The sequence below is a fragment of the Hymenobacter rubripertinctus genome (assembly GCF_003583925.1).
GTDB lineage: Bacteria > Bacteroidota > Bacteroidia > Cytophagales > Hymenobacteraceae > Hymenobacter > Hymenobacter rubripertinctus.
In genome coordinates this window covers 1-57,203 of sequence record NZ_QYCN01000023.1, presented here as the reverse complement: position 1 = coordinate 57,203, position 57,203 = coordinate 1, and the positions used below count along the sequence as shown (strand labels likewise).

General features: G+C 61.8%; 51 protein-coding genes (1 of these 51 running past the window's edge). 35 read left to right on the top strand and 16 right to left on the bottom strand.

The window, feature by feature from the left end; translation table 11 throughout:
• Positions 1-499, top strand: the final stretch of a protein-coding gene (locus D0T11_RS14795; protein ID WP_119656574.1) for a porin. The gene continues 617 nt to the left of window position 1, outside the view; 499 of the gene's 1,116 nt are visible here — the last part of the coding sequence; its start codon lies beyond the left edge, outside the window; it ends in the stop codon at positions 497-499.
• A 71-nt stretch (positions 500-570) separates the two neighbouring features.
• Here the strand turns inward: D0T11_RS14795 and D0T11_RS14790 are convergent, their stop codons facing one another.
• Entirely contained in the window at positions 571-1,602 is a 1,032-nt protein-coding gene (locus tag D0T11_RS14790) for a Gfo/Idh/MocA family oxidoreductase (protein ID WP_119656573.1), read from the bottom strand.
• A 92-nt stretch (positions 1,603-1,694) separates the two neighbouring features.
• Here D0T11_RS14790 and D0T11_RS14785 point away from each other — a divergent pair, with 92 nt between their 5' ends.
• The 10 genes from D0T11_RS14785 (at position 1,695) to D0T11_RS14740 (ending at position 11,154) form a co-directional block, all read left to right on the top strand.
• The gene (locus D0T11_RS14785) at positions 1,695-2,435 is read left to right on the top strand and encodes a class I SAM-dependent methyltransferase (RefSeq protein ID WP_119656572.1); all 741 of its coding nucleotides are present in this window, start codon (positions 1,695-1,697) and stop codon (positions 2,433-2,435) included.
• An 80-nt stretch (positions 2,436-2,515) separates the two neighbouring features.
• The gene (locus tag D0T11_RS14780) at positions 2,516-3,016 is read left to right on the top strand and encodes a sterol desaturase family protein (protein WP_119656571.1); all 501 of its coding nucleotides are present in this window, start codon (positions 2,516-2,518) and stop codon (positions 3,014-3,016) included.
• Positions 3,017-3,046: 30 nt separating this feature from the next.
• Entirely contained in the window at positions 3,047-3,967 is a 921-nt protein-coding gene (locus D0T11_RS14775) for a MerR family transcriptional regulator (protein WP_119656570.1), read from the top strand.
• 256 nt (positions 3,968-4,223) lie between these two features.
• Positions 4,224-4,739, top strand: coding sequence for a sigma-70 family RNA polymerase sigma factor (locus D0T11_RS14770; RefSeq protein ID WP_119656569.1), 516 nt, complete (start codon positions 4,224-4,226; stop codon positions 4,737-4,739).
• Between the two features lie 255 nt (positions 4,740-4,994).
• The gene (locus D0T11_RS14765) at positions 4,995-6,464 is read left to right on the top strand and encodes a phytoene desaturase family protein (protein ID WP_119656568.1); all 1,470 of its coding nucleotides are present in this window, start codon (positions 4,995-4,997) and stop codon (positions 6,462-6,464) included.
• 151 nt (positions 6,465-6,615) lie between these two features.
• Positions 6,616-7,458: a phytoene/squalene synthase family protein gene (locus D0T11_RS14760; RefSeq protein WP_119656567.1), complete on the top strand. Its 843-nt coding sequence runs from the start codon at positions 6,616-6,618 to the stop codon at positions 7,456-7,458.
• 171 nt (positions 7,459-7,629) lie between these two features.
• Positions 7,630-8,103, top strand: coding sequence for a hypothetical protein (locus D0T11_RS14755; RefSeq protein WP_119656566.1), 474 nt, complete (start codon positions 7,630-7,632; stop codon positions 8,101-8,103).
• 112 nt (positions 8,104-8,215) lie between these two features.
• The gene (locus tag D0T11_RS14750; RefSeq protein WP_119656565.1) at positions 8,216-9,418 is read left to right on the top strand and encodes a carboxypeptidase-like regulatory domain-containing protein; all 1,203 of its coding nucleotides are present in this window, start codon (positions 8,216-8,218) and stop codon (positions 9,416-9,418) included.
• A 98-nt stretch (positions 9,419-9,516) separates the two neighbouring features.
• Positions 9,517-10,365: a 4-hydroxy-3-methylbut-2-enyl diphosphate reductase gene (locus D0T11_RS14745; protein ID WP_119656564.1), complete on the top strand. Its 849-nt coding sequence runs from the start codon at positions 9,517-9,519 to the stop codon at positions 10,363-10,365.
• Positions 10,366-10,389: 24 nt separating this feature from the next.
• Entirely contained in the window at positions 10,390-11,154 is a 765-nt protein-coding gene (locus D0T11_RS14740; RefSeq protein ID WP_119656563.1) for a fatty acid desaturase, read from the top strand.
• 31 nt (positions 11,155-11,185) lie between these two features.
• On the opposite strand, the gene D0T11_RS14735 is transcribed toward D0T11_RS14740, so the two are convergent.
• Positions 11,186-11,923 (bottom strand): LytR/AlgR family response regulator transcription factor, encoded by a 738-nt coding sequence (locus tag D0T11_RS14735; protein WP_119656562.1) that lies wholly within the window; start codon positions 11,921-11,923, stop codon positions 11,186-11,188.
• Positions 11,924-12,201: 278 nt separating this feature from the next.
• Here D0T11_RS14735 and D0T11_RS14730 point away from each other — a divergent pair, with 278 nt between their 5' ends.
• On the top strand, positions 12,202-12,774 hold the full coding sequence (locus D0T11_RS14730; RefSeq protein ID WP_119656561.1) for a hypothetical protein: 573 nt from the start codon (positions 12,202-12,204) through the stop codon (positions 12,772-12,774).
• Positions 12,775-12,888: 114 nt separating this feature from the next.
• Here D0T11_RS14730 and D0T11_RS14725 read toward each other — a convergent pair whose 3' ends face one another.
• The 3 genes from D0T11_RS14725 to D0T11_RS14715 form a co-directional block, all read right to left on the bottom strand.
• A complete protein-coding gene (locus tag D0T11_RS14725; protein ID WP_119656560.1) occupies positions 12,889-13,257 on the bottom strand; it encodes a heavy-metal-associated domain-containing protein in 369 nt (122 codons plus the stop codon).
• Between the two features lie 63 nt (positions 13,258-13,320).
• Complete coding sequence (locus D0T11_RS14720; protein ID WP_119656559.1) at positions 13,321-15,609, bottom strand: TonB-dependent receptor; 2,289 nt, start codon at positions 15,607-15,609, stop codon at positions 13,321-13,323.
• A 99-nt stretch (positions 15,610-15,708) separates the two neighbouring features.
• Complete coding sequence (locus D0T11_RS14715) at positions 15,709-16,143, bottom strand: hypothetical protein (protein ID WP_119656558.1); 435 nt, start codon at positions 16,141-16,143, stop codon at positions 15,709-15,711.
• 305 nt (positions 16,144-16,448) lie between these two features.
• Here D0T11_RS14715 and mraZ point away from each other — a divergent pair, with 305 nt between their 5' ends.
• From mraZ to ftsZ, 13 genes are all read left to right on the top strand, one after another.
• Positions 16,449-16,925 (top strand): division/cell wall cluster transcriptional repressor MraZ, encoded by a 477-nt coding sequence (gene mraZ, locus D0T11_RS14710; protein WP_119656557.1) that lies wholly within the window; start codon positions 16,449-16,451, stop codon positions 16,923-16,925.
• Positions 16,922-17,875, top strand: a complete 954-nt coding sequence (gene rsmH / locus D0T11_RS14705) for a 16S rRNA (cytosine(1402)-N(4))-methyltransferase RsmH (protein WP_119656556.1) — start codon at positions 16,922-16,924, stop codon at positions 17,873-17,875. Before mraZ ends, rsmH begins: the two co-directional genes overlap by 4 nt.
• A 152-nt stretch (positions 17,876-18,027) precedes the next feature.
• Positions 18,028-18,750 (top strand): FtsL-like putative cell division protein, encoded by a 723-nt coding sequence (locus tag D0T11_RS22600; RefSeq protein WP_182888425.1) that lies wholly within the window; start codon positions 18,028-18,030, stop codon positions 18,748-18,750.
• Positions 18,734-20,902 carry a penicillin-binding protein gene (locus D0T11_RS14695; protein ID WP_119656555.1) on the top strand — a complete coding sequence of 723 codons (2,169 nt, stop codon included), beginning with the start codon at positions 18,734-18,736 and terminating at the stop codon, positions 20,900-20,902. The genes D0T11_RS22600 and D0T11_RS14695 overlap by 17 nt, the downstream gene beginning before the upstream one ends.
• Before the next feature lie 130 nt (positions 20,903-21,032).
• Positions 21,033-22,508: a UDP-N-acetylmuramoyl-L-alanyl-D-glutamate--2,6-diaminopimelate ligase gene (locus tag D0T11_RS14690; protein ID WP_380284010.1), complete on the top strand. Its 1,476-nt coding sequence runs from the start codon at positions 21,033-21,035 to the stop codon at positions 22,506-22,508.
• A 321-nt stretch (positions 22,509-22,829) separates the two neighbouring features.
• Positions 22,830-24,050, top strand: coding sequence for a phospho-N-acetylmuramoyl-pentapeptide-transferase (mraY, locus tag D0T11_RS14685; protein WP_119656554.1), 1,221 nt, complete (start codon positions 22,830-22,832; stop codon positions 24,048-24,050).
• 101 nt (positions 24,051-24,151) lie between these two features.
• Entirely contained in the window at positions 24,152-25,534 is a 1,383-nt protein-coding gene (gene murD / locus D0T11_RS14680) for a UDP-N-acetylmuramoyl-L-alanine--D-glutamate ligase (RefSeq protein WP_119656553.1), read from the top strand.
• Positions 25,535-25,587: 53 nt separating this feature from the next.
• Positions 25,588-26,763: an FtsW/RodA/SpoVE family cell cycle protein gene (locus D0T11_RS14675; protein ID WP_119656579.1), complete on the top strand. Its 1,176-nt coding sequence runs from the start codon at positions 25,588-25,590 to the stop codon at positions 26,761-26,763.
• Between the two features lie 103 nt (positions 26,764-26,866).
• On the top strand, positions 26,867-27,958 hold the full coding sequence (gene murG, locus D0T11_RS14670) for an undecaprenyldiphospho-muramoylpentapeptide beta-N-acetylglucosaminyltransferase (protein ID WP_119656552.1): 1,092 nt from the start codon (positions 26,867-26,869) through the stop codon (positions 27,956-27,958).
• A gap of 52 nt (positions 27,959-28,010) precedes the next feature.
• On the top strand, positions 28,011-29,612 hold the full coding sequence (locus D0T11_RS14665) for a UDP-N-acetylmuramate--L-alanine ligase (protein ID WP_119656551.1): 1,602 nt from the start codon (positions 28,011-28,013) through the stop codon (positions 29,610-29,612).
• A gap of 134 nt (positions 29,613-29,746) precedes the next feature.
• Positions 29,747-30,505 (top strand): cell division protein FtsQ/DivIB, encoded by a 759-nt coding sequence (locus D0T11_RS14660; protein WP_119656550.1) that lies wholly within the window; start codon positions 29,747-29,749, stop codon positions 30,503-30,505.
• 84 nt (positions 30,506-30,589) lie between these two features.
• A complete protein-coding gene (ftsA, locus tag D0T11_RS14655) occupies positions 30,590-31,984 on the top strand; it encodes a cell division protein FtsA (protein WP_119656549.1) in 1,395 nt (464 codons plus the stop codon).
• Between the two features lie 136 nt (positions 31,985-32,120).
• Entirely contained in the window at positions 32,121-33,605 is a 1,485-nt protein-coding gene (gene ftsZ, locus D0T11_RS14650; RefSeq protein WP_119656548.1) for a cell division protein FtsZ, read from the top strand.
• 78 nt (positions 33,606-33,683) lie between these two features.
• Here the strand turns inward: ftsZ and D0T11_RS22595 are convergent, their stop codons facing one another.
• Complete coding sequence (locus D0T11_RS22595; RefSeq protein ID WP_182888424.1) at positions 33,684-33,848, bottom strand: hypothetical protein; 165 nt, start codon at positions 33,846-33,848, stop codon at positions 33,684-33,686.
• Between the two features lie 108 nt (positions 33,849-33,956).
• A complete protein-coding gene (locus tag D0T11_RS14645; protein WP_182888423.1) occupies positions 33,957-35,102 on the bottom strand; it encodes a cytochrome-c peroxidase in 1,146 nt (381 codons plus the stop codon).
• A 137-nt stretch (positions 35,103-35,239) separates the two neighbouring features.
• Between D0T11_RS14645 and D0T11_RS14640 the strand changes: the two genes are divergently transcribed.
• Positions 35,240-36,523, top strand: a complete 1,284-nt coding sequence (locus tag D0T11_RS14640) for a chloride channel protein (RefSeq protein ID WP_119656546.1) — start codon at positions 35,240-35,242, stop codon at positions 36,521-36,523.
• Between the two features lie 17 nt (positions 36,524-36,540).
• Here the strand turns inward: D0T11_RS14640 and D0T11_RS14635 are convergent, their stop codons facing one another.
• The gene (locus tag D0T11_RS14635; protein ID WP_147374672.1) at positions 36,541-37,122 is read right to left on the bottom strand and encodes a helix-turn-helix domain-containing protein; all 582 of its coding nucleotides are present in this window, start codon (positions 37,120-37,122) and stop codon (positions 36,541-36,543) included.
• Positions 37,123-37,522: 400 nt separating this feature from the next.
• On the opposite strand from D0T11_RS14635, the gene D0T11_RS14630 reads away from it, so the two are divergent.
• Positions 37,523-37,885, top strand: a complete 363-nt coding sequence (locus tag D0T11_RS14630) for a hypothetical protein (protein WP_147374671.1) — start codon at positions 37,523-37,525, stop codon at positions 37,883-37,885.
• A 182-nt stretch (positions 37,886-38,067) separates the two neighbouring features.
• Here the strand turns inward: D0T11_RS14630 and D0T11_RS14625 are convergent, their stop codons facing one another.
• The 4 genes from D0T11_RS14625 to D0T11_RS14610 all read right to left on the bottom strand — a co-directional run bounded on the left by D0T11_RS14625 (position 38,068) and on the right by D0T11_RS14610 (position 42,245).
• Positions 38,068-38,595 carry an NADPH-dependent FMN reductase gene (locus D0T11_RS14625; RefSeq protein ID WP_119656543.1) on the bottom strand — a complete coding sequence of 176 codons (528 nt, stop codon included), beginning with the start codon at positions 38,593-38,595 and terminating at the stop codon, positions 38,068-38,070.
• A 128-nt stretch (positions 38,596-38,723) separates the two neighbouring features.
• Complete coding sequence (locus D0T11_RS14620) at positions 38,724-39,479, bottom strand: succinate dehydrogenase/fumarate reductase iron-sulfur subunit (protein WP_119656542.1); 756 nt, start codon at positions 39,477-39,479, stop codon at positions 38,724-38,726.
• A 138-nt stretch (positions 39,480-39,617) separates the two neighbouring features.
• Positions 39,618-41,552, bottom strand: a complete 1,935-nt coding sequence (locus tag D0T11_RS14615) for a fumarate reductase/succinate dehydrogenase flavoprotein subunit (RefSeq protein ID WP_119656541.1) — start codon at positions 41,550-41,552, stop codon at positions 39,618-39,620.
• Positions 41,553-41,570: 18 nt separating this feature from the next.
• Positions 41,571-42,245: a succinate dehydrogenase cytochrome b subunit gene (locus tag D0T11_RS14610; protein ID WP_119656540.1), complete on the bottom strand. Its 675-nt coding sequence runs from the start codon at positions 42,243-42,245 to the stop codon at positions 41,571-41,573.
• A 236-nt stretch (positions 42,246-42,481) separates the two neighbouring features.
• On the opposite strand from D0T11_RS14610, the gene D0T11_RS14605 reads away from it, so the two are divergent.
• From D0T11_RS14605 to fabD, 3 genes are all read left to right on the top strand, one after another.
• Positions 42,482-45,328 (top strand): T9SS type B sorting domain-containing protein, encoded by a 2,847-nt coding sequence (locus tag D0T11_RS14605; protein ID WP_119656539.1) that lies wholly within the window; start codon positions 42,482-42,484, stop codon positions 45,326-45,328.
• 82 nt (positions 45,329-45,410) lie between these two features.
• Positions 45,411-45,746, top strand: coding sequence for a hypothetical protein (locus tag D0T11_RS14600; protein WP_119656538.1), 336 nt, complete (start codon positions 45,411-45,413; stop codon positions 45,744-45,746).
• 116 nt (positions 45,747-45,862) lie between these two features.
• Entirely contained in the window at positions 45,863-46,753 is an 891-nt protein-coding gene (fabD, locus tag D0T11_RS14595; RefSeq protein ID WP_119656537.1) for an ACP S-malonyltransferase, read from the top strand.
• Between the two features lie 30 nt (positions 46,754-46,783).
• Here fabD and folK read toward each other — a convergent pair whose 3' ends face one another.
• Together folK and D0T11_RS14585 are read right to left on the bottom strand one after the other, a co-directional pair.
• Positions 46,784-47,263 (bottom strand): 2-amino-4-hydroxy-6-hydroxymethyldihydropteridine diphosphokinase, encoded by a 480-nt coding sequence (gene folK, locus D0T11_RS14590; protein ID WP_182888422.1) that lies wholly within the window; start codon positions 47,261-47,263, stop codon positions 46,784-46,786.
• Positions 47,264-47,365: 102 nt separating this feature from the next.
• Positions 47,366-48,244 carry an alpha/beta hydrolase family protein gene (locus D0T11_RS14585; protein ID WP_119656535.1) on the bottom strand — a complete coding sequence of 293 codons (879 nt, stop codon included), beginning with the start codon at positions 48,242-48,244 and terminating at the stop codon, positions 47,366-47,368.
• A gap of 227 nt (positions 48,245-48,471) precedes the next feature.
• Here D0T11_RS14585 and D0T11_RS14580 point away from each other — a divergent pair, with 227 nt between their 5' ends.
• Positions 48,472-49,461, top strand: coding sequence for a polyprenyl synthetase family protein (locus tag D0T11_RS14580; protein WP_119656534.1), 990 nt, complete (start codon positions 48,472-48,474; stop codon positions 49,459-49,461).
• 131 nt (positions 49,462-49,592) lie between these two features.
• Positions 49,593-51,035: a hypothetical protein gene (locus D0T11_RS14575; RefSeq protein ID WP_147374670.1), complete on the top strand. Its 1,443-nt coding sequence runs from the start codon at positions 49,593-49,595 to the stop codon at positions 51,033-51,035.
• A gap of 170 nt (positions 51,036-51,205) precedes the next feature.
• On the opposite strand, the gene D0T11_RS14570 is transcribed toward D0T11_RS14575, so the two are convergent.
• Positions 51,206-51,502, bottom strand: a complete 297-nt coding sequence (locus tag D0T11_RS14570) for a hypothetical protein (RefSeq protein ID WP_119656532.1) — start codon at positions 51,500-51,502, stop codon at positions 51,206-51,208.
• Positions 51,503-51,694: 192 nt separating this feature from the next.
• Between D0T11_RS14570 and D0T11_RS14565 the strand changes: the two genes are divergently transcribed.
• A complete protein-coding gene (locus D0T11_RS14565) occupies positions 51,695-52,252 on the top strand; it encodes a GNAT family N-acetyltransferase (protein WP_119656531.1) in 558 nt (185 codons plus the stop codon).
• Positions 52,253-52,371: 119 nt separating this feature from the next.
• Here the strand turns inward: D0T11_RS14565 and D0T11_RS14560 are convergent, their stop codons facing one another.
• Complete coding sequence (locus D0T11_RS14560; RefSeq protein WP_119656530.1) at positions 52,372-53,673, bottom strand: TlpA family protein disulfide reductase; 1,302 nt, start codon at positions 53,671-53,673, stop codon at positions 52,372-52,374.
• A gap of 358 nt (positions 53,674-54,031) precedes the next feature.
• On the opposite strand from D0T11_RS14560, the gene D0T11_RS14555 reads away from it, so the two are divergent.
• Positions 54,032-56,326 carry an aconitate hydratase gene (locus D0T11_RS14555; protein WP_119656529.1) on the top strand — a complete coding sequence of 765 codons (2,295 nt, stop codon included), beginning with the start codon at positions 54,032-54,034 and terminating at the stop codon, positions 56,324-56,326.
• A gap of 128 nt (positions 56,327-56,454) precedes the next feature.
• Positions 56,455-56,931 carry a hypothetical protein gene (locus D0T11_RS14550; protein WP_119656528.1) on the top strand — a complete coding sequence of 159 codons (477 nt, stop codon included), beginning with the start codon at positions 56,455-56,457 and terminating at the stop codon, positions 56,929-56,931.
• The last annotated feature ends 272 nt before the right edge of the window (positions 56,932-57,203 follow it).

Genomic DNA, 57,203 nt, shown 5'->3' with positions numbered 1-57,203 from the left:
GTGGCAGGCCACCCCCCAGCTGCTGATAAATTCCAGCACGTTTTACGGCAACGAGCAGCCCACGGGCCTGGTGCGCCGCCGCCGCTACTTCCACGATTTTTATGCCCGCTACGCCGCCACCAGCCGCCTGAGCCTGGCGCTGGTGTTCGATGTGGGCAAGCAGGACCGGCCCGAGCCGGGGGCCAGGGCCGATACCTGGTATACCGGCACGGCCCTGGCCCGTTACCAGTTGGCCGAAAAGTGGCGCATCGGGGGGCGGCTCGAATACTTCAGCGCCGACCACGGCGTGGCCATCCTCAACGCCACGCCCACCCTCACCGACCCCGATTTCAAGGTCCGGGCCGGCTCGCTCACCCTCGACTACCTGCCCACTACCAACGTGGCCGTGCGCCTGGAAGGCCGCCTGTTCAACTCCGGCCGCGACTTTCTCACCGACCGCAACGGCCGGCCCACCAAGTCCTATGGCAACCTGACCAGCAGCATCGCCCTCTCGTTCTGAGCACCAGCCCAAACACCAGTTCACCAGTCTGAGCAGCTGCCAGCGTTTCCGTGGCCTGCCTGCACCGCGCTTTAAAACTGCTTGGGGGCAGCCCGTTGCAGAATTTCGAGCTGCCAGCGCAGTTGCTCGGGCTGCACCGGGAAAGGCTGGCCGAGACGAATGGTCTGGTACACGGCCTCGAACAGGGCGGTATAGTTGCCCGGGGGGGCTGGCCGCGACGTGGTAGTGAACCGGCCCGGCTCCCTGGCCAGCGTGAGCGTGCCGGCTGCGTTGGCGGGCTCCCGGCCATAATCGGCCGCGGTGGGCAGCCGGCCCTGGCCAAGTTGGGTTTCCTGCACGTCGGCGCGGCTTTTCTGGAACGAGCCGTGCGTGCCGTGCAGCACGTAGGCCGGCACCGGCGCGGCCGTGAGCAGGCTGCCGGTCACAAACACGTTCAGCCCCTGGGGATACTGCAAATGGACGTGGAAGTAGTCGTCGACCCGTGAAGTGGGGCGGTGGCTGGCCCGGGTGAGCCGGCTAAGCGCGGGCCGGCCGAACAGGCTCAGGGCCTGATCGAGCACGTGCGAACCCAGGTCGAAGCTCAGGCCGTTGCCCGGCGTAGCGGGGTCTTCCTTGAACGTTTTGGGGTTGAGCGCGACCTTGTACCGGTCGAAGCGGAAATGCACTTCCGTCAGCCGGCCCAGCTGCCCGCTTTCCACTACCTGGCGCACCAGCTGAAAATCGGAATCCCAGCGCCGGTTCTGGTAGCCCAGCACGTGCCGCTGCTGCTGCCGGGCCAGCGCCAGCAGTTCGTCCAGCTCGGCCACGGTAGCGGCTACCGGCTTCTCAAGCAGCACATGCTTGCCGGCCTGTAGTGCCTGCCGGGCTAACTCAAAATGCGTGTCGTTGGGCGTGTTGATGACGACCAGCTCCAGGGTTTCATCGGCCAGCAGCTCGCTCACGGCCCCGTAGCTGATGATTTCAGGATAAGAAGCGGCGGCCGTTTTGCGGCTGCGCTCCACTACGGCCCGTAGGGCAAAGCCCGGGTGGGTGGTCAGAAAAGGCGCGTGAAACACGCGGCCCGACATGCCATAGGCCAATACGCCGGTTTGAATGGGAGGCATAGGTTCGTTCTTCGTTACTTGTTGCTCGTCGCTCGGGAAGTAATGGGAGGTTCTGTTACGAACAACGAGTAACAAGTAACGAAAAACAACCTATGCTTGACCGATTCTCCGCCCAGGCCCGTCTGTACGCCCGTTACCGCATCAACTACCCACCTGCGCTCTATAGCTGGCTGCTGGCGCGGGTAGCGGGCCGCACGCGGGCCTGGGACTGCGCCACCGGCAACGGCCAGGTGGCAGCGGTGCTGGCCGGGCACTTCGGGCAGGTCGACGCCACCGACATCAGCGCTGCTCAGTTGGCCCAGGCCCCTGTTTTGGCCAACGTCCACTACCAAGTCAGCCGGGCCGAAACCACACCTTTCCCGGCGGCCGGCTTCGACCTGATAACCGTGGCCCAGGCCGTGCACTGGTTCGAGGCCGATGCGTTCCACCAGGAAGCCCACCGCGTGCTGCGCCCCGGCGGCGCGCTGGCCGAATGGGGCTACTCGTTCTGCCACACGGAGGGCGCGGCCGTCAACCGGGTTCTCCACCAGTTTCACGATCAGACTTCGGCCCCGTACTGGGATGCGAACCGGCAGCATATAAACGAGGAGTACGCCCGCCTTTCCTTCCCCTTCGCCAACGTGCAGTTGTTCCGATTCGAGGTCAGCCGCCAGTGGCGGGCAACCGATATGCTGGGGTATCTGCGCTCCTGGTCGGCTACGGCCAACTACGCCCGCCAGCACCACGGTGCCGACCTGGTGGCGCTGGTAGAAGAGGAGCTGCGGGCGTTGTGGGGGCCGGGCAAGCGGATGGTGCGGTTTCCGGTTTTCGGCCGCTTTGGCGTAGCGGCTTAGCGCCGCCCGCCGGATTTTTTCTACCTTTCTCCCGCACGCCCTTTTTTAAACTTCTCACTTTTCCGCTGGTTAGCTTACCTATGACGACGCTGGCAGCCGTAGCCGTAGCCGCGGCTACTTTCTTCGGGATGGAATTCGTAGCCTGGTTCATGCACCGCTTCGTGCTGCACGGACCACTCTGGTTTCTGCACCGCTCCCACCACGTGCGCCACCCGCACCGCTTCGAGCGCAACGACTTCTTTTTCCTGTTCTACGGAGCTTTGTCGATGCTGCTGATTGTGTACGGCTCTGCTACGCACGATTTCCGGTTCTGGATGGGCGTGGGCATTGCTACCTACGGTACGCTATACTTTTTTGTGCACGATGTGCTCATTCATGGCCGCCTGCGCTTCTGGCGCAAATCCCGCAACACCTACCTGCGGGCCCTGAACATGGCCCATAAAATGCACCATAAAACCACCGGCCGCGACGGCAGCGAAGAATTTGGCCTGCTGTGGGTATCTCCGCGCTACTTCCTGCTGGCTCTGCGCCGACCCGCGCCCACGCGCACGCTCCGACCCGGCCCGAAAGCGGCTTCCTGAATCTACACCAGCGCATTAAGTACAACTATTGTGGGACATTTTTCTATCAGCGACCTGGAGCAGCTTTCCGGTATCAAAGCGCATACTATCCGCATCTGGGAGCAGCGCTACGGTATTCTGCAACCGGTGCGCACGGCTACCAACATCCGCACCTACTGCGAGGATGACCTGCGTCGCCTGCTCAACGTGGCCACGCTCTGTGGTCAGGGCTACCGGATTTCCCAGATTGCCAAGCTCAGCGAACAGGAGCTTGCCAGCACCGTTATTTCCTGCAACGAGAGCAACCACAACTACTGCCAGCATGTGAACGGGCTGCTGGCTGCTATGCTCGAAATGAATGAGTGCCAACTGGTGCACCTGCTCAATCAGGCCATCGCCCGCAATGGTTTCGAAGAAGCCATTCTGCGCGTGGCTTACCCGTTTCTGCAACGCATCGGCGTGATGTGGCAGGCCGGTACCGTAAACCCAGCTCAGGAACATCTGGTAACTAACCTGCTCCGGCAAAAACTGATGGCGGCCACCGATTCGCTGCCACCCGTGACGCCGGCCACGGCCCGGCGCTGGGTGCTGTTTCTGCCCGAGCGGGAAATGCACGAGCTGGCTCTGCTGTTCATGAACTACGTGCTGCGTGCCCGAGGGCAGCACGTTTTGTATCTGGGGCAGAACCTGCCGGTCATGGAACTGGCAGCCGTATGCGCCACCTACCGGCCCCATGCCGCCCTCACCGTTATGACCGCCGTGCCGGAGCGCGACGAGGTACAGGGCTTCGTGAATCAGCTCAGCGAGCTATGCCCCGATATTGCCCTGTATTTATATGGCCCGCTGGCCCAACTGGCATTCGATCTGCCTCCCAATGCCACTCGCCTGGCCTTGATTACTGACTTTATAGCCCTGGCAGATGCCACGGCCACGCCTTGCTCGCTACGGAAGACCAACGTAAAACAAGCATAAGCTGTTCATCATAAGGTATGTATCTGCCCGGCCGCATGGAGGTAATCCAGCGAGCCGGGCAGTTGCGTAGATGAAAAGCCCGGCCCGAAAAACCAGGCAGCTAAAGTGGGGCGCGAGGGATAAAGAAAAAAACCGGCAACGGAGCCAGATTTGAACACAATTCTGGGTATAAGCAAAATAATTTGATGTTGCAACGTACTAATCTGAGTTAGGCTCGTATATTTGTTTAACTTTTTGCCACGAAAAGCTAAACAGTATGACCTCTTTGGAATTCACCGACCAAGTACAGAAGATTTCTTACTCGCTAAAGCCCGTGGCGATGAACCTGACGCGCGATGCTGACGATGCCAAAGATCTGGTACAGGAAACTTTGCTCAAAGCCATGCTGAACAAGGACAAGTTCAAAGCGGGCACCAATCTGAAGGCCTGGTTGTACACCATCATGCGCAACACCTTCATCAACAACTACAACAAGATAACGAAGCGTAACAGCAACATCGATAGCACCGAGTACTTTCAGTACTTTAATACCGATGAAAATTACATTACGCACAACGGAGCCAGCTCCGATTTCGTAGTAACGGACATTAACGCCGCCATTGCCGGTCTTTCGGCCGACTACCGCACGCCGTTCATGATGTACTACATCGGTTACAAGTACCTGGAAATTGCGGAAAAGCTGCAAATTCCGATTGGAACCGTGAAAAACCGCATTCACATCGCCCGTAAGGAACTCAAGCAGGCGTTGAAGACATACGCCCCCGGCGTGTAGGGAATAGGGAGAGAGTACAGACCCGCCCCGGGCGTATCGCGGGCCGCGGACTACGTTTCGCCTTCGGGCGGCGTGGTTTGCGGCTCGTTTGTTTGCAGCAGTGCTGGTGAGGGCCGGGTCTGGCGCAGTATGCAGCCGGGCAGCCAAAACCTATGGCGTACTGGCGGGTATGTACGGAGCAAGCTGGCCGCAAAGCCGCAAATAGGCATATTTGTAGGCGGCCAAGCTGTCTGATTCGCGTAATTCGTTTCGTTTGTGAGCAAACATATCATTGTAATCGGGGCCGGCTTTGCGGGCCTTTCGGCCGCTACCACGCTGGCCCAACGCGGCTGCCGCGTAACGCTGCTGGAAAAAAACGAGGGTCCGGGTGGCCGGGCGCGGCTGTTCCGGGCCGAGGGGTTCACCTTCGACATGGGGCCGAGCTGGTATTGGATGCCCGACATATTTGAGCAGTACTTCGCCCGCTTCGGTAAGAAGGTGGCCGACTACTACGATTTGGTGCGGCTGGATCCTTCTTATCAGGTGATTTTCAAGGGGCCTGAAGCTGTGGATATTCCGGCGGCCATGAGCGAGCTGCGGGCCTTGTTCGAGCGGTTTGAGCCGGGCAGCGGGGCGCGCCTCGACGAGTTTCTGCGCCAGGCCGCTTACAAGTACAAGGTGGGCATCGGTAAGTTCGTGCACATGCCCGGCCGCTCCCTGCTAGAATTTGCCGACCCCCACCTGCTTATAGATGCGCTCCGGCTCGATTTGCTCCAGAGCATGCACCAGCACGTGCGCAAATTCTTCAAAGACCCGCGGTTGCTGGAACTGGTGGAATTTCCGATCCTCTTCCTGGGGGCCACGTCCGAGAATACGCCGGCCCTGTACTCACTCATGAACTACGCCGACCTCGCCCTGGGCACCTGGTACCCGATGGGCGGGATGCACAAAATTGTGGCAGGCATGGTGGCCCTGGCCCGGGAGCAGGGCGTGCAAATCGAGTACAACGTGCCCGTAGAGCAGATTATGGTGGAAAAGGGCCGCACCACCGGCGTGCAGACCGCTGCCGGATTCCGCGCCGCCGATGCCGTTATTGCCGGGGCCGATTACCACCACGCCGAGCAGCACCTGCTCGCCCCCGAGTGGCGCACCTACTCCGAGGCCTACTGGGATAAGCGCACCATGGCCCCGTCGTCGCTGCTGTTTTACCTGGGCGTGAACAAGCGCCTGCCCAATCTGCGCCACCACAATCTGTTCTTCGATGAAGACTTTGGCCGGCATGCCCAGGAAATCTACGAGAATCCGCAGTGGCCCAGCCGCCCACTGTTTTACGTGTCGGCACCTTCCCAGACCGATGCTTCGGTAGCTCCGGAAGGGTGCGAAAACGTGTTCCTGCTGATTCCAGTGGCCCCGAACCTGCCCGACCCCGAAGAAACCCGGGAGCACTATTACCACCTTATTATGGAGCGCCTGGAGCGGCACTGCGGCACCAGCATCCGCGACGCGGTGGTGTTCAAGCGCAGCTACGCCCACCAGGAGTTCAGGGACGACTACCACAGCTACAAGGGCAACGCCTATGGTCTGGCCAACACCCTGCGCCAGACGGCCATCCTCAAACCCTCGCTTAAGAGCAAAAAGGTGAGTAACCTGTACTTTACCGGTCAGCTTACCGTGCCCGGTCCCGGCGTTCCGCCCTCCCTCATCTCAGGCCAGGTGGTAGCCGGGGAAATCTTAAAAGAATTATGAATTATGAATTATGAATTATGAATTATGAATTATGAATATGTTCCTTAGAAACCTGCTTACGCTGAATTACGAGTTAGGAAGCCTGAATGAGCTGTTCGGATGGCTGAACGGCATTCATACTCCATAATTTATAGTTCATAATTCAAGAACCTTGGACCACGTAGCTCTTTTCACCGAAACCAGCCGGGCGTGCAGCAAACTGATTACGCAGCGGTACAGCACGTCCTTCACCCTGGGCATTCGCACCCTCGACCAGCGGTTTCATTTGCCGGTGTATTCGGTATATGGCTTTGTGCGCTGGGCCGATGAAATTGTGGATACCTTCCACAACCACGACAAGGCGGCCCTGTTCGCCGATTTCAAGCGCCAGACCTATGAGGCCCTCAACCAGCGCATCAGCCTCAACCCGGTGCTGCACGCGTTTCAGGATGTGGTGCACCAGTACGGCATCGACCGCGAGTTTATTGATGCTTTCCTCTACAGCATGGAGATGGACCTTGATGACCGCAGCTACGACCAGTCGTTGTACGCCCGCTATATCTATGGCTCGGCCGAAGTAGTGGGGCTCATGTGCCTGCGCATTTTTTGCGAGGGCGACCGGGCGCAGTTCGACCACCTGCGGGAGCCGGCCCGCCGCCTGGGCTCGGCCTTCCAGAAAATCAACTTCCTGCGCGACATCCGCTCCGACTACGAGGACCGGGGCCGGGTGTACTTTCCCGGGGTGGAGTACGGGCAGTTCACCGACGAGGTAAAGCGCACGATTGAAACCGATATCCGCGCCGACTTTGAGGCCGGCTATGCGGGTATCGTGCAGTTGCCGCGGGCGGCCCGTTTGGGCGTGTATTTGGCCTACGTGTATTACCTCAAGCTCTTCCACAAAATCCGCCAGTTACCGGCCGGCCGCATTCTGGCCGAGCGGGTGCGGGTGCCCACCAACACCAAGCTGCTGCTGCTGATGGGGTCCTGGTTTCGGTACCGGCTGGCCCGTATCTAAACAGCCTGAGCTGGGGAGTAGCGCAAGAAAACGAGCAGAAATTCGCTACTTGGCGTTATAATTGACGCAGTGCCCGGCCAACCAATAGCCGCCGCGCATACGTAGGTCGCTTACTTCCACTCCGTGATTCGCTCTCTGTTCCTTTTCTTCCTCCTGACTTTTTGCACCCTCGTGTCTACCGAAGCCAACCCGTATTCCGTTTCCCAGCTCCGCCGCCAGTATCAGCAGGCGGCTGCCAACAAGGAGGCCGGCGAGAAATTTCATAAGCTTATGGCCGCCTACACCGAGCAGAATGCCGTGGTGCTGGCGTATAAAGCTGCTTCCGAGGCCATCCGGGCCCGCGATGCTTCCATGTTCAACAAGCTGACCTACGTGCAGCAGGCCAGCAAGCAATTCGACCAGGCCGTAAAGCTCGACGCCGACAACGCCGAAATCCGGTTTCTACGTCTGAGCGTGGAAAGCAATTTGCCCGGCTTCCTCAACCTGAGCCAGCACGTGGAAGAGGACCGCCAGTTTCTGGTTCGCACCCTGCTCAACCACCCCCAGTCGGGCCTCGATGCGGAATCGTTCGATCTGGTGCGTGACTTTCTGGTGCAGCGCGGCCACGTTTCCGACCATGAAGCGCAAAAGCTGGCGCGGTTATAGAAAACCACCCGCCGGCCTGCTACCCTCGGCTCCGTAACGTCCGCGTGGACCTTGCGGGGCCGTTTTTCGTAGCGTTGGTCATGTTGTAAGTTGTTCTATTCGTTTTCTTGCTATGAAGTCTGCTTTACTGCTCCTGCTTGTTTTTCTGCTTATTGGCGGCGGTGCCCACGGCCAACAAATTTTACTCAAAGGCCGGGTTCTGGATGAGAAAAGCCGTCCCGTGCCCTATGCCAGCGTAGGAGTGGAGGGGGCCGATGTGGGGACGGCTACCAACGAAGCCGGGGAGTTTCTGCTCCGCGTGCCGCGCCTGCCCCAGCAGCTCAAGGTCGGGAGCCTGGGCTTCGAGCCCGTGGTGCAGCTGGTGACCAGTGCCACCGCGCCGCTGGTGGTGCGGCTCAAGTCCAGCGCCGTGGCCCTGCCCGAAGTGCGAGTGCGTAACCCCCAGCAGGTGGCCACCGAGCTGGTGCAGCGGGCCAGTGCCAAGCTGGCCCGGCACCAGCGCCAAACCAGCTACGGCCAGGCTTTCTACCGGCAAAAGCAGCGCCACAACGGCCGCTACACCGAGTTTATGGATGCGTTCTACGATGTGCGCTTCACGCCCGAGGGCATCAGCGGCTGGCAGCTCGCGCAGGCCCGCTACGGTCAGGTGGCCGAGGATACGGGCGTGGAAATGACTAATTTTTCGGCCGCCCTGCGGCTGATTCCGGTGTACGAACCCAAACCCAGCCCCAAAACCGTGGCCGTGCCGCTGGGGCCACGCGCGGCCCAGCAGTTTTCGTTTCAGCTCCGTGAAGTACTCCGGAACAAGGACGGGGAAACGGCCGTCATCGACTTTGCTCCCCGGCCCGAACTGGGCCAGGCGGCCCTCACCGGCACGCTCTACATCGATCTGAACACGGCGGCCCTGCGCCGGGTGGAAAGCCATGTGCCCATTGCCAACCTCATGTCGTTGCAGTTCGGCGAAGGCACCAGCCTCGACTCCCAAACCATGCGCATGACCACTGATTTCGTGCCCTACCAGGATTCGCTGAGTCGCCTGCAAGCCGTGCGGGCCGACCAGCGCATCGTGTTGCGCTATCAGAACCAGACCGACACGACCACCCTGAGTGGGAGCCTGTTTTTTTACCGGTACACGCCCAAGCAGGCCGGCAAGGGCTACAAAGCTACCGGCATCAACTACAACGACCTGCGGCAGGCCCGCAAGCAGCGCTACGACCCCACCTTCTGGCGCGACCGGGAAGTGCTGCGGGCTTCTCCCGCCGAAGAGCGTGTTATCCGGGATCTGGAGCAGCAGCAGGCATTTGGAACGTTTTAGCCGGGAGCGGAGCTAAACACTGCGGGGGTTTCGCGGTTTCTAGTCTATCTTCCGTCCGAGGCAACCTCCCGGGGGCTTCTCCGGTTACTTCGTTAGCTATGCCGCACCACCTGAGCGTCCGTATCGACCCTAATTCCGGCTTTTGCTTCGGTGTTATCTATGCTATTCAGATGGCCGAAGACCTGCTGGATGAGCAGGGCTACCTGTACTGCCTGGGCGATATCGTGCACAACGACGAGGAAGTGGAGCGTCTGGAGCGGCGCGGTCTGCGCATCATCGACTATGAGCAACTGGCTGCGCTCCGGCAGGAAGCCGTGCTCATCCGGGCCCACGGCGAGCCTCCGAGCACCTATCAGATGGCCATGGAAAACGAGCTGACCCTCATTGACGCTTCCTGTCCAGTGGTGCTCAAGCTCCAGAATCGGATCAAAACCAGTTACGATAAGCAGGATCAGATTTTCATTTATGGCAAGCACGGCCATGCCGAGGTACGCGGCCTGCTGGGCCAGACCAGCGGCCGGGCCGTGGTATTCGAAAGTCTGGAAGAGCTACTCGGCCACGCGTTGCCTGCCCGCCTGACGCTCTACAGCCAGACCACCAAGAGTACGGACTCCTTCTACCGCATCAAAAACGAACTGGTGCAACGGGGCTACGAAGTGAATGCCAACGACACCATCTGCCGCCAAGTCAGCAACCGCGACAAAGACCTGCGCCGTTTTGCCGCCCAGTACGATCAGGTGGTGTTTGTATCGGGCACCAAAAGCTCCAACGGCAAGGTGCTCTACCAGGTCTGCAAGGATACCAACCCGGCCACCCATTTTATTTCCAAGGTGGAAGACCTGAGCGCCGCGTGGTTCGAGGCCGGCCAGAGCGTGGGTATCTGCGGGGCCACCAGCACGCCCATGTGGCAGATGGAGCAGGTGCGCGAGGCCCTGCTGGCCCTGTGAGGCGGTGAATGAGCGACCAAGCCAATGACTGAGCTGACGCATACTGCTACCAGCCCCGCCGCTAGCGGGAGTGCGGCCAACCCGGCCCCGGACCGGGTGAAGCCCGGGCCGTTGCGGGGGCAGGGCGTGCTGGCCGCAGGGGTTATTCTGGGTTGCTGGGGGGCGCTGCTGCTGTTTCTGCTGGCGTATTACCGGCCCGACTGGCGCACTCCCTGGCCCTATCTGCTGGCCCTGCTGCAAACCCATCTCTACACGGGCCTCTTCATTACGGCCCACGATGCTATGCACGGTGTAGTGAGCCCGCGCAAGTGGCTCAACGACGCTCTGGGTCTGCTCACGGCGGGCCTGTTCGCGTTCAACTGGTTTCCCAGAATGCTGCCCAAGCACCATGCCCATCACCGCCACGTAGCCACCGAGCACGACCCTGATTTTCACGACGGCCGCCACTCCGGGTTTCTGCCCTGGTTCGCGCGCTTCGCCTGGAATTACGTGACGCTTGGCCAGGTATTGCTGATGGCCGGGGCCTACAATGTGCTCAAACTGTATTTCCCCCAGCCCAACGTTATTGCCTTCTGGATGCTGCCGGCCGTGCTGGCCACGCTCCAGCTGTTCTACTTCGGTACCTACCTGCCGCACCGTGGCGAGCATGCGCCCGACAACCCGCACAAGTCGCGCAGCCAGTTTCGCCACCATCTCTGGGCCTTCGTGAGCTGCTACTTCTTTGGCTACCACTACGAGCACCACGACCAGCCCTACCTGCCCTGGTGGCGGCTCTGGAAGACGAAGTAACCGGGCTGGGGCAATAGTTCACTTCCCCGCCTCAGTGCTGCCGACGGATCAGGGAGTGGTTGACGATGCGCTCCGTCACCCGCTCCCGGTACGTCTGGCCCAGGGGCAGAGCGTGGCCCCCCACTTTCACTTCCAGACTGCTCATAGAATCGATGCGGGCGGCATTTACCAGGTAGGAGCGGTGCGTACGCACGAACAGACCGGGCGGGAGCTGTTCTTCCAGGTTTTTGAGGTTCACCAGCGTCAGGTGGGTTCGCCCGTCGGAGGTGTTGATTTTGGTGAAGTCCTTGAGGGCCTCAATGTAGAGGACTTCGCGGTAGTGCAGGCGCACGAACCGGGCATCGGTACGGATGAAAAAGGAGCCCCAGCCCGTAAGCGTGTCGTTTTGCATTTCCGGCTGGGCCATGCTCACGCGCAGAATGCCCGCTACTTTGTTTACGGCTTTCAAAAACCGGTCGAGGGAAATAGGCTTGAGCAGAAAGTCGATGACATCCAAGTTGAAGCCCTCCATCGCGTACTGGGGGTGCGCCGTCATCAGGACCACCAGCGGCGGCTGTTGCAGGGAACGTACCAGATCAATACCCGTTAGATGGGGCATGGTCACGTCGGAAAACAGCACCCCTACCTGATGTTCGGTCAGGTACCGATGGGCTTCTAACGGGTCGGTGAAGGCCGCCTTCACGTCCAGCACATCCGTCATGGCGATGTAGGCCTGCAACAGGTCCAGTACCAGCGGGTCATCATCAAGGAGCAGGCACGAAATCTTCATCCGATGAAGTAAAAGGGAGGTAGAGAAGTCAATATAAAAGGATAAAATCAAATTGTCTTATAAATTATTGAAAGAAAACAATTTTGTCGCCCTTAACAGGCTCTTGGTCTACTTTTGCGGGTAGTTGCTCTATAATTAAGAGATTAACAATTAGCGCTTTACTTGGACTGCGTAGAAGGTAGTAAGCAGCAGCCACCTACACCCCCCGAGTGGCTGCTCTCAGCTCCGAATTGCGGCCTGCTACTGCTGCCAGTTGCTTTCATAATATCTACGCTACCATGAAAACCAGTGTATCGAATCACCCGTCGAATGCCTCGCCGGTAGAGTTGGGCGTGGCGCTTACCATCACCCATCACGAGGGTGTGCGCCGCTCGCTGCGCACGGCTTTTGGCCTGAGCAGCCGCGCCCTCAACCTGCGTATCGATGCGGGCATGGACCTGATTTTTCTGTGCGAAACTACCCTGCCGGGCTCTTTGCCCTGCCTGGCTTCGCTCACTCACCCGGCTGTGCGGGCCGTTATGTTGCGGCAGGCCACGCTCAGCTGGGTGCCCGATACCGGGCAGGGAATCGGGCGCGGTACCCCAACGCTGGGGGCTTTGGAACGCGGAAACTGCTTCCTGACGGCCAATAGCCGCAAAGTGCCCATTGCCACTTTCGGTCCGGCCAACGTGCAGCCTACCAGGGTAGATATGGAGCTGCTGGGCCAGCCTAACCTGCTGGAATTCCTGCGGTCCGAGTGGTTTACGCTCGAGATTTCGGGTACCAACCGCCGCCGGCTCAGCCGCTCGTTGGCGTTCCGGATAGACCTACAGTTTGAAGTACAGATGGGCGCTTCTACCGCTACTGCCTGATCCGGAATGGCAGCTATCTTCCTTGCCAGCAAAAGTAACAAAGTAGCCTCTTCCGTAAACAAAAAAGGCCTCTGGGATGCTTTCCAGAGGCCTTTTCAGGAATGGGGGCGGGTGCTAATGAACACTATTGGTTTTCTTGCAGCACTCCGGCAGCCGCTGGTAGGCACGGGCGTCGGCGGTCTGGTCGTCGGCGTCGTAGCCGGTTTGCTGCACGGCAGTCCGCAGAGCCGTCGGGGTCGTTTTGTCGGGCCGGTACGTCACGGTCAGTACCTGGCTGGGCACGTCGAGCTGGGCTTGCTGTACGCCTTTTTCGTAGGCCAGCGCCTTTTCGAGGCGGGCCTTGCACATGTCGCACACGGCGGAAGTTTTGAGTTGCAGCGTTTCGGTGGCGGGGCCTTTGGCTTTGGCCGCCGACTGGGCAAAAGCGCCGGCCGACGTCAGCAGCAGGCCGCAGCAGAGAAAGAAGGATGCGAAGAGTTTCATGAGCAGTAAAACGAGGTGGAAGAAGGAAAAAGTGCCCCGTAAGGCAAAGAAGGAAGATCAGCGTTACGGCAGCGTGAAGCGCATGCCCAGGTAGGTAAGCCGGCCGTAGACCGGACCCCAGATCATGGCCGCGTCGAAATCGGGGCCAAACGGCGCGTAGGCGCCCTGGATGGGGTTGGCTTGGCGGTAGTTGGTCAGGTTCTCAACGCCGGCGTACACTTCCCAGCGCTTAAAGGCCCGCGTGAGCTGGCTGTTGAGCAGGGCGTAGCGCGGACTGAAGGGCAGGGTGGTTTCGTCGCTGCCGTGCTGGTGGCCGGCACTGCCGGGCTCGTGGGCCAGGGGGCGGCGGCCGTAGCCCTGCACCGTGAGGTCGGCGCGCCACTTATCGAAGGCTGTGGCATAGGCCAGGTTCAGAAACAGGCGGTTACGGGGCGTGAGCACCTTCGGCAGCAGCTGGCCGTCGTAGGTTGTTTTCACGTCCAGAAACTTGTAGGCAGCCTTGGCCTGGAGTCCTTTCACGGGCTCTACCTGCACTTCGGCCTGAAAGCTGCGCGAGTAGCTGCGCCCGCCCGGCTCCAGGTTACCGATGAGCAGCTGCGTGGTGGCGGTGTACGGGTCGGTTACTACCTGGTTCTGAAATTCGGTGTGGTAATAATCCGTGATGAGGGTGGCCGCCCGCCCGAAGGCGTTGAAATACTGGGTGAACGAGCCGCCCACGTTCCAGGCTTTTTCGGGCCGCAAATTGGGGCTGATGACGAATTCGCGGGAACTGACGAGCATGCCCGTGTTTTCGGCCAGCGGGTTGGCTACCCGGAACCCCCGGCCGGCAGCCAGGCGCAGCACGGTGTTCTTGGCCGCGTCGTACTTCACATTCAGACGGGGCGTGAGCAGCCAGCCGTAGAGGTTGTGGCGGTCGAGGCGCAGGCCCGTGACCACCGTCAGGTTGCGGGCGTTCTGGTAGGTGTACTCGCCGAAGGCCCCGGGCACTTGCTCCTGGCGGTTACGGTGCTCCCGGTCGAAGCGCTGCTGGGGCGTTTCGGTGGGGTAGAGGAAGCCCGTGCGGTATACTTCCCGGTAGTCATCGTGCAGCAGGCTCAGGCCGGCCCGGTAGGTGTGAGCCGTGGTCCCGATAATGCTCTGGAACAGCAACGTAGCCAGGCTGGTGCGCTGGGTGCCGTCGTAGGTGCGCCGGCCGTAGCGGGAGGTGAAGTCGTGGTCGGTGGCCGAGAGCAGCAGCCCCAAACTCTGGTAGGGCCGGCCGGCCCAGGTGTAGCTGGTTTTGGCGTAGCCGGTGTAGCGGTTGGTGGCCTGGGTGGTGCCGTAGAACGGGCCGGGCACATCCTCGCGGAAGCCCAGCTGGCCGCCCTGCCGGGTTTCGCGCAAGGCACCCAGCCCGATTTCCGTCACGAAGCCCCGGCCCGAGTTGTACTTCCACTTATTGAACGCGTTGTACTGGGTGGCCAGGGGCAGGTCCAGGAAACCGTCGTTGTTGCGGTCGGCGCGGCGGCCCAGGTGGTCGGTGTGCAGCAGCAGGGTGGTGCTCACCTTATCCGTGAGGCGCGTAGCCAGGTTCAGGTTCACGTCGAATTTGCCCAGGTCGTTACCGTAGGCGTTCAGCAGGAGCCGTTCGGCCTTTTCGGGTTCCTTGAGGCGGATATTTACCTGGCCCGAAATGCTTTCGTACCCGTTTACCACCGAGCCCATTCCCTTGATAATATCGATGCCCTCAATCCAGGGGCCGGCCAGGTAGTTCAGGCGGTAAGGCGTGGCCAGGCCGCGCAGGGCCGGCAGGTTGTCCACGGTCAGCAACGAGTACGCCCCATCGAGGCCCAGCAGCTGAATTTGCTTGGCCCCTGAAACCGCATCCGTCGTCGAAACCTCCACCGAGGCGTTGGTTTCGAAGCTTTCGGCCAGATTGCAGCAGGCCGATTTGGTCAGGTCGCGGCTGGTGATGACCTGGGTGTTAGTGGGCGTGAGGCCCGAGTAGGAGGGGGCGCGGGCTTCTACTTTCACTTCGCCCAACTCTCCGGAGCGGCGCAGCGGCACGCGTAGGTAGCCGCCGCCGGCCCGCACCGTATCGGCCAGGTAGCCCAGAAAGTTAATAATGAGGCGGTTGTCGGAGCCTGCCGGACGGACCAGGGAAAAAGTGCCTTGAGTATTGGTAGTAGTAGCATCGGTGGTGGTGCTGAGCCAGCGCACCACGGCTCCGGGTACGGGGGCTTTGGTTGTGGCATCAAGCACTTGGCCGCGCACGGGGGCCACGGAAGCATCGGGCGACTGGGCGCGGGCCGCGCCGCCCAGCACAAGGCCGGCCACGGTGAGCACCCGGCGGAGCCGAATAAAGGAAATCATACAAATGAGGAAATTAGCGGTTCTTACCGAAGAAATATGCCGCCCCGGCCAAACCGGGCGCGGCCGGCTTCTGCGGAGCAGAAGCCAGCGGAAAAAACGCTAGACGACCAGAATGCCCCCGAACGTGAGCAGGGTGCGCCCACCCAGCGGGGGCGGGGAGGAGTGGGCAGCAAACCAGCGGGCGGCGACGGCTGCTATGTACGGCACCGGATGAGGGGCCACTGGCCAGCCGGGCAGCAGGGCCGGGACCGGGGCCTTCACCCAGGCCAGGTGGGCCGAGGGCGTGTCGAGCTTATGGAAGTGGGCCCCGAACTCGCAGCAGCTTCGGGTGAGCTGCGCGGCCCTAGTCTGGTCCGGCTCCTGCTTCACGCGCGCCGGAGGGCAGCCGTGTTGGGCCGGTTGGAACACAATCGCCGCCGAATGCGCTCCGCTCAGAAGGCAGGTATGCTGCTGCACCGTGAGGCCCACCGAGGCGGTGAGCACCAGCAGGGCCAGCCAGATACTAAAGAACTGATGGAAAAGCGGGCGTTTCATAAGCTGCCCAAAGATACAATGCCCCGCCCGAAAGCCCGGTACGGAATCCGGGGCGGGCAGCTACGAATGGCTGGCCCGGAGCGTTGCGTCTGGCCTCAGTCGAATGGAACTCTGTCCTAGAAAAACGTCTGCCATTCTGGCGTACTTCGGAAAACGAGCGGATGTAATGAAGCAAAAAATGGCCTGAATATGCTCCGGAAGGCATATTTGGCTGGTGGTAGAAAATGGTAAATCGTGGTGCCCTTTTCCAAGCGGTTCCGTACTTTTGCTATATCCCGTTGCCATGCCCACGCCATCCCGCCCATATGAACCAGTTGCTCTCCGGCGAATACGAGTGCAAGCCCGACCTGAAAGGTCGGCTGGTGCTGCCGGCGAAGGTGAAGGCGAATCTGCCGGAAGCTTCGGGCAACCAGCTGGTGCTGGTCCGCGGGTTTGAGCCCTGCCTAGTGCTCTACCCCCGGGCGGCCTGGCGCGTGATTCACGAGAAGGTAATGGCCCTGGACGAGTTCAATGAGGAATACCGCCAATTCCAGCGCAACTTTTTCCGGGGCATGACGGAGGTGGAGCTCGACAGCATCGGGCGGTTTATGCTGCCGCGCACCATGCTGCGCTACGCCGGCATCGAGCGGGAAGCCATTATCGTGGGCTTGGGCAACCGCTGCGAAATCTGGGACCCCACCCGCTACGACGACTTCCTTATAAAGGACCAGCAAAGCTTCTCGAAGCTGGCCCAGAAATTTCTGACCACCGAAACCGGCCCCCCCGGCCCCCCGGCCGCATGAGCAACGATTTGAACGACTACGCCAACGACTACGCCAACGACGCCGCCTACCACCGCCCCGTGATGCTGCGCGAATGCCTGGAGGGCCTCGACCTGCGACCCGGCGGCCGCTACGTGGACGTAACCTTCGGCGGCGGCGGTCACTCGGCCCGCATCCTGGAGCGCCTGCAAAGCCCCGGCCACCTGTTCAGCTTCGATCAGGATGCCGATGCCGAGGCGGAAGCCGCCCAGCTGGCCCGGCCGGAGTTTACCTTCATCCGCAGCAACTTCCGCCACCTGCACGCCGAACTGAACCAACGCGGCGTGCTGCCCGTGGATGGCCTGCTGGCCGATCTGGGCGTATCGTCCCACCAGTTCGATACGCCGGAGCGCGGCTTCAGCACCCGCTTCGACGGCCCCCTGGACATGCGCATGGACCCCGACGGCGGCGACGCCTCGGCCGCCGACCTCATTAACGAGTACCCGGAGGCCGAGCTGCACCGCATTTTTGGCATGTACGGCGAGGTGACCAACGCCCGCACCCTGGCGGCCACCGTAGTTTCGGCCCGGCGCGGGCAGGCCATTACTACCATTGCGGGCCTCAAAAAAGCCATTGCGCCCTGCACGCCCCGGGGCAAAGAAAACAAGTACCTGGCCCAGGTTTTCCAGGCCCTGCGCATCGAGGCCAACGACGAAATGGCGGCCCTGCGCGAGATGCTGGAGCAAACGGCCCGGGTGCTGCGCCCCGGCGGCCGGCTGGTGGTCATGAGCTACCACTCGCTCGAAGACCGGTTGGTGAAGAACTTCCTGGCTAAGGGCAAGTTTTTCGGCGAAGCCGACAAGGACCTGTTCGGCCGCACCGACCTGCCCTTTGAAGTGGTTACCCGCAAACCTGTGGAAGCCACGCCCGAGGAAATTGCCCTCAACAGCCGCGCCCGAAGCGCGAAGCTGCGCATCGCAATTAAAAAGTAAAAGCGAAAAAGTAAAAATGACGAATAACGATGGAGATGAGTTGATTTTTGGAATGTTCACGCTGGTTCAGGAGCTGCGCAATTGCGCACCTTGCAACTCAAAAGCTGAACGTTCGGGCAGCTCATTTTTCACTTTTAATTTTTAATTCAAAAATGGCCGCCAACACCGTCCGTCCCGTCGCCAGCCAGCCCCGCGCCAACGTGCCCCGCACTGCGGAACCGGAGCCGGTGCGCCCGCCGGTGGCCGAGCCGGAACCCATGCCCGMGCCCGCCCCCCGGCCGGKGCGCACGCCCCGGCCGGCCGCCGCCAAGCGCAGCAACTGGAGCGTGTTTACGCTGCTCGAGCGCGTGACGCGGGTGGACGGGCTGTTTCAGGAAGGGCTGCCAGTGCGGTTTCTGCCCCACCTGCTCTTTATTATGTTCCTGACGCTGGTGTACATCGGCAACACGCACTACGCCACGCGTATGAACCGGGGCATTCAGAAGCTTAAACTCGAAACCGAGGACCTGCGCGCCGACTACACCACTCTCAAATCGGACTACATGGAGGCCAGCAAACAGAGCGAGGTGGCCCGCAAAGTAGCGGCCTACGGGCTGGTGGAAAGCTCCTCGCCACCCTTCCGCATTGCCGTGCCCGCCGGCGGCCTTGATGAAGCCGAGCTGGACCGCATGCCCCTGCTCACCGCCGACTCGGTGGCGGCCATGACGGCCCGCGCCCGCGCCGACTCGCTGCGCCGGGCCATCGGCCCGGCCGTGGGCGGCGACTCGGTGGAGGTGGGCGCGCCTCCCGTGCCCATCGGGACTGACTTAACCGGCGAACCGGCCGCTGCATCCTCCCATCGTTCTGCCAATCGCCGCAATGAAAGGAAACGTTAAAAAAAGCATCGTTACCCGCATCCGGCTGGCCTTTTTGGGGGTCTGCCTGTTTTCGGCGGCCATTGTGTGGCGCATTGTCCACATCCAGTTTCAGGAGGGAGCCCGCTGGAGCGCCCTGGAGCAGGAGCGCCGCATCGTGTACCAGCCCGTTTTCGCCACCCGGGGCAACATCTACTCCGACAACGAGAGCATTATGGCTACTTCGCTGCCCTTCTACCGGGTGGCCTGGGACCCGAGCGTTGTCGACGATGATTTGTTCAACCAGAAGGCCGATTCACTGGCCCGGTTGCTGGCGAACTTCTTCGGTGACCGCAGCCGGCAGGAATATTTCCGCCGCCTCAAGGACGCCCACAACCCCAAGAGTAAAACGCGCTATATCCGCCTGAACTCGCGGCAAATCAACTTTCAGGAAAAAAAGGAGCTGGCTACCTGGCCCATTTTCCGGGAGGGCAAAAACCGGGGCGGGGTTATTTTCGAGCAGGTGGACAAGCGCTTCCGGCCCTTCGGCGGGCTGGCCCAGCGCACCATCGGCTTCATCAACGAGGACAAGAACGGGGCGGGCCTGGAATTCACCTTCAACCGCCACCTGGCCGGCCGCGACGGGGAGGCCCTGTTCGAGCGCCTGCCCGGCGGCAATAAGCCCATCTACGACGGTACCGAGGTGAAGCCCCAGCCCGGCTACGACGTGAAAACGACCCTCGATATCAACCTCCAGGACATGGCCGAAAATGCCCTGTATAAGTCGCTGGTCGAGAATAATGCCCAGTACGGCACCGTGATTCTGATGGAGGTGAAAACCGGCGAAATCAAGGCCGTGGCCAACCTGGGCAAGGTGGCCGAAGGTGTGTACCGGGAGGATTACAACTACGCCATTGCCGACCAGGGCCGTACCGAGCCGGGCTCGACCTTCAAGCTGGCCTCGATGATGGCCGCCTTCGAGGAAGACCCTGGCCTGCAACTCACCGACACGATTAACACCGGCCGCACCGGCTCGCTCAAAATTGGGGGAGCCGTGAAAACTGACTCCCACCCCTACGGCCGCATCACATTGCAGCAGGTGTTCGAGAAGTCGTCGAATATCGGCGTAGCCAAGCTCACCGACCGCATTTTCAACAAGAAGCCGGAGCGGTATACCGACTACCTCAAGCGCTTTGGCCTCGACAAGCCCTTGGGCTTCCAGATGGCCGGTGAGGCCCGCCCTTACATCAAGGACCCCAACGACCGGAGCTGGAGCCGTACCTCGCTCACAACCATGAGCATCGGCTACGAGCTGAAGCTGGCCCCGCTGCAAACGCTGGCCTTCTACAATGCCGTGGCCAACGGCGGGGTGAAAATGCAGCCTATGATTGTGAAGGAAATCAAGCAGGCCGATAAAATAATTGAGCAGTTTGAGCCGGTGGTACTGATTCCGAAAATCTGCTCCGATGAAACGCTGCAAAAGGTGCGGGCCATGATGGAAGGCGTGGTGGAGCACGGTACCGCTCGCGGCATCCGCACCCGCGACTATCTGATTGCGGGCAAAACCGGCACGGCCTGGAAGTTCAAGAACGGGGCTTACACCCGCACGTATTCTACCAGCTTCTGCGGCTATTTCCCGGCCGACAACCCCAAGTACAGCTGCATCGTGGTGGTCGATTCGCCCAAGAACGGCCGCATTTACGGGGCCGACGTGGCCGCGCCGGTGTTCCGGGAGCTGGCCGACAAAGCCATGGCCCGCGACGCGGCCTCGCAGCGGCCGCTGCTGGCCCGCGCCCCCCAGGGCAAGTCGCGGGTGCCCATGGTGCAGGCCGGTATGCAGGATGAGCTGACGATGATGTTTGCCCAGCTGGGCGTGCGCCACGCGGGCAGCACCGGCACCGATGACTGGGTGCGCACCGCCCCCGCCCCCGCCGCCGACTCGGCCGATGTGCTGCTGCGGCCCCTGCCTATGCGTCCCGGTCGGGTGCCCAACGTGCAGGGCCTCACGCTCCGCGACGCCCTGTTCCTGCTCGAAAACCGGGGTCTGCGGGTGCGCAGCAACGGCTCGGGCCGGGTAACGGGCCAGTCGGTGGCCGCCGGCACGCCCGCCAAGCGCGGCACCACCGTCGTGATTCAGCTCGAACCCATCGGTGCCAAATCGAGGCCGCTGGCGGTGCAGACCGCTGCGCCCTGATGCTACCGCCCGGTTTTCCAGGACTGAAGCCCTGGGCTAGTTAGCGGGAAACAGGCCGGCTGAACAATGCTGCATAGCTCAGGGCTTCAGCCCTGGGACCCCGCAATACGAACGATAGACCAGAACAACCTTGAACCAGACGACCACGCTTGCCCAACTCCTGACCGCCGCCATTGTGCTCGACCAGCACGGCCCAACGGATGCTGCCGTAACCGCCCTCACGCTGGATTCGCGGCAGGCGGGGTCGGAAACGGTGTTTTTTGCCTTGCGGGGTACCGCCACCGATGGCCATCAGTTCATACAGAAAGCGGTGGAGCTGGGCGCGGCCGCAGTGGTGTGCGAGGAGTTGCCAGCCGAGCTGAACCCGGCCACCAGCTACGTGCGGGTGGCCGATTCGGCCCGGGCAATGGCGCTGATGGCGGCCGAGTTCTACGGGCATCCGTCCAAAGCAATGCAGCTGGTGGGCATTACGGGCACCAACGGCAAAACCACCTGCGCCACGATGCTCCACAAGCTGTTCCGGGAGCTGGGCTACCACTGCGGGCTGCTGAGCACGGTGCAGAATCAGATAAATGAGCAGGTGATTCCGAGCACCCACACCACGCCCGACGCCATCCGCCTCAACGCGCTGCTGGCCCGGATGCTGCGCGCCGGCTGCACCCACGTGTTTATGGAGGTCAGCTCCCACGCCGTGGTCCAGCACCGCGTGACAGGTCTGCACTTCGCGGGTGGGGTGTTCACCAACCTCAGCCACGACCACCTGGATTATCACGGCACCTTCGACGCCTACCTGAAAGCCAAGAAGGGTTTCTTTGATATGCTGCCCAAGTCGGGTTTTGCCCTGAGCAACGCCGACGATAAGCGCGGAGCCGTGATGCTGCAAAACGTAGCTGGCCGCCGCGAGCTGTACTCGCTGCGGGGCCACGGCGAGTTCCGGGCCCGGCTGCTCGAAAACGCGGTGCACGGCCTCCACCTCGAAATAGAGGGCCGGGAGGTGCAGTTTCGGCTCATCGGCGTGTTCAACGCCTACAACCTGCTGGCCATTTACGGCACGGCGGTGCTGCTGGGCGAAGACCCCACGGAAGTCCTCACGGTGCTTTCGGGCCTGACCTCGGCCCCCGGCCGGTTCGAGCCGGTGGTATCGGCCAAAACGCGTATTACGGGCATCGTGGATTACGCCCACACGCCCGACGCGCTGGAAAACGTGCTCCAGACCATTGCCGACATCCGTCAGCCCAGCCAGCAGGTGATTACGGTGGTGGGCTGCGGCGGCAACCGCGACGGGGCCAAGCGCCCCCTCATGGCCCGCTTGGCTGCCGAGCTGTCCGACCGTGCCGTGCTCACCTCCGACAACCCCCGCTTCGAGGACCCCAACGACATTCTGGCCCAGATGCAAACCGGTGTGCCCGCCGCTGCGCTAGGCAAAGTCCTCACCATTGCCGACCGCCGCGAAGCCATCAAAACGGCCGTGGCCCTGGCCCAACCCGGCGACATTGTGCTGGTAGCGGGCAAAGGCCACGAAACCTACCAGGAAATCAAAGGCGTTAAAAACGATTTCGACGACAAGCAGGTGCTTCAGGAGATGTTCCAGCTGCTGGGGAAATGAGTTGAAACGTCAGATGGAGTAGCCGCACTGCTTCGTTCAATGTTTCGCCTCACCCCCCGGCCCCCTACGCCGCTCAATGCGCGGAATGAAAAGGAGAGGGGGAGCCTGACAGACCAGCGTACGGTTACAGCTACATACATCCTCCTTTTAGTCGTCTGTCTCCCCCTCTCCTTTTTCGGAGACGGGGCCGGGGGGTGAGGCGCGACGCCAGAACGAAGCAGTGTGGCTGCTCCACCTGATCGTTTTCTTTGACCCCAACCCAAAAAACCGAACCTTTGCAGTCCGCAAACCTCCCCAACCCGACTGCCGACCACCGCGCCCATGCTGTACTACCTCTTTAATTACCTATACAAAGTCTACCACATTCCGGGCACCGGCGTGATGCAGTACACCTCGTTCCGGGCGGCGCTGGCTATTGTTTTCTCCCTCATCATCGCCCAGTACTTCGGGGCCCCGCTGATCCGGCTGTTGCAGCGCCAGCAAATCGGCGAAACCATCCGCGATTTGGGTTTGCAGGGGCAGGCCGAGAAGAAGGGTACCCCCACGATGGGCGGGCTTATCATTCTGCTGGCCATTCTGGTGCCGGTGCTGCTGTTTGCCAAGCTCGAAAACATCTACATCATCCTCATGATTCTGAGCACGGTGTGGCTGGGGCTGATTGGCTTCGTCGACGACTACATCAAGGTCGTGAAGAAGGATAAGGAGGGGCTGGCCGGGCGTTTCAAGATTCTGGGCCAAGTGGGTTTGGGCCTTACGGTGGGCTGGGTGCTGTTTTTCAGCAACGACGTAACCGTGCGCCAGTACGCGCTGGCCAACGGCACGTTCTCGGCCGTAGACGCCAGCGGCGTGTACCAGGACGTGAAGCTGATGATTACCACCGTACCATTTCTCAAAAACAACGAGCTCAACTACGGCGACCTGTTCGCCACGGCCGGCGACTTTTTCAACGAGTACTACGCCTTCTTCTACGTTCCCATCGTCATCCTCATCATCACGGCCGTCAGCAACGGGGCCAACCTCACCGACGGCCTCGATGGGCTCGCGGCGGGCACCTCGGCCATTATCGGGACCACGCTGGCCATTTTCGCCTTCGTGAGCGGTAACGCGCTATTGGCCGACTACCTCGACATCATGTTCATCCCGAACTCGGGCGAGCTGGTCATTTTCTGCGCCGCCTTTGTGGGGGCCTGCGTGGGCTTTTTGTGGTACAACAGCTACCCGGCCCAGGTTTTCATGGGCGATACGGGCTCGTTGGCCATCGGCGGCATCATTGCCGTGCTGGCCCTCATCGTGCGGAAAGAGCTGCTCATTCCGGTGCTCTGCGGGGTGTTCCTGATCGAAAGCGTCTCGGTGATGGCCCAGGTGAGCTACTTCAAGTATACCCGCAAAAAGTACGGCGAGGGCCGCCGCCTGCTGCGCATGTCGCCGCTCCACCACCACTACCAGAAACTGGGCTACCACGAGTCTAAAATCGTGTCGCGCTTCTGGATTGTGGGCATCATGCTGGCCGTGCTGACGCTGGTGACTTTGAAACTGCGCTAACAGCGGTTCCCGCAGAGGGTCGCAGAGGAATGCGCAGAACGTTCTGCGAACCTCTGCGCATTCCTCTGCGACCCTCTGCGGGAACCCCAAAAAGAATAATCATGCACTACGTAATTCTAGGAGCGGGTGAGAGTGGGGTAGGGGCGGCACTGCTGGCCCAGGCCAAAGGCCACACCGTATTCGTGTCCGATAAGAGCCCGATTCAGCCCCGCTACCAGGAAAAGCTGCGCAACGCCACTATCCGGTTCGAGGAAGGCCAGCACACGCTGGCCGAAATCCTGACGGCCGATGAGGTGGTGAAAAGCCCCGGCATCCCGGAAAAAGCGCCCGTCATTCAGGCCCTGCGCCAGCACAACACGCCCATCATTTCCGAAATCGAGCTGGCCGGGCGCTACACGAAAGCCCGGTGCATCGGTATCACGGGCACCAACGGCAAAACCACCACCACGCTGCTCACTTACCATCTGCTGAAGGAAGCCGGCCTGAAAGTAGGCCTGGCCGGCAACGTGGGCTACTCGCTGGCCGAGCAGGTTGTTGCCGATGCGCACGACTACTACGTGGTGGAACTAAGCTCCTTCCAGCTCGACGACACCTACGATTTTCAGCCCTGGATTTCGGTGCTGCTCAACATCACCCCCGACCACCTTGACCGCTACGACTACTCGCTCGAAAAGTACGCCCAGTCCAAGCTGCGCATCACCCAGCGCCAGGACAGCAGCAACTTCTTCATCTACAACGCCGACGACGAAACCATCCAGCGCTACTTCCAGGGCGCGTTGCGGCCCATGCGCCAGCTCCCCTTCAGCCTGCACCAGCGCCCCGATTTCCAGTTGGCCGGCTTTTATGCCGCCGAAACCACCGTGCAGGTAGATTTACAGCCCGGTACGCCCGGCGAAACCGGGCAAATCAGTACCGCTGGCTCCCCGCTCATCGGGCAGCACAACCGCCAGAACACGCTGGCCGCCGTGCTCTGCGCCCGCATTGCCGGTCTCGACGCCGCCCGGATTGAAACCGGCCTGGCCTCGTTCCGCAACGCCGACCATCGTCTGCAACTGGTGGGCGAGCATAACGGCGTGCGCTTCATCAACGACAGCAAGGCTACCAACGTGGAGGCCGCCTGGTACGCCCTCGACGGCATCACGGCCCCCATCATCTGGATTGCGGGCGGCACCGACAAGGGCAACGACTACGCCAGCCTGCTACCGCTGGCCCAAAGCCGCGTAAAAGCGCTAATTTGTCTGGGCCTCGACAACGAGAAGCTGAAAACCACTTTCGGCAATCTGGTGCCCCAACTCGAAGACACCCAACGGATGGAAGCCGCCGTGCAACGGGCCGCCGCTCTCGCCGTCCCCGGCGACGTGGTGCTGCTCTCGCCCGCCTGCGCCAGCTTCGATCTGTTCCAGAACTACGAGGATCGGGGCCGGCAATTCGCCGCTGCCGTGGCCGCGCTAGGGCCTGAGTCCACCGCCAAAGAATCAGCGTAATCAGCGGTAAATCATAGAAGCGGAAAATCAACAAAAAGCAGTGATTCATGGAAATGCTAACCAACTGGCTGCGCAAAAACCTCAAGGGTGACCCCATTCTGTGGGGCATTGTGGTGCTGTTTTCGCTGATTTCGATTGCCGTGGTGTACTCGGCTACCGGCACGCTGGCTTACAAGAGCCGGGGCGGTAATACCGAGTATTTCCTCATGAAGCACACCAGCCTGATTTTTGTGGGCCTGTTCTTCATGTGGCTGGCCCACCGCATCGACTACCGCTACTACTCGCGCATCTCGCTCTACGCCCTGCTGCTATCGGTGCCGTTGCTGCTGTTCACCTACTTCATGGGCGGTACCACCTTCAACGACGCCTCGCGCTGGCTCACCATCCCCGTCATCAACCAAACCTTCCAGCCCTCCGACCTGGCCAAGCTGGCCCTGATTTCCCATTTGGCCTCCATGCTCAGCCGCCGCCAGCAGAACGTGGGCGACTTCAAAACCACCCTGCTACCGGTAATGCTCTGGGTGGGCGTCATCTGCGGGCTCATTATCCTGTCGAATGCCTCCACGGCGCTGTTGCTGTTTGCTACCTGCCTGCTGCTGATGTTTATCGGGCGGGTGCCGCTCAAGCAGATGGCCGTAATGGTGGTCATTGGCGTGGTTATCGGGGGCGTGGGGCTGGTGGCGGGGCAGCGCTGGAAAACGGTGCAGTCGCGCATTGAGAGCTTTACCGATAAGAGCAAGCCGGTGCCCTTCCAGCTGGAGCACGCCTACATTGCCGAGGCTACCGGCGGCGTTTTCGGCAAGGGGCCCGGCAAAAGCACCGAGCGCAACATCATGCCCCACCCGTACTCCGACTTCATTTACGCCATCATCATTGAGGAGTACGGCTTGTTCGGGGGCGTAGTAGTACTGTTTCTCTACTTAGCTTTCCTGTACCGGGGGCTGAAAACGGTGATGAACAGTTACGGGGCTTTTGGGGGGCTGCTCTCGGCGGGTATCACGTTCAGTCTGGTGTTGCAGGCGATGGTGAACATGGGCGTGGCAGTGGGCCTGGGCCCCATTACCGGCCTGCCGTTGCCGCTGCTGAGTATGGGCGGCACTTCGCTTATCTTCACCGGCATCAGCATCGGCATTATCCTGGCCGTGAGTCGGGGCGAGCGGGAAATCCGCCCGATGGCCGGCGAACCCGCCGACACCCCCCGCATCCCAAAAGTGTCGCAGTACGCCTAAAGGAGCTGTTAGCTGCTGGCTATTAGCTGTTAGCTTGATTTAATCAAGGTGATGGTGGTGGCGGGAAGCTAGCAGCTAATAGCTAACAGCTAACAGCTCAAAAATGAAACTTATCATCAGCGGCGGCGGCACTGGGGGGCACATTTTCCCGGCCGTCGCCATTGCCAACGAAGTCCGCCGCCGCCACCCCGATGCGGAAATCCTGTTCGTGGGGGCCAACGGCCGCATGGAGATGACCCGTGTGCCCGAGGCCGGCTACAACATTGTGGGCCTCGACATTGCGGGGTTGCAGCGCAGCTTCACGCCCAAAAACCTGCTGTTTCCCCTCAAGGTGATGCGCGCCGTGCGCAAGGCCGGCAAAATCATAAACGAGTTCCGGCCCGATGCCGTGGTGGGCGTGGGCGGCTATGCTTCGGCCCCGGTGCTGCTGGCGGCCACCTCACGGGCCATTCCGGCCCTCATTCAGGAACAGAATTCCTACGCCGGCCTTGTAAATAAGCTGCTGGCCAAAAGAGTACAGCGCATCTGCGTGGCCTACGAAGGCATGGCCAAGTTCTTCCCCGCCGACCGGCTGGTGCTGACCGGCAACCCCGTCCGCACCGAAATTGCCGACGGCCAGCGGGCCGAGGCGCGGGCCTTTTTCGGCCTCGATGAGCGCCGGCCGGTGCTGCTGGTGATTGGGGGCAGCCTGGGCGCGCGCACCCTCAACCAGGCCACAGCCGCCGCCCTGCCCCGCCTGCAAGCGGCGGGCGTGCAGCTGCTCTGGCAAACCGGCAAGCTCTACTTCCCCGAGGCTGATAAGCAGGCAGTTCCGTTTGCTGCCGATGGCCTGCACGCCCACGAATTCGTGCACCGCATGGACCTGGCCTACGCCGCCGCCGACGTGGTGGTGAGCCGGGCCGGGGCCCTGTCGGTATCGGAACTGTGCCTGACGGGCAAGCCCAGCATCCTGGTGCCCTCGCCCAACGTGGCCGAAGACCACCAGACCAAGAACGCCCTGGCCCTCACCACAAAGGATGCCGCCTTGCTCGTCCGCGATGCGCAGGCCACTACCACCCTTTACGATCAGGCGCTGGCCTTGCTCCAGGACCCGGCGCGGCAGCAGCAGCTAAGCGCCAACATCCGGGCGCTGGCCCGCCCGCAGGCCACGGCTACCATTGTAGACGAGCTGCTGAAACTGATTCCGAACAAGTAATTGGTGGTCTTCGCCGCTCAAACATCATCCTAAGCCCTCAATATCCTAACAAATGCAAGCCAACGTCTTTTTTCTCGGTATCGGTGGCATCGGCATGTCGGCGCTGGCGCGCTGGTTTCGGGCCAACGGACACGTGGTGAGTGGTTACGATAAAACGAAAACGCCCCTCACCGAAGCCCTGACGGCGGAAGGCATCCTGATTCACTACGACGACGCGGTGGAAAGCATTCCGGCGGCCGTGCGTGAAAACCCCGCCGATACGCTGGTCGTGCTCACGCCCGCCATTCCGGCCGGCCACCGCGAATGGGCCTGGCTGCGGGAGCAGGGCTACGACATTCGCAAGCGCAGCCAGGTACTGGGCCTGCTCACCCAGGGCCGCCCCACCATCGCGGTGGCCGGTACCCACGGCAAAACCACCACCAGCAGTATGGTGGCCCACCTGCTTCACCACGCCGGCGTACCCTGCGCCGCTTTCCTGGGCGGTATCAGCGTGAACCTGGGCTCGAACCTGCTCCTGCCGGAGTCAAGTAAAAGCGAAGAATTAAAAATTAAAAATTCTCCTGCGGAAGCGAATAATAACAGTCATAATCAGGCATCAAAAACGCATAACGAACAACAAAAAACAAGCAGTGAGAACGGCCTGGCAACTGGCAACTCGCCACTGGCCACTGATATTCCCGTGGTGGTGGAGGCTGATGAGTACGACCGGAGCTTCCTGACGCTGTTCCCGACCGTGGCCATCGTCACGAGTACCGACGCCGACCACCTCGATATTTACGGCGACGCGGAAACGCTGCTGGAGTCGTTCCGGCAGTTTGTAGGGCAGATTCAGCCCGGGGGCACCCTGCTCATCAACCACACGGCCGATGCCAGCGTGGCCGCCGCCGCCCCGGCTGGGGTGCGGGTGCTGCGCTACGGCCTGAGCCCCGAGCAGGGTCCCGAGCTGTACGCCAGCAACATTGTCGCCGAGGGCCATCTGTTCCGCTTCGACATGCACGGCCCGCCCGAACAGTCATTGGCAACGACGCTATCAGCTAACAGCTATCAGCCAACGGCTCAGATACAGGGGCTGGAGCTGGCCGTGCCGGGCTTCCACAACGTGGAGAACATGCTGGCTGCCGCCTGCGTGGCCCGCCTGTTCGGTCTTTCCGATGAGCAATTGCGCGCCGCTGTGGCCGCTTACCGGGGCGTGAAGCGCCGCTTCGAGTTCATCGTGACGGCCGGTACGCCCGCCGCCCCCAAGGTGTACGTGGATGATTATGCCCACCACCCCCGCGAAATTGAGGCTTTTTTACGCTCCCTGCGGGCCTTGTATCCGGGCCGCAAACTGCGGGTCATCTTCCAGCCGCACCTGTTCAGCCGCACCCGTGATTTTGCGGCCGGATTCGCTGAGAGTCTGAGTCTTGCCGATGAAGTGGTGCTGCTCGACATCTACCCGGCGCGGGAGCTGCCCATGCCGGGCATCACGTCGGAATTGATTTTATCCCAAATCACGGCCCCGCAAAAATCTCTGCAAACAAAGGCCGAAATTTTGCAAAACGCCGAAACCAATCCGAATTTTGACGTATTGGCCACCGTGGGAGCGGGTGACGTGGACCAGTTGGTGCCTCAATTAAGGAATATTTTGAATATTCGCTGGCGGAAAGGGCAGTGAGCGGAGCAATTGCCCCCCCTGGGTTTTTAGCCACCCATCTACCTGCCTCGGTCCCGATCCTGCTTCCGACGAATAGGAGTCTCAGACACCTCTAAAAAACAGCCTCCCAGTTCCCCCGTTCCTGAGTTTTTTTGATGAAGCGTAAAGCCAATAACCTGCTGTTTGCCACCGTCTGCCTGCTGTTGCTGGTGGCGCTGGGAGCATTTGCCGCCGTGCGGCAGTCCAACCGGCGGGTGGGCGGTGTGATGGTGTCCATCAGCAACGAGTTCAACAACTTCTTCATCGGCCAGCGCGAGGTAACCGGCCTGCTCACCCGCCAGGGCCAGGACCGCCTCGAAGGAGCCGCGTCCGAAGAGGTGAACCTGAAGGATTTGGAGGCCCGCCTGAAGGCCCACAGCTTCGTGAAGGAGGCCCAGGTGTATCGCGACCTGGCCGGTAACCTGCACGCCGACGTGCGCCAGAGCCGCCCCATTGCCCGCCTCGTGCACGCCGACTCCCGCCAGGACAGCTACCTCGACGCCGACGGGCGGCGGCTGCCGCTCTCGTCCCTGTTCACGGCCCGGGTGGTGCCCGTGTCGCGGCCGAACGGGACACCGCTGTCGGCCACCTTTTTTCAGGATAGCAGCGGCACGCGCTACCTGGAGTTTTTGCGTTACGTAGATGAAAAGCCGTTCTGGCGGGCGCAGGTCGCCGAAGTATTCGTGGGGCCGAACGGCAAAATTTCGTTCACCCAGCAAGTCGGCGACCAACGGGTCGAATTTGGCTTTCCTGAGAATATTTCGGAGAAATTTGCGAAACTGATGGTATTTTACCGGCAAATACCCCCTGTTCTGGGCTGGGATACGTACCACCGCGTCAACGTCGAGTTCAAGGACCAAATCATCTGCGAATAAAATTATCCGCCTAATACGCTACCTTAAAGCGTATTAGACACCCCTTTCCTGCATCCAACCGCAACTCTCTCGCCCTTCCTCCCCATGCAACACGATAAGATTGTAGTCGGCCTCGATATCGGTACCACCAAAATCTGCGCTCTGGTCGGGCGGAAAAACGAGTTCGGCAAGCTCGAAATTTTGGGCCTGGGCAAAGCCGTGTCGGAGGGCGTGGTGCGGGGCATCGTGTCGAACATCGACAAGACGGTGGACGCCATTAAGCGCGCCATTCGCCAGGCCGAGGAGCAGTCGGGCATCAACATTGGGGTGGTGAACGTGGGCATTGCGGGCCAGCACATCAAAAGCCTGCAACACAACGGCAGCATCACCCGCGCCTCGGCCGAGAACGAAATTACCCAGGCCGACGTGGAGCGCCTCACCAGCGACATGTACCGCCTCGTGACGCCCCCCGGCTCCCAGATCATCCACGTAATGCCCCAGGACTACAAGGTGGATTACGAGGAGGGCATCCTGGACCCCGTGGGCATGTCGGGCGTGCGCCTGGAGGGCAACTTCCACATCATCACGGCCCAGAGCACGGCCATCAACAACATTTACAAGTGCGTTACAAAGGCCGGGCTGGAAATCGATAACCTGATTCTCGAGCCGCTGGCATCGAGCATGTCGGTGCTGTCGGATGAAGAGAAGGAGGCCGGCGTGGCCCTGATTGACATCGGGGGCGGCACGACCGATCTGGCCGTATTCAAGGATGGCATCATCCGCCACGCGGCGGTGCTGCCTTTCGGGGGCAACATCATCACTTCCGACATCAAGCAGGGTTGCCTCGTGATGCAGAACCAGGCCGAGCAACTCAAGGTGAAATTCGGCAAAGCCATTGCCGAGGAAGCCTCCGAGTACGAAATCGTGAGCATTCCCGGCCTGCGCGACCGGGCACCCAAAGAAATCAGCCTGAAAAACCTGGCCTACATCATTGAGGCCCGGATGGAGGAAATTGTGGAGCTGGTGTACGCCGAAATTCAGCGCCTGGGCTTCCAGGACAAGCTGGCGGCCGGCATCGTGATGACCGGCGGCGGCTCCCAGCTTCAGAATCTGGTGCAGCTCACGGAATACGTAACCGGTATGGATACGCGCATTGGCTATCCCAACGAGCACCTAGGCAAGAGCAAGATCGAAGCCGTGAAGTCGCCGATGTACGCTACCACGGTGGGTCTCGTGCTGGCCGGCTACCGCTCCATCGATGATCGGGTGGCCCAGCGCGGCTACGACGAGCCCGAGCAGAACTACTACCGCGCCCCCACTGAGGCGCGCCCGGCCGCGCCGGTGGCCGTGGTTCAGCACAACGTGCCGGCCCCGCAACCGGCCACTCCGTCGGCTGGCGAGCCGGCCAAGAAATCGTCGGGAGCCGGCGACTTCTTCCAGAAGATCCTCAGTCGCACCAAAGGGTTGCTGATCGACGACTTCGACGACAAACAGTACTAGTTGTGAGTTGTGAGTTAAGAAGTATGAAGTATGAATGGAGGATTTCGTTGGTTCAGGTAATGAACCGGCTTGATTGTCTCAGTTCAAAATGCATAGTTCACACCTCATCGCTCATAATTCATCATTGACTTCCAACATGAATTATACATTTGACATTCCGGCGCAATCGACGTCCATCATCAAGGTGATTGGGGTGGGGGGAGGCGGCTCCAATGCCGTGAACCACATGTTCAGCCAGGGCATCAAGGACGTCGAATTCGTCATCTGCAACACCGACAAGCAGGCCCTGGCCTCCTCCACGGTGCCCAACCGCCTGCAAATCGGGGCCGACCTGACCGAAGGGCTGGGGGCGGGTGCGAATCCCGAACGGGGCAAGCAGGCGGCCATCGAGAGCCGCGAACAAATCCGGGAGCTACTCAGCAACGGTACCCGTATGGTGTTTATCACGGCGGGTATGGGCGGCGGCACTGGCACCGGGGCCGCCCCCGTTATTGCCAAAGTAGCCAAGGAGCTGGGCATTCTCACGGTGGGTATCGTGACGGCCCCGTTCATGTTTGAAGGCAAGAAGAAGCGGCAGCAGGCGGAGCAAGGCATCAAGGAGCTGAGCGAAAACTGCGACACAGTGCTGGTGATTCTTAACGATAAACTCCGCGAAATCTACGGCAACCTGCCCATCCGGGCCGCCTTCGCCAAGGCCGATACCGTGCTGAGTACGGCCGCCAAATCCATTGCCGAAATCATTACTGTGACGGCCGATGTGAACGTGGACTTTGAGGACGTGAAGACGGTGATGAAGGACTCGGGCGCGGCTGTAATGGGTAGCTCCGTAACGGAAGGCGAGAACCGGGCGGCCCGGGCCGCCGAGGAGGCCCTGGCTTCGCCGCTGCTCAACAACACCGATATCCACGGGGCTCAACGCATTCTGCTCAGCATCATGTCGGGCGACCAGGCCGAGCTGGAAATGGATGAGCTCACCGAAATCACGGAGTACATTCAGGAGAAGGCCGGCCAGAACGCGGAGGTAATTTTCGGCCACGGTATCGACCCCACGCTGGGCCAGAGCATCCGGGTGACGGTAATTGCCACCGGCTTCGCCCGCGACGCCCACAACATCACAACCGTGGTGCCCCGCGACCCCAATGCCGTTGAGGCGGAGGTGGGGGAAGCAGAGGAGGAGCGCCCGGAAAACACGTCCGTCGTGCCCACGTTCGGGACGCCCACCCCGGCAGAATCTGAGCCGCAGGTAGTGAAGCGCGACCTGGAAACCTCCCCCGCCCAGCACGGGCAGCCAACGGTATCGGCCCCCTCGATGCCCACGCCCGAGCCAGTTCTTTATCAGCAGCCCCAGACGACGACTGCCCCGGTAGCTGCCCAGCACGCGCTGCCCCGCCCCTCGCTGGATGCCCGGGCCGAGGAGCGCCGCCAGCGCCTGCAAGCCCTGAGCAACGGCCTGACCAACGACACGCTCAAGGACCAGCTGGATACGCCCGCCTACCTGCGCCGCCAAGTGAAGCTGGAAAACGTGGTGCCCTCCTCGGAGCAGAACATCAGCCGCTTCAACCTCTCCGACGACAACGAGCTGCTGGGCGACAACCGCTTCCTGCACGACAACGTGGACTAACGGACTGAGGATGCTATTCATGTAAAACGCTCATCCGGCCAGCCGGATGAGCGTTTTACGTTACAGAGGGCGCGGGGCTCAGCGGATGGAGTCGGGCCGGAGCAGGGCGGAGTCCTCCGGAAAGTGGGCCGGGGTCATCATTTCGCGGTCGGGACTGAGGGGGCGGCCCCGGCTCTGGCGGGGACTCAGGGTGCAGGAGACGAGCGCCAGGGCCAGGCTGACGCAGAGAAGCAGGCGTTTCATAGGAGCAGAAAGCAGGAAGCGGAAGGAGAAGCACGCCTCTATACGGGCCGCCGGCTTTGGGCGGCTGAGCTGCCCGGTTAAATGCCGGCCCCCACCAGCTGCCGGCCCTCAGAAGGGGTTGGCAAACCGCTTGTCGGTGAGGAAGGTGGAGTCGGTGAGCGTGTGCAGAAAGGCCAGGAGCTGGGTCTTTTCCTGGGCCGTGAGGTTGAGGCGGGTGCCGTTGGGGGTGTTGGAAAGCAGCACGTTCGGGTCGATGCCGGGGCTGGTGGTTTGCACGTGCTCGTTGTAGTGGTCGAGCACTTCTTCCAGCGTTTTAAACCGGCCGTCGTGCATGTAGGGGGCCGTCTGGGCAATATTGCGCAGGGTGGGGGCCTTGAAGCGGCCCCGGTCAAGCGCCTGCCCCGTGACGCCGGCCCGGCCGGGGTCGGCGAAGGTGCGGTCGAGGCCGTTGTTGAAGAAGTCGGGGGAGCTGAACAGGCCGTTTTCGCTGCTGTGGCAGTGGTGGCAGGCCCCGCCCCGGATGAAGAGGCCGCTCACTTCGCCCGGATGGTCGCTAAACAGCCGGGCTCCGGCCCGCTCGGTGGGCGTGAGGGAGCCTTCCTTGCGGATGTAGTGGTCGTAGGGCGAGTTGGCCGAAATCAACGTCCGCTCGAACTGGGCCAAGGCCCTGAGCACGTTGGTTTCGGTGATGGTGCTGCTCCCGAAGGCCTGCTGAAACAGGGGCGGGTAACGGTCCGTCTGCTGGAGGCGCTGCACGCCGGTGGCCAGCAACTGGTGCATTTCTACGGGGTTTTCGAGGGGCCTGCGGGCCTGCTGCTCCAGGCTGGCGGCGGCCCCGTCCCAGGTCAGCGTTTTTTCCCAGAGCACGTTGGCCAGGCTCATGGTGTTGCGGCCATGTTGCTGGCCCTCGGCCCCCAGGGCGCGGGCGCGGCCATCGGTAAAGGCCCGGCTTTGCTGGTGGCAACTCCCGCACGACTGCGTGCCGTTGCCCGAGAGCCGCACTTCGTAGAACAGCTGCCGGCCCAGGGCCACGCCTTCCTCAGTGAGCGGGTTATCGGCCGGGATGCCCACGTGCTGGGGCAGGTTGGCTGGCAGCGTGAGCACGTAGGGCGTGGCCGTGGAGGGGTTCTGGCCCCCGTCGTCGGGCTTGCCTTGGTCGCCGCAGCCCGTCAGCAGCAGCAGCAGCAGCAGCAGCAGCAGCAGCGCCCCCATCAACCCCAGCCCGAGCGGCCATCGAAAAGCAGAAGAAGTCATGATGAGCAACAAAGCAACGCAGAACGAAATGTAGTAATTTTCCAACCGAACGGGAGGGTGGCAGGGGTCGTTTCCGGCTGCCGGGATGCTGGCGGCGGCCGATGTACTTTTGTTCGCCCGCGCTTCGGGAATTGCCTATGAAGAACCCTCTGCCTGCGCTTCTGACCGAATACCGGCTGCTGCTGCTCTACCTGGGGCGCTGGCTGGTGCTGGGGGCGGGCGTGGCCCTGCTGGCCGGCACAGCCTCGGCGGGGTTTCTGGTGGCCCTCGACTGGGCCACCAACTGGCGCGAGGTCCACGTCTGGATGATTGCCCTGCTGCCCGTAGGGGGGCTGCTGGTGGGGCTGCTCTACCACTACTGGGGGCAAAGCGTGGAAGCCGGTAACAACCTGCTGCTCGACGAAATTCACCACCCCCGGGCGGTGCTGCCCCTGCGCATGGCCCCGCTGGTGCTGCTGGGTACCGTGCTCACCCACCTGTTCGGGGGCTCGGCGGGCCGGGAGGGTACGGCCGTGCAAATGGGCGCTTCCCTGGCCGACCAGCTCCACCGCCGCCTGGGCCTGCACCGCCGGGAGCGGCGCGTGCTGCTCATTGCGGGCATCAGCGCGGGGTTTGCCTCCGTATTCGGGACGCCGCTGGCCGGGGCCATTTTCGGGCTCGAAGTGTTTTTTTTGGGCCGCATCCGCTACGATGCTATCCTGCCCGCCTTCCTGGCCGCCGCCGGGGCCGACCTCGTGACCCGGGCCTGGGGCGTGGGCCATACCGCCTACCCGCACCTGGGTGGGGCCATGGTGCCGGCTCTGTCTGTGGAAACCCTGTTGCTGGCGGCGGCGGCGGGCGTGGCTTTTGGGCTGGGCGGCCGCCTGTTTGCCGGGGCTACCCACGCGGTGGGCCGCTTTTATAAAAGCCGGGTGAAGTGGCCCCCGCTGCGGCCCGCGCTGGGTGGCGTGGTGGTGGCCGGCCTGGTCTGGGCCCTGGGCACCACCGACTACATCGGGCTGGGTGTGCCCACCATCGTGGCCGCGTTCCGGGGGCCGCTGGTACCGTATGCCTTCGCCCTCAAAATCCTGCTCACCGCCCTCACGCTGGGGGCCAGCTTCAAGGGCGGCGAGGTAACGCCCCTGTTTTTCGTGGGGGCCACGCTGGGCAACGCCCTGGCTTGGCTGCTGCCGCTGCCCTTGCCGCTGCTGGCGGGCATGGGCTTCGTGGCCGTTTTTGCGGGAGCCGCCAACACCCCGCTGGCCTGCACGCTCATGGCTATGGAGCTGTTCGGGCAGGAGTGCGGCCTCTACGCCGGACTGGCCTGCGTGGTGAGCTACCTGTTCTCGGGCCACCGCGGCATCTATTCGGCCCAGGTTATCGGGGAGCCCAAGCACCGCCGCTGGGTACGCCAGCAGGGCAAGCCGCTGCGGGAGGTTTGAACGACGCGAGCAGGCCGCTAGAGAATCTGGTTGGCTTTCAGGGCGGCTACTTCGGCCCGGAGCCCGGCCACGCGGGCCGCCAGGAGCCAGCGAGTGGTAGTAGTAGCGGCCGGCTCAGGTTCGTCGAGTTCCAGGTCCAGGGTCAGGCCTGCGAGCCATTTCGTGTAATGGGCGGCCTCGGCCGCATCGGCCGGAGCGGCAGAAGCCCGAAGCTGGGTCAGGCCGCGCCTTCGGCGGGCCATTGCAGCGGCCTGCTGCTGCTGACGCGCCAAGCGCTGGCCCAGTACCAGCAGCAGCAGACGGGTATCGCGCACGCGCTGGTGCAGGGCATCGGGCGCAACGGCGGCGGTTGGCGCAGTGCTGCCTAATAGCTGCTCCGGGAGCGGAAGCGGTGCCAGCGGATCGTAGAAATCGGGCTCCGGGGCCACCGGCGGGCCCTGGCCCAGGGGCGGGGGCAACAGGCGGCTCAGTGCCACCAGGCGCGGTGCCAGCCGCGCCGATAGGCTCCGGCGGCCCGTTTCCAGGTGGTGTACGAAGCCGGGTGTAACGCCCAGGTAGCGGGCCAACTGGCGCCCCGTCAAGGCAAAATGAGCGCGCACGGCTGCGGTAAGACTGATTAAGGGTGCCGCCGGAGTTGGATTAGTCGGATGCATATCGGAGAAGGAACAAGGCTGATATACCGACAACGTCGGAGGAGGCGGTTTGTATATCTGAGCTGGTATACAAGTTTCTTCCTCCAACGCTGTTTGTATACCTGAGTAGTATACAAATTCCTTCCTCCGACGCGGTCGGTATACCACTCAGGTATACAAGCTTCTTCCTCCGACGCGGTTCGTATACCTGAGGGGTATACCGATCCTCTCCTCCGAGCCAGCTTGTATACCTGCGGGCGGCGGTGTTGCGGCACCGGCTTCGAACAAGCCTTCGGGCCTGGTGCGCCAGCTGCAAACGATGTGCAAGCGGGGTGTTCATCTCACTACGAATCTCTATTTTCAGCTCATGGCTCGTCTGTTCCTGCTTCTTGGCTTCGGTCTGCTGACGTCTCTGGTGGGGCGCGTCCATCCTACACCCGGCGCGGAGCAGCTGCTCATGCAGGAGGCCACGTTTATTTTCGAGGGGGAGCTCATACGCACCGTACCGTACTTCCTTCCCGATGGCATCCGTCTGTTCCATGCCATTCTGGTGCGGGTTACCCGTGTTCTGAAGGGCGTATTGCCATTTGAAACCGTGGAAGTAGTGTACCCCGGGGTGCGAGTAATGGCTACTTTTCGGACACCTGCCGGGAAGAACTGCGGATTCTGGCCCTGTCAATTCTGGTCCCGACGTTTAGTCGGGACCAGAATTGACAGGGCCAGAGAATAAGCGAAACAGCGTGCCATACCTACAAAACAAGCGAAGCATCTGCCGCCGCAAGGTAGAGTAGGATGCGCGAACAACCGCCGCCGCCGGGGCCTGGACTTCAGCCCGCCGCCCATGAAAAGGCCGCTTTTACAGGGGGGGGGCGGACTAAAGTCCGCGCCACAGACCGACTTTGTACCCGTCAGTTAAAACCGCAGCAAGTGCTCTACCTGCTCCTGCAACACCTGCTGGTACAGCGGCTCCGTCAGCGCGCCATCGTCGCTCAGGTGCTGGTCGATGAAGGGCAGGCGCACGCGCTGGGGCAGCACGGCCGTGCCCAGATACATAAGAATGTCGGTGAGGTGGTTGAGGGCGAGCAGGCCGCCCTGACCGCCGCTGCTCAGGCCCACCAGGGCCGCCTTCTTGCCCCGGATACCACCCGGGTAGGGGAGGCCGTCGATAAACGCCTTCAGTACCCCCGGAAACGAGCAGTTGTATTCCGGCACCACGAACACCAGCCGGTCGGCGGCATTGGCCAGCTCCACCAGTTGGTTGAATTCGGGGTGCCGCCCGCTGTTGTCGTAAAGGGCCGAGGTAGTGAAATCGACGGGCAGCAGGGCCAGGTCCAGAATCTGGGCTTCCGCGCCTTGCTCGGTCAGCAGGTTCAGGTACAGATCGGCAATGCGGCGGGCGCGTGAGTGGGGGCGGTTGGTGCTGGCTACAATGGTTATCATCAGGGTAAATAAGAGGCTGAAATAAGTTGCCGGGCCGCGCGGAAGAGTGCCTGGCCCTGGTACACTAAAAAGGCGAAGCGGAAGTCCGCTTCGCCTTTCGGGCAATCCTGTTAGCGTAACCGAAAACCTTACGCCAGGTTATTGGAAGTAGCTTTAGCAGCCAGAAACTCCTGGTTGAGAATCGCAATGTTCTCGAGCGAAATGCCCACCGGGCACTCGGCGGCGCAGGAGCCGATGTTGGTGCAGGCCCCGAACCCTTCCAGGTCCATCTGGGCTACCATGTTCTCCACGCGGGTTTTGCGCTCCACGTGGCCCTGGGGCAGCAAGGCCAGCTGGCTCACCTTGGCCGATACGAACAGCATGGCCGAAGCGTTCTTGCACGAGGCCACGCAGGCCCCGCACCCGATGCAGGTAGCCGCCTCAAAGGCCCGGTCCGAAATGTCCTTCGGAATCGGAATCTCGTTGGCGTCGGGCGTGCCGCCGGTGTTGATGGATACGTAGCCACCGGCCTGGATAATCCGGTCGAAGGCCGAGCGGTCCACGCTCAGGTCCTTGTTCACGGGGAAGGCCGTAGCGCGCCAGGGCTCGATGGTGATGGTGTCACCATCGGAGAACTTGCGCATGTGCAGCTGGCAGGTTGTGGTACCCTGCTCGGGGCCGTGGGCGCGGCCGTTGATGAACAGGTTGCACGAGCCGCAGATCCCTTCGCGGCAGTCGTGGTCGAACGCCACCGGCTCCTGACCCTGGCGCAGCAGGTCCTCGTTAAGCACGTCCAGCATTTCCAGGAACGACATATCGGGCGAGATGTCTTTTACCTGATAATCAACGATGCCTCCCTTGGTAATGCGGTTTTTTTGACGCCACACCTTCAGGGTGAGGTTCATCGGTTTGGCGTTAGGATTACTTCCGGCCATTTTATTGTTGGCTATTAGCTGTTAGCTGATAGCTGTTAGCTGATCGGGCTGATGGAGCTGTCGGCACAAGGCTAACAGCTAACAGCTAAGGGCTAACAGCTGAAAAAATTACTTGTAGCTGCGCTGGGTGAGCTTGACGTTTTCGAAAGTCAGCTCTTCCTTGTTCAGGATTTCGGGCTGATTGTCGGCCGTGTACTGCCAGGCGGCTACGTAGGCGTACTCGTCGTCATTGCGCAGGGCCTCACCTTCGGGCGTCTGGTACTCCTCACGGAAATGACCCCCGCAGCTTTCGTTGCGGTCCAGAGCGTCGTCTACCATCAGCTCGCCCAGTTCCAGGAAATCAGCCACGCGGCCGGCCTTCTCCAAGGCCTGGTTCATCTCGTTCTCGGTGCCGGCCAGCTTCAGGTCGCTCCAGAATTCGCGGCGCAGCTTCTGAATTTCGGCTTTGGCATACCGCAACCCCTCGGCGTTGCGCGACATCCCGCAGTACTCCCACATGAGGTGGCCCAACTTCTTGTGGAAATCGTCCGGAGTACGGGTTCCGTTGATGCTCAGCAGCTTCTGCACGCGGGCTTCCACGTCGGCCTGGGCCTGCTGGAAAGCGGGGTGCTCGGTGGTTACCGGCTTGGGCGGCGTTTGGGCCAGGTAATCCCCGATGGTGTAGGGAATCACGAAGTAGCCGTCGGCCAGGCCCTGCATCAGGGCCGAAGCACCGAGGCGGTTGGCCCCGTGGTCGGAGAAGTTGCACTCGCCGGTAGCGTACAAGCCGGGCACGCTGGTTTGCAGGTTGTAATCCACCCACAGGCCGCCCATGGTATAGTGCACGGCCGGGTAAATGCGCATGGGGCGCTCGTAGGGGTTTTCGCCGGTAATTTTGGCGTACATGTCGAACAGGTTGCCGTATTTCTGGCTCACTGCCTCGGCCGAGGTCCGCTGGATGACGTCCGCGAAATCCAGGAATACGGCCAGGCCAGTCGAGCCTACGCCGCGACCCTCGTCGCACATCATCTTGGCGTTGCGCGAAGCCACGTCGCGGGGCACCAGGTTACCGAAGGCCGGATACTTGCGTTCCAGGAAGTAGTCCCGGTCGGCCTCCTGAATGTCGTTGACGTTGATTTCGCCCTTGCGCAGCTTCTCGGCCGTTTCCTTGGTGGCCGGCACCCACACGCGCCCGTCGTTGCGCAGGCTTTCCGACATCAGCGTCAGCTTCGACTGGTAGTCGCCCGATACGGGAATGCAGGTGGGGTGAATCTGGGTGAAGCAGGGGTTGGCGAAGTACGCGCCCTTTTTATGGGCCCGCCACGCGGCGGTGGCATTGCAGTACATGGCGTTGGTGCTCAGGAAGAACACGTTGCCGTAGCCACCGGTAGCCAGCACCACGGCGTGGGCCGCGTGCTGCTCCACTTCGCCGGTGAGCAGGTTACGGGTGATGATGCCCCGGGCCTGGCCGTCCACCGTCACCAGATCCAGCATTTCGGAACGGGTGTAAAGCTTCACTTTGCCATAAGCCACCTGGCGCGAGAGGGCCGAGTATGCCCCCAGCAGCAACTGCTGCCCGGTCTGGCCCCGGGCATAGAACGTGCGGCTCACCTGAGCCCCGCCGAAGGAGCGGTTGGCCAGCAATCCGCCGTACTCGCGGGCAAAAGGCACGCCCTGGGCCACGCACTGGTCGATGATATTCACCGACACCTGGGCCAGCCGGTACACGTTGGCCTCGCGGGAACGGTAGTCGCCGCCCTTCACGGTGTCGTAGAACAGGCGGTACACCGAGTCACCGTCGTTCTGGTAGTTTTTGGCCGCATTGATACCACCCTGAGCCGCGATGGAGTGTGCCCGGCGGGGGGAGTCGTGGAAGGTAAAGGCCTTCACGTTGTAGCCCAGCTCGGCCAGCGAAGCCGCTGCCGAAGCTCCGGCCAAACCGGTGCCTACTACAATGATGTCGTACTTGCGCTTGTTAGCGGGGTTGACGAGCTTGACGTTGAACTTATGCTTTTCCCACTTCTCGGTTATGGGGCCTTCGGGAATTTTGGAATCCGGAAACATCGGCGTCGAGTTTAGGACTTATTTGAAGAAATAGAAGTAGATCGGCATGGCGGCAAAAGCGGCGCACACGACAATCGAAAAGCCATAGCCGATAAACTTGACGGCCGGCGTGTATTTGCGGTGCACCAGGCCCAGCGTCTGGAAGGCGCTGCTGAAGCCGTGGAGCAAGTGGTAGAGCAGCGCGAACTGGGCTACCACGTACAGGGCCACATAGAGGGGGTTGCGGAAAGCATCCAGCACCAGCGCGTAAGCATCTTCGTTGCCGTTGGCATCGCGCGGTACGTCGGTAAAGCGCAGGGAGCCGAAGAAGTTGTAGAGGTGCACGATCAGGAAGAACAGCACGATAGAGCCCAGCATAGCCATGCTGCGGGAGTGCCAGGAGCTGTTCTGCTCAATGTGGTTGGACACGTAACCCTGGGCACCGCGGGCGGCCCGGTTCTTAATGGCCAGGCTCAGGCCCTCATAGATGTGGAATCCGAACCCGAGGACGAGCACAATTTCCAGGGTGCGGATAATGGGGTTGTGCCCCATGAACTCAGAGTAAGCATTGAAGGCCACCCCGTTGTCAGCCTTGAACAGCTGGAGGTTACCCACCAGGTGAACGACTAAGAAGGAGCACAGAAACAGGCCGGTGATGGCCATGATGATCTTGCGGCCGATACTGCTGGAAAAGGTTTTGGAAATCCAACTCATAGAGAGCTTCGAAAGGGAGGTGGGTGGGTCAGTTGTACCGGCCAAAGTTAGGCCCCAAGCCAGTAGGAAACAATCTGGATAACGGGTTTCACGCCGGAGTGAATCTATCGGAAGCCAACTCCGTTAGTACCTTGCGCTGCCTGATTAACCCGGAGTCCCGGATTTTGTTAGGTTCCCGGGAGGTTTTTGCGGACCTTCCTTCTCTCCGTTTTTCCGCCCGTTAAGCCGCTGACTGTATGCGTATCCCGTTACTTACCCGCCCGGTACGGCTTTGGCTGACTGGGCTCCTGTTATTGGTGCTTTGGTTGGGCAACTCCCCGGCCGCCCAGGCCACGCACCTGCGCGCCGGCGACATTCAGGCCAAAACGGATACCACGGCAGCCCGCAACCCCCGCCGCATCTTCTTTAAGCTGGTGCTCTACACCTCCGCTGAGCAGGGAGTGGCCGACGAGCCGGGCGTAACCATTTATTTCGGCGATAATACCTGCACCAAGGACAACGAGATACTCCGTTTCAGCAAGCAGCTGATTTCGCCGGACACGTACCGGAACGTGTACTATTTCGAGCATACCTATAATGCGGCGAATGTTTACAAGGTTATCTACCTGAGTAATAACCGGGTTGCCGGGGTGGTCAATATGTCCAACTCCGTTGGTACCCCTTTTGAAATATCCACTACCGTCACCATCGACCCTTTCCTGCAAAATACGTCGCCGGCCCTGCTGGCCCCGGCCATTGACAAGGCGGCCGTCCGGCAGGTGTTTCTGCATAATCCGGCCGCCTTCGACGCCGACGGCGACTCGCTGGTGTACGCCTTGCGCCCCAGCCAGCAGGCTCCCAAGCCTTCGGGTTGCGAGCCCGGCATAGTAGACGTAGCGGGCTTCCGGTATCCGGCCGACCCCTCGCTGGGGGGCAGCCCGGTGCAGGTAGCCTACGCCGGGCCGCCGGTGGGCCGGCCGGGAGAAGCCGCCATTTTTCAGCAAGACCCGCAAACGGGGCAAATTGTGTGGAATTCGCCGGCCGTAGCGGGGGTCTACAACATCGCCTTCTCGGTACGGGAATACCGCCGGGTTCCGGGTGGCAAAGCCCGGGTGATTGGCGAGGTAGTGCGCGACATGCAGATTATCGTCACCAATACCCTGAACCAACGGCCCATCCTCAAGGTGCCGCTCGACATCTGCGTGGTGGCGAATACGCCCGTACCAGGTGGAACAGTAACGGCTACCGACCCCGACGGCAACCCGGTGAAACTGGAAGCCTTCGGGGGCATGTTGCCCACGCCCGGCTCCTTCGTGCAGTCAAGCAAAGGCCCCCCCACGGCCCAGGGGTTGTTCAGATGGACGCCTACCTGCCTCGATATTCGCCAGGACCCTTATCAGGTACTGTTCAAAGCCACCGACGAGCCTAGCAACGGCCAGACGCCCCTTATTGATGAGCGCATCTGGCGGATTACGGTTATCGGGGCCGCCCCCCAAAACCTGCGCGCCACGTTACTGGGCAGCACTACCCGCCTCGACTGGGACAGCTACAGCTGTCAGAACCCCAATGCGCAGCTGCTGATTTTCCGGCGCGAAAACTCTTTCCCCTTCACGCCCGGACCCTGCGAAACGGGCCTGCCGGCCGCCGCCGGCTACACTCAGATTGGCAGCGTGAGTGCCGGAACCCGCACGTTCCTCGACGACAACAACGGCAAGGGCCTGGAGCGGGGCAAAACGTACTGCTACCGCATCTACGTGAAGTTTGCCGCGCCTGCCGGGGGCGAAAGCCTGGCTTCCAACGAAGCCTGCGTTGCCTTGACGGGGCGCTCAGCCCTGCTCACCAACGTAACGGTAGACCGCACGGAAACCGTTAACGGTCAGATTACCGTTCGCTGGACCAAGCCGACATCTTCGGTGGGCTTCCTCGCCCCCCTGGGCTACCGGTTGTTCCGGGCCAGCGGCCAGAGCCCCGCCGCCACCGACTTCGCGCAGGTATTCACCACCACGAACCTGAGTGATACCATCTTCGTGAACCAGGGCCTGAATACCACGGCCACGGCCTACACCTACCGCCTGGAGTTCTACCACACCCCCGTAAGCGGCTCGGCGGAGGTGGTGGAGAAATCTGGTCCGGCTTCCAGCGTGCGGGTAACCGCTACGCCCAATCCGCTGGCTGGGACTATTGGCGTAACCTGGACCTACAACGTGCCCTGGGACAATACCAGGAGTCCGGCTACCATTTACCGCCGGGAGCCGGGCGGGGCCTTCCGGCCGATTGCCAAAGTGACGGGCACAGCCACCGGCGGTACGTTTACCGATAACGGGGGCGGTACGCCGCTGCTGAAAAACCGCACGTACTGCTACTATATCAAAACCAAGGGCATCTATGCCAGTGGCGTGCCTGCCGATTCGCTTATCAACCTGAGCCAGGAGCAGTGTGCCAACCTCCAGCCCGTGCCCTGTACCCCCGTGCTCACGCTCAAGCCTACCAACTGCGATAGTCTGGCCAGCCGCCTTTTCGACCTGCCCACCACGCCGCAAACGGGGATGGTGTACACCAACTACCTGAGCTGGACGCTGAGCAACCAGCCCACGGCCGATTGCAGCCGCGATATTGTGCAGTACATCATCCTGAAAGGCACCTTGGCAGGCGAGCCGCTCAAGGAAATAGCCCGCGTACCCGGGACGCAGCTGTTTTACCAGGACGGTAATCTGCCGTCGGCTCAGGCGTGCTACGCAGTGCAGGCCGTGGACGTGAACGGGGCGTTGAGTGCCGTGAGCAATAGTGAGTGCAAGGACAACTGCCTGCTGTTTTTGCTGCCGAATATCTTCACGCCCAACGGAGACAGGTTCAACGAGACCTTCCGCCCCAAAGTGTTCAGCCCGATTGAGCGGACGGCCATAAAAATCTACAACCGCTGGGGCAAGAAGGTGTACGAGAGCGACAAGGACCCGCTCATCAACTGGACCGGGGGCAGTTCGGGTGAAGGCAACACCAATGGCCGGGTATCGGAAGGCATGTACTTCTACCAGGCCGAAGTGGAGTTCAAGGACGCCAACCACACCAAGCGCGTCTTCAAAGGCTGGGTGCAGATCAACCGCTAAGCAACGGCCGCGCGCGTTGGGTGCATACAAAGCCGGGCTGCCTACGTGGGCCGCCCGGCTTTTTTGCTTTTCTGCCTCGTCGATGAAACAGTTTTTTCCGGTAGTGCTGCTGCTGGCGGCCTGGGACACGCCCCCGGCCGATACTACCACTGCCACTACGGCCGCTGCTCCGGAGCCGGTGGCCCTGTCCGCGCCCGGCCCGGTTGAGGAGGCTCAGGCGAATCTGCTGGCCGCCCGGTATTTCCGCAGCCGGCCCGATTCGGCCGTTTATCTGCTCAGCACCCTGCGCGTGCTGGATGCTGGTCCAAGCTGGCAGGCCCAGGTGAAGCGCGCCGAGTGCGTGGGTATCCTGCCCGATAATTCGGCCGTTGCTATCAACAAGCAGACCGGAGCCGTCAGCCCGGTACGGGTGAAGTAGGGTGGCCGGCCGGCATTGTGCTTTCCGGCCGATTTGTGCAGCTTGCACCAGTAAATTTTCCTTCCCCACCTGGCGCGCTGCTTCACCCGGAGCTGCGCCGGGCTAATTCTGAACGCATGAAAGCAGTTGTTTTTCCCGGCCAGGGCAGCCAGTTCAGCGGCATGGGCCGCGACTTGTACGAGCAGTACCCGGCCGCCAAGCGCCTTATGGACCAGGCCAACGAAATTCTGGGCTTTTCCCTGACCGACATCATGTTTACGGGCTCCGACGCGGACCTGCGCCGCACCGATGTCACCCAGCCCGCCATCTTCCTGCACTCCGTGGCCCTGGCCGCCGTGCTGCCCGAGCTCCAGCCCGATATGGTGGCCGGGCACTCGTTGGGCGAGTTTTCGGCGCTGGTAGCCGCCAAAGTGCTACGCTTCGAGGACGCGCTGCAACTCGTGGCCCGGCGCGCGCAGGCCATGCAGGCCGCCTGCCAGGAGCAGCCCGGCACCATGGCCGCCATCCTGGCCCTCGACGATGATACCACTGCCCGCATCTGCCACGAAATCACGGCGGGCGGCGATGTGGTGGTACCGGCCAACTACAACTGCCCCGGCCAATTAGTGGTATCGGGCTCCCAGCGCGGCATTGAGCTGGCCTGCGAGCAGCTGAAAGCGGCCGGCGCCAAGCGCGCCCTGCCACTGCCGGTGGGCGGAGCCTTCCACTCGCCCCTGATGCAGTCGGCCGAAGCGGCCCTGGCCGAAGCCATTGCCCGCACGACCTTCTCGGCCGGTATCTGCCCGGTTTACCAGAACGTGGACGCTGCCCCGCACACCAACCCCGACGAAATCCGCGAAAACCTCGTGCGCCAGCTCACGGCCCCCGTCCGCTGGACCCAGAGCGTGCAGCGCATGGTGCAGGACGGCGCCACGGAGTTCATCGAGTGCGGCCCGGGCAAAGTGCTGCAAGGCCTGGTGAAGAAAATTGCCCCTGAGGTAACGGCCGGCTCGGCCACGGTAGCCTAGCAATTCCCGCCGAGGAACGCGGCGGGAAATTTATACGCGCCGTACCGCCAGCTCATCCGGGCACGCGGCCAGTAGCTGCGCCACGGTGCGGCCCAGGGCGGGGTGTGCCACGGCCGCCCCTATTTCGGCCAGGGGCAGCAGGGCGAACCGGCGCTCCGGCAGGCGTGGGTGCGGGATTTGCAGGCTGGGCGCATCCTGCACCAGGTCGCCGTAGAGCAGGATGTCCACGTCCAGGGTGCGGGCACCCCAGCGCACCAGCCGCTCCCGGCCCGCCCGCTGCTCCGTGGCCAGGCAGGCCGCCAGCAGCTGTTCCGGCGTCAGGCTGGTTTCAAGGGCTACAGCTTGATTCAGGAAAGCCGGCTGGTCTTCCAGCCCCCAGGCGGACGTTTCGTACAGGCCCGAAGTGGCCGTGACGACACCGGCCGTCTGGCTCAGATAGTCCACGGCGGCCCGCAGCGTGGCGGCCCGGTCGCCAAGGTTGGAGCCCAGCAGGAGGTAGGCAGTAGTCAAGTAAAAATAGAGAAGTGAAAACTGAAAATTCGTAGTCGTGAAGCGCATTGCCATACCCGTAAGGATGGATTTTGAGTTGACTGCGCCAATCAGGTCTCCTTTTTAGCGCTTCATTTTCACCTCAAAAAACGCCGCCGTGGCTTCGGCGGCCTGCCGGGTCTGGTCGGGCAGTTGCGCCGACGGCCAGGGGTGGGCGCCGCCGAAATTGTGGGTCACGCCGGGCAGCACCAGCAGCTCGGCGGCGGGCTGCCACTGCTGGAGCTGGTGGGCGCGGGCCAGGGGCACCGTTTCGTCCTGGTCGCCGTGGATGATGAGCAGGGGCCGGCCGCGCAGCTTACGGCGCAGGTTGTGCCGGATGTCGAGGCGCAAACGGTGCTGGTGGTAGTCTTCCACGATCTGAAAGTAGAGCGGCAGCTGCTGCTTGGTACGCGAGTTCTCCACGTGAAACACGCCCTGCTGCTGCCACTGCGTCATCAGCTCCTCGGTCCAGCCCGGGTTCACGTCGCTGATGGCGGCCCAGCTGGCCACGGCCTGCACGCGGGCATCCTCGGCCGTTTTGAGCAGCACCAGCCCGCCGCCCCGGCTGTGGCCGAGGAGGCCCAGGCGCGCCAGGTCCATTTCGGCGGCCGGAATGCCGGTCTGGCCGGGTGCGTGCAGGGCGTCGAGCAGCACCCCGATGTCGTCGAGCTCCAGACTGAAGTTGTTGCGGCCGAAGGCATCGAGGTCTTCCAGGTCGCCGGTGCCGCCCACCACCAACCCGTTGTGGGAGAGGTTGAGCTTCACGAATACGAACCCCCGCTGGGCAAACCAATCGGCCAGCAGGTTGAAGTGGCCCCAGTCTTTGAACCCTTTGAACCCGTGCACGAACACCACGACCGGCTTGGGCCGGCCATCGGCCACAAAGCGGGCATCGGCCGCGAACGGCCGGCGGTGGTGGGGGCTGGCGAGCAGAAAATCGACGGATGTAGGCTGAACGGGCATAGCGGCGAAGATACACGGTGGGACGATGAAACAAGGAACAACGTCAGCCCGAAAGGAACGGCATTCCGGGCGAAGCCGAGGCATCCCGCGAGCTGACCTTGTTATGCTGACCAGCCATCAGGATTGCCATTGCCCGCGAGATTCCTCGGCTCCGCCCGGAATGGCGTTCTGCTTCTTACCTACCTCACCGCCTTTTCCCGTATCATTGCACTGCCCAAAACACCCGCATGACCGTTACCCTGGATCAGATACAGGCGCCTATTGCCACCGACATGGCGGAATTCGAGAAGAAATTCCGGCAGTCGATGCAGTCCAAGCAGTTGCTGCTGGACAAGATCATGGGCTACATCGTGAAGCGCAAGGGCAAGCAGATCCGGCCGATGTTCGTGTTTTTCACGGCCAAAATCAGCGGTGCCCAGCCCGAAGGGCCGCTGCCGGAAGCCTCGTTCCGGGGCGCGGCCCTGATTGAGCTGCTGCACACGGCCACGCTGGTGCACGACGACGTGGTGGACGAATCGAACTACCGCCGGGGCTTCTTTTCCATCAATGCGCTCTGGAAAAACAAGATTGCCGTGCTCGTGGGCGACTACCTGCTCAGCAAGGGGCTGCTGCTTAGCCTGGAAAACGACGATTACGACCTGCTCAAAATTGTGAGCAATGCCGTGAAGGAGCTCAGCGAGGGCGAGCTGCTGCAAATTGAGAAGGCCCGCCGCCTCGATATTACTGAGGACGTGTACTTCGACATTATCCGCCAGAAAACGGCTTCCCTGATTGCCTCCTGCTGCGCCGTGGGTGCGTCGTCGGCCGGGGCAGACAAGCAAACGGTGGAGCGCGCCCGCCTGTTCGGGGAGAAAGTGGGCATGGCTTTTCAGATCAAAGACGACCTGTTCGACTTCGGCACGGCCGAAATCGGCAAGCCCGTGGGCATCGACATTAAGGAGAAGAAGATGACCCTGCCCCTGATCTACGCCCTCCAGCAGGCCGACTGGCTCACCAAGCGGCGCGTCATCTTCAACGTGAAAAACAACGACGGCCGCAAAGACCGGGTGCAGGCCGTCATCGAGTTCGTGAAGCAGTCGGGCGGGCTGGAGTATGCCATCCGGGTGATGGAGCGCTACCGCGACGAGGCCCTGGAAATCCTGCGTACCTTCCCCGCCTCCGCCTCCCGCACCTCGCTGGAGCAACTCATCAACTACACTATCGAGCGGGAAAAATAACCCCCTGCCCAGTAGCGGCCGGCCAGCAAAACCGCCGGTCAGGAGTCCAGGCACAGGGTTTCGGGCGGGGAGGCGGGTACTTCCGGGCTCGCATTGCCCACATTAGCCCAACTACCCACGTGAAAAAGAACATGAGTAGGAAGACGCGCTACCTGTTGCCGCTGCTCGTGCTGTTCGTGGTGCTCGACCTGGGTTACACGGGTTGGCAGAACTACCGCATGCCGCTGGAGTGGGATATGCCCACCATCGTGCTGCCGATTGCGGCGTGCCGGCCGGTGCTCTCCGATCCGTTTGGCTGGGCCGCCCTTACCCGCCACGAGGTGTCGATGGGGCCTAACCGGTTCTTTGCCCACATCAGCATGGTGGGCTACTTCAAATCGGTGCCGTTCTGGCTGCAAACGTTCCTGTCGCCGCTCGATAGTGTGTACGCTGCCTGCGGCCTGTTTAGTGCGCTGGTGCAGGCACTGCTGCTTTACGTGCTGGCCATGTACGCCAGCGGCTCGGGGCGGCCGGGGTGGCGGTTCTGGGTGCTGGCCGCGCTGCTGACCCCCCTGTTCCAGTCGGCCGGCTACAATGGCCAGATGGGCATCATCGACAACTCCATCACCTACACCTTCTTCTACGCCTATCCGCTGGCGCTGCTGGGGCTGTTTTACTGGCCCTTTTACCGGGCCGCCCGGCACGGCGAGCCCCTGCGGTTGCGCTGGTGGCAGTACGCCCTGCTGCTGGGGCTGGCCGTCGTGCTAAGCTTCAACGGGGCCATTATTCCGGGCGTAGTGGCCGTGCTCAACGCCGGTATCTGCCTCTGGTGGCTGGGGCGGCAGGCGGGGGCGTGGCGGCGCGGCGCGGCCATGGCGCGGGTGCCCTGGCCGGCATTCAGCTTGCTAGGGCTAATCGGGCTGCTGTGCCTGTATTCGCTGTATATCGGTCGGTTTGAGCTGGAGAGCGAGGCCGCGCTGGTGTCGGTGGCCGAGCGCTACCGGCTGCTGCCGGCGGGCCTGAACGAAACCTTGTTCCGGCGGCCGGCCCTGCCCATGCTGCTGGGGGCCACACTGCTAAACCTGCTGCTGGCGGGGCGGAGCCGCCCGGCTACTGCCCAGGACCGCTGGCTGCGAAAAGCCGCCCTGGGGCTGGGCATATTTGCGCTGGCTTACGTGCTGCTGCTGCCCCTGGGCGGCTACCGCCACTACCGGCCGCTCATCGTCCGTCACGATTCCATTATGCCCGTACTCCTGGGTCTGATGACGCTCTACGCCGCCACCACCTACCAGCTGGCCGGCCGGCTGCCGGGCCGCTCCCGCCGCTGGTACCTGGGCTGGACCGGGGCGCTGGCCCTGTTCTACACCCTTTCCGATAATGCCTGGACGTATGCCGACAACAGCTGTCAGCGGCAGGCCATTGAAACCCTGGCCCGCGCCACCGCGCCCATCGTGCGCCTCGAAGAAACCTGCCCCGTACTGGCCTGGAACGCCCTCACCGACTACCACGAAACCTACGCCCAGGCAGCCATGCTCCAGTATTGGGGCATCACAAAGGGCTTCCACCTCTACTACCAGCCCAACGCCGCCCAGTAGCCGCTAACAAGTGTAGCGCGCCCCTCGGACCCCTAAAAAAAACCGCCCAACCACGAAATGGCAGGGCGGGGCAAAAAGGATAAGCGAAGCGCACCAAAGCCGCCGAAACTGCCCGCTACGTCTGGTCCGGACTATTCACAAAATCCGCTAAAATCCGGGCTAATCCGTGATCAGGCTTGCACCTGGTAATGAACCTGCCCGGGCTGCACCTCCGATACCTCGAAGCGGACGCCTTTGGGGCTGCTGTTGATGGTGATTTCGTGGGTCATGTCGCAGCCGGGGCACTTGATTTCCTCGGTTTCATACTGGCCTTCGTCGGGTCCGTTGGCGAAGTGCTCGGCGGCGGGTACGCCAATCAGGTCGGTGAATACCTCGGTCTGGCACTGGTTGCACTCAAACTTGAGGCCTACCGTGCGCCCTTGCAGCTCATCGACGGGGGCGGGGGTGCTTTTTTGCTGAATCCACATAAGGAAGGGAAGGTTTGGTTGGGGGAGAAAGAACAGAGGCCGGAGCCGGATAGGAGGCCGCAGCCATACAGGCAATACGCGCAAACGCTGCGCCGGGGTTGTCTGCTGGAGTGCCCGCGTGGACCACAGGTGCCAGCGGGCTCACGAAAATACCGGCCGGGCAGCACCGGCTATTTTGCTATACTTGCCCCCATGACGGTTCCCTTATCCTTGCTCACCACGCCTGCCGGGCTGGTGCCGCAGCTCGAAACCCCGGATTTGCTGCTGCGTGCCCCCCTGGTAGCCGACCTGCCGGAGTTTACGGCCATTTCCAACGACCCCGTTTTTTACCGCTTCCTGGGTAATAAGCCCCAGAGCGAGGAAGAAGTGTGGCGGCGGATGCTGGGCCAGCTGGGCCACTGGACCCTGTTCGGGTACGGACCCTGGGCGATTGAGGAAAAGTCTACCGGCCTGTTCATCGGCACGGCGGGCTTCTTCGATTTCCAGCGCAACCTGACCCCCTCCCTCAAAGGAACCCTGGAAACCGGCTGGACGATTGCGCCACGCGTGCAGGGCCGCGGTTACGCCACCCAGGCTCTGCAAGCCGCCCTGGCCTGGATGGAGCCCCGCTTGCCCGCCGCCCGCCTCACCTGCATCATCGACCCCGATAACGTGGCCTCCCTGGCCATAGCCCGCAAATTCAACTTCCACGAATTTGCCCGCGCCACCTACCACCAGGAGCCTATTGTGCTACTGGAAAGGACCCGTTAGCTTGGTTGAACCGGTACAATAGAACGTCATTCCTCCGCTCGGAATGACGTTCTGTGTAAAAATGCAGAAGCCTGCTTCCATCTGGAAACAGGCTTCTGCTATTAGTGAGCGGCCGCTAATTACTCGGCCAGCAGTTGGTCGATGGTTTTGTTGAAATCGGCCTTTTCCTGCTCGTAGTATTTGCCGGTGCCGGGGCCTGAGAAGCCGGTATGAATCGTGCGCACTTCACCTTTTTTATCGAGAAAGATGGTGGTCGGGAAGGCCAGCACTTTCTGAATCTGGGGCAGGGTTTTGCCGGCCGCGTCCTTGTCGGCTACGCCGGCCAGGGCCAGGTCGTAGCCCACGTTCAGGCGCTGCTTCATTTTGGTGAGCTTGCGCTTGGCCGTCGCCTCATCGTCGGAGGCCCGCTCGTAGCCCAGGCCAATAATTTCGACGCCGCGCTGCTTGTTCTGCTCGTACCAGGGGGCCAGGAAATTGGTTTCGTCCATGCAGTTGGGGCACCAGGAGCCCAGCATTTGCACTACTACCACTTTGCCCTGGTACTTGGCGTCGGTGGGGGAGAGGGTGCCGCCCGCAATGCTGGGGAATTTAAAGTCGAGCTTCTTCTGGCCGGGTTTCATGCCGGTGAGGGCGTTGGCGTCGGGCAGTTTGGCGGTGGGGTCGAGGGTGGCCGTCCAGGTCTCGTGGCCGCTGAGGCCGGAGTAGAAGTCGCCGTTGATTAGCGTGATGGTGTCAGAATTAGTGTCACTCAGCTTATTGCCCGTGAATAAGAAGCCGTGACTACCATCAAAGGTGCTCAGCTTCATTGTATTGCCATCCACCTGCCCCGAAAGGTAGCGGTAGTCGCCGGTGCTGGTCAGAAACGTGCCCGTAATACCGGCCGGGGTTTGGGTGAATACGCCCACGGCCGGGTATGTTTTGCCTTCTTCATCTTTGAAGGTGACCTTCCAGGTGCCGTCAAAGGATAATGCTTTCTGGTCGGCCATCACGGGGAACAGCGGCTGTGCGCCTTTCTCCGCCGCAAACGGCACCCGGTAGGGCTTGCCGGCGTCGTACTTCACCCAGGCACCTTGCAGCTTATCGGTCCCATCAGCCCGCACGACCAGCGCCGCGTCGAACACGCCCAAGCGGATGGTGGTGGAGTCGCCGGCGGTGGTTATTTCATCGAGCTTCAGGCGCTCCTCGCCGTTGCGCAGGGTCACGGTGGGCGAGCCGCCGGCGGTGGCTACGTCGAAGAGGAAGGGGATTTCCTGGCCCTGGGTCGAGAGCACGCCCCGCCAGGTGCCGGCCGAGAGCCCGGACGCGGCAGCATCGGGAGCGGCTGTCGTTTCGGAAGTGGTGGAATTGGACTGACAGGCTACTGCGGCCAGCGCGAGTCCGGCCCCGGCAATGGCCTTGCGAAAAGAGAAGGCAACGGGCATAGTAGAAGGAAAGGGTGAGGTGATTCGGGGCTAAACTACGGCGCACCCCCGATAGTTTAGCCACAAGGGAGCCCGGCTCCGGCCCGGCACTGAGAAGATCGGGCGTGGCAGAAGCGCATGATTGGTGGGTGGGCCGCTGGTTATATGATTGATAATCGGTTGGTTCGGCGTGAGGCAATAACCTCATCCCGCGTTATTCGTTTGGTTTAGAAGGCGCGGCTGCGCCAGTCGGCCCGGTTGCGTTTTTAGGCGGTCGGGGGCGAGGGTCCGAAAAGTTTGGGCCGCGCCCCGCCGCCTAGCTATATTTGCACATCTGCCCCGGCAGACCCGTTCTCTCCACTTTTTCCAGTTTGAAATTATGGCATTCGATTTAGAAATGATCAAGGCCGTGTACGCCGGCATGGGTTCCCGCATTGAGGCGGCCCGTGCTACGGTCGGCCGTCCGCTCACCCTGACGGAAAAAATCCTGTACGCTCACCTGTACGGCGGCTCGGTTTCGCAGGCGTATGAGCGGGGCGTTTCCTACGTCGATTTCGCCCCCGACCGCGTGGCCATGCAGGATGCCACCGCCCAGATGGCCCTGCTCCAGTTCATGCAGGCCGGCAAAGTACAGGCCGCCGTGCCCAGCACCGTGCACTGCGACCACCTGATTCAGGCCAAAGAAGGCGCGGACCAGGATCTGGCCATTGCCAACAACGAAAACAAGGAAGTCTACGACTTCCTGGCCTCCGTTTCCAATAAATACGGCCTCGGCTTCTGGAAGCCCGGCGCCGGCATCATTCACCAGGTGGTGCTCGAAAATTATGCCTTCCCCGGCGGCATGATGATCGGCACCGACTCGCACACCCCCAACGCGGGCGGTTTGGGCATGATTGCCATTGGCGTGGGCGGGGCCGATGCCGTGGACGTGATGGCCGGCATGGCCTGGGAGCTGAAGTTCCCGAAAGTAATCGGCGTGAAGCTGACCGGTAAGCTCTCCGGTTGGGCTTCGGCCAAGGACGTGATTCTGAAAGTAGCCGGCATCCTGACCGTAAAAGGCGGTACCGGGGCCATCGTGGAGTACTTCGGCGAAGGCGCCAACAACCTCTCGGCTACCGGCAAAGGCACCATCTGCAACATGGGCGCGGAAATCGGGGCTACCACCTCGGTGTTCAGCTACGACGAGAAAATGGGCGACTACCTGCGTGGCACCGGCCGGGCTGAAGTAGCCGACTTGGCCGCCGGGGTGGCCGCTCACCTGCGCGCCGACGACGAGGTGTACGCCAACCCCGAAGCCTACTACGACCAGCTCATCGAAATCGACCTGAACACGCTGGAGCCCTACGTGAACGGCCCATTCACGCCGGACGCGGCCTGGCCGATTTCGGAGTTTGCCGCTGCCGTAAAGGAGCACAACTGGCCCGCTAAGCTGGAAGTGGGCCTCATCGGTTCCTGCACTAACTCCTCCTACGAGGACATTACCCGCGCCGCCAGCATTGCCAAGCAGGCCGCCGATAAGGGCCTGACCGTGCAGGCGGAATACACCGTAACGCCCGGCTCGGAGCTGGTGCGCTACACTGTGGAGCGCGACGGCCTGCTCGACACCTTCGCCCAGATGGGCGGCGTGGTGCTGGCCAACGCCTGCGGTCCGTGCATCGGGCAGTGGGCCCGTCACACCGACGACCCCAAGCGCCGCAACTCCATCATCACGAGCTTCAACCGCAACTTCGCCAAGCGCAACGACGGTAACCCCAACACCCACGCTTTCGTGGCTTCGCCCGAAATCGTGACAGCCTTCGCCATTGCCGGCGACCTGACCTTCAACCCCCTCACCGACACGCTGACCACCAAAGACGGCCAGCAGGTGAAGTTCGATGAGCCCCAGGGCATTGAGATGCCGCCCCGTGGTTTCGCCGTGGAAGATGCCGGCTTCCAGGCCCCCGCCGCCGATGGCTCGGGGGTGGAAGTGCTTGTGGACAAGAACTCGGATCGTCTCCAGCTGCTCGACCCGTTCAAAGCCTGGGAAGGCACCGACCTGCTGGGTCTGCGCCTGCTCATCAAGGCCAAGGGCAAGTGCACCACCGACCACATTTCGATGGCCGGTCCGTGGCTGAAATACCGCGGCCACCTCGACAACATCTCCAACAACATGCTCATTGGGGCCATTAATGCCTACAACGATGAGGTGAACACCGTGAAGGACCAGCTCACCTCGGGCACGCCCTACGGCACCGTGCCCCAGGTAGCCCGCAACTACAAGGGCCAGGGCATCGGCTCGGTGGTAGTAGGCGATGAGAACTACGGCGAAGGCAGCTCCCGCGAGCACGCCGCCATGGAGCCCCGCCACCTGGGCGTGCGCGCCGTGCTGGTGAAATCCTTCGCCCGGATTCACGAAACCAACCTCAAGAAGCAGGGCATGCTGGGGCTGACCTTCGCCAACAAGGCCGACTACGACCTGGTGGAGGAAAACGATACCATCGACATCCTCGGCCTGACGGACTTCCAGCCCGGCAAGCCTTTGCAGGTGCGCCTGCACCACGAGGACGGCGACACGGACCTCATCACGGTGAACCACACCTACAATGAGGGCCAGATTGAGTGGTTCAAAGCCGGCTCGGCCCTGAACCTGATCCGCCAGAAAGAAGCCGGCTCCGCTGAGCTGTCGGCCCGCTAGGTTTTCAGGTTCGCGCTGACCTCAGGAATGCCTCCCCGCAACGGGAGGCATTCTTTTTTGCCCCCTGCAACCATCCCGTACTGCGTCGGCTCCCCTATCTGATTGTCAAACTCCTAACTCCTGCCTGTATGCGTCAACTATCTACTTTATCGGGCGGACTGCTGCTGGCCCTGGGCCTGAGTGGCTGCGGTACCGACTGCGGCCTGGAGCCGGAGCCCTGCGAATCCCGGCAACTTACCATCAGCAGCCTGGAAGCCGAATACGGCTGCACCAACACCCGTTACCTGAATACGGAGCCAACGGGTGCCGCCCTCATTGTCCGTACCCAGGCCGAATTCGATCAGCGGGTCAGCGGGGCGTGTCATCCGCAGATTGATTTCACCAAATACGACCTGGTCGTTGGGCAGCAGCAGCAGTTGGGCGGGGCCGCCAGTTCCAGCGTAACCTATGACTACCAGCTTGCCTGCCCCGCCAACGAGCGGGTCCTGCGGGTGGTCCTGAAAATGGGCGTCACCAATGACCTGGGCTCCCGCAGCTACCACGCACTGGTGCCCAAGCTGGCCCCCACCGAAACGGTGCGCGTAATAGTGGAAGTGACGCAATAGACCACTTGCAAAAGCCAGCAAAAACGGCCGCCTTCCATCGGGGAAGGCGGCCGTTTTTGTTCCTGGAACCCGTCTGATTGGTGCGAAGTGGTAAATTAGCCCCGCTACTTTCCCCCTTTACTCCAGGGCAAACGCATGAAGCCGGGTGGGGGCTAGCTTTGGGTCATGAGCCACCCGATTCGCGACTACTTTCTGCAAGTTGAAGATTTCCGTCAAGCCGCCAAGTGCCGCTACCGACTGGCGGACATTCTGCTTATTGGCTTGTGCACCTA

Excerpts from the sequence above, each read along its gene's own strand:
- D0T11_RS14790 (WP_119656573.1), bottom strand. The coding sequence starts at position 1,602 with ATGCCTCCCATTCAAACCGGCGTATTGGCCTATGGCATGTCGGGCCGC.
- D0T11_RS14785 (WP_119656572.1), top strand. The coding sequence starts at position 1,695 with ATGCTTGACCGATTCTCCGCCCAGGCCCGTCTGTACGCCCGTTACCGC.
- D0T11_RS14780 (WP_119656571.1), top strand. The coding sequence starts at position 2,516 with ATGACGACGCTGGCAGCCGTAGCCGTAGCCGCGGCTACTTTCTTCGGG.
- D0T11_RS14770 (WP_119656569.1), top strand. The coding sequence starts at position 4,224 with ATGACCTCTTTGGAATTCACCGACCAAGTACAGAAGATTTCTTACTCG.
- D0T11_RS14750 (WP_119656565.1), top strand. The coding sequence starts at position 8,216 with ATGAAGTCTGCTTTACTGCTCCTGCTTGTTTTTCTGCTTATTGGCGGC.
- D0T11_RS14745 (WP_119656564.1), top strand. The coding sequence starts at position 9,517 with ATGCCGCACCACCTGAGCGTCCGTATCGACCCTAATTCCGGCTTTTGC.
- D0T11_RS14740 (WP_119656563.1), top strand. The coding sequence starts at position 10,390 with ATGACTGAGCTGACGCATACTGCTACCAGCCCCGCCGCTAGCGGGAGT.
- D0T11_RS14735 (WP_119656562.1), bottom strand. The coding sequence starts at position 11,923 with ATGAAGATTTCGTGCCTGCTCCTTGATGATGACCCGCTGGTACTGGAC.
- D0T11_RS14730 (WP_119656561.1), top strand. The coding sequence starts at position 12,202 with ATGAAAACCAGTGTATCGAATCACCCGTCGAATGCCTCGCCGGTAGAG.
- D0T11_RS14725 (WP_119656560.1), bottom strand. The coding sequence starts at position 13,257 with ATGAAACTCTTCGCATCCTTCTTTCTCTGCTGCGGCCTGCTGCTGACG.
- D0T11_RS14720 (WP_119656559.1), bottom strand. The coding sequence starts at position 15,609 with ATGATTTCCTTTATTCGGCTCCGCCGGGTGCTCACCGTGGCCGGCCTT.
- D0T11_RS14715 (WP_119656558.1), bottom strand. The coding sequence starts at position 16,143 with ATGAAACGCCCGCTTTTCCATCAGTTCTTTAGTATCTGGCTGGCCCTG.
- mraZ (WP_119656557.1), top strand. The coding sequence starts at position 16,449 with ATGAACCAGTTGCTCTCCGGCGAATACGAGTGCAAGCCCGACCTGAAA.
- rsmH (WP_119656556.1), top strand. The coding sequence starts at position 16,922 with ATGAGCAACGATTTGAACGACTACGCCAACGACTACGCCAACGACGCC.
- D0T11_RS14695 (WP_119656555.1), top strand. The coding sequence starts at position 18,734 with ATGAAAGGAAACGTTAAAAAAAGCATCGTTACCCGCATCCGGCTGGCC.
- mraY (WP_119656554.1), top strand. The coding sequence starts at position 22,830 with ATGCTGTACTACCTCTTTAATTACCTATACAAAGTCTACCACATTCCG.
- murD (WP_119656553.1), top strand. The coding sequence starts at position 24,152 with ATGCACTACGTAATTCTAGGAGCGGGTGAGAGTGGGGTAGGGGCGGCA.
- D0T11_RS14675 (WP_119656579.1), top strand. The coding sequence starts at position 25,588 with ATGCTAACCAACTGGCTGCGCAAAAACCTCAAGGGTGACCCCATTCTG.
- murG (WP_119656552.1), top strand. The coding sequence starts at position 26,867 with ATGAAACTTATCATCAGCGGCGGCGGCACTGGGGGGCACATTTTCCCG.
- D0T11_RS14665 (WP_119656551.1), top strand. The coding sequence starts at position 28,011 with ATGCAAGCCAACGTCTTTTTTCTCGGTATCGGTGGCATCGGCATGTCG.
- D0T11_RS14660 (WP_119656550.1), top strand. The coding sequence starts at position 29,747 with ATGAAGCGTAAAGCCAATAACCTGCTGTTTGCCACCGTCTGCCTGCTG.
- ftsA (WP_119656549.1), top strand. The coding sequence starts at position 30,590 with ATGCAACACGATAAGATTGTAGTCGGCCTCGATATCGGTACCACCAAA.
- ftsZ (WP_119656548.1), top strand. The coding sequence starts at position 32,121 with ATGAATTATACATTTGACATTCCGGCGCAATCGACGTCCATCATCAAG.
- D0T11_RS22595 (WP_182888424.1), bottom strand. The coding sequence starts at position 33,848 with ATGAAACGCCTGCTTCTCTGCGTCAGCCTGGCCCTGGCGCTCGTCTCC.
- D0T11_RS14645 (WP_182888423.1), bottom strand. The coding sequence starts at position 35,102 with ATGACTTCTTCTGCTTTTCGATGGCCGCTCGGGCTGGGGTTGATGGGG.
- D0T11_RS14640 (WP_119656546.1), top strand. The coding sequence starts at position 35,240 with ATGAAGAACCCTCTGCCTGCGCTTCTGACCGAATACCGGCTGCTGCTG.
- D0T11_RS14630 (WP_147374671.1), top strand. The coding sequence starts at position 37,523 with ATGGCTCGTCTGTTCCTGCTTCTTGGCTTCGGTCTGCTGACGTCTCTG.
- D0T11_RS14625 (WP_119656543.1), bottom strand. The coding sequence starts at position 38,595 with ATGATAACCATTGTAGCCAGCACCAACCGCCCCCACTCACGCGCCCGC.
- D0T11_RS14620 (WP_119656542.1), bottom strand. The coding sequence starts at position 39,479 with ATGAACCTCACCCTGAAGGTGTGGCGTCAAAAAAACCGCATTACCAAG.
- D0T11_RS14615 (WP_119656541.1), bottom strand. The coding sequence starts at position 41,552 with ATGTTTCCGGATTCCAAAATTCCCGAAGGCCCCATAACCGAGAAGTGG.
- D0T11_RS14610 (WP_119656540.1), bottom strand. The coding sequence starts at position 42,245 with ATGAGTTGGATTTCCAAAACCTTTTCCAGCAGTATCGGCCGCAAGATC.
- D0T11_RS14605 (WP_119656539.1), top strand. The coding sequence starts at position 42,482 with ATGCGTATCCCGTTACTTACCCGCCCGGTACGGCTTTGGCTGACTGGG.
- D0T11_RS14600 (WP_119656538.1), top strand. The coding sequence starts at position 45,411 with ATGAAACAGTTTTTTCCGGTAGTGCTGCTGCTGGCGGCCTGGGACACG.
- fabD (WP_119656537.1), top strand. The coding sequence starts at position 45,863 with ATGAAAGCAGTTGTTTTTCCCGGCCAGGGCAGCCAGTTCAGCGGCATG.
- D0T11_RS14585 (WP_119656535.1), bottom strand. The coding sequence starts at position 48,244 with ATGCCCGTTCAGCCTACATCCGTCGATTTTCTGCTCGCCAGCCCCCAC.
- D0T11_RS14580 (WP_119656534.1), top strand. The coding sequence starts at position 48,472 with ATGACCGTTACCCTGGATCAGATACAGGCGCCTATTGCCACCGACATG.
- D0T11_RS14575 (WP_147374670.1), top strand. The coding sequence starts at position 49,593 with ATGAGTAGGAAGACGCGCTACCTGTTGCCGCTGCTCGTGCTGTTCGTG.
- D0T11_RS14570 (WP_119656532.1), bottom strand. The coding sequence starts at position 51,502 with ATGTGGATTCAGCAAAAAAGCACCCCCGCCCCCGTCGATGAGCTGCAA.
- D0T11_RS14565 (WP_119656531.1), top strand. The coding sequence starts at position 51,695 with ATGACGGTTCCCTTATCCTTGCTCACCACGCCTGCCGGGCTGGTGCCG.
- D0T11_RS14560 (WP_119656530.1), bottom strand. The coding sequence starts at position 53,673 with ATGCCCGTTGCCTTCTCTTTTCGCAAGGCCATTGCCGGGGCCGGACTC.
- D0T11_RS14555 (WP_119656529.1), top strand. The coding sequence starts at position 54,032 with ATGGCATTCGATTTAGAAATGATCAAGGCCGTGTACGCCGGCATGGGT.
- D0T11_RS14550 (WP_119656528.1), top strand. The coding sequence starts at position 56,455 with ATGCGTCAACTATCTACTTTATCGGGCGGACTGCTGCTGGCCCTGGGC.